General features: G+C 71.2%; 36 protein-coding genes. 14 read left to right on the plus strand and 22 right to left on the minus strand.

Going from position 1 to position 40,392, the window contains the following annotated elements:
- From VIP82_RS18550 to VIP82_RS18565, 4 genes are all read right to left on the minus strand, one after another.
- Window positions 1-280: translation initiation factor IF-2 N-terminal domain-containing protein (locus VIP82_RS18550; protein ID WP_331911323.1), on the minus strand; the 280-nt coding region annotated here is incomplete at its 3' end.
- A 91-nt stretch (window positions 281-371) separates the two neighbouring features.
- Window positions 372-626: a YlxR family protein gene (locus VIP82_RS18555; RefSeq protein ID WP_331911325.1), complete on the minus strand. Its 255-nt coding sequence runs from the start codon at window positions 624-626 to the stop codon at window positions 372-374.
- A 108-nt stretch (window positions 627-734) separates the two neighbouring features.
- Window positions 735-1,724, minus strand: coding sequence for a transcription termination factor NusA (gene nusA, locus VIP82_RS18560; protein ID WP_331911327.1), 990 nt, complete (start codon window positions 1,722-1,724; stop codon window positions 735-737).
- Window positions 1,725-1,883: 159 nt separating this feature from the next.
- On the minus strand, window positions 1,884-3,875 hold the full coding sequence (locus tag VIP82_RS18565; protein ID WP_414684702.1) for a lipase family protein: 1,992 nt from the start codon (window positions 3,873-3,875) through the stop codon (window positions 1,884-1,886).
- Between the two features lie 125 nt (window positions 3,876-4,000).
- Between VIP82_RS18565 and VIP82_RS18570 the strand changes: the two genes are divergently transcribed.
- Complete coding sequence (locus tag VIP82_RS18570; protein ID WP_331911331.1) at window positions 4,001-4,819, plus strand: DUF1206 domain-containing protein; 819 nt, start codon at window positions 4,001-4,003, stop codon at window positions 4,817-4,819.
- Between the two features lie 117 nt (window positions 4,820-4,936).
- Complete coding sequence (locus tag VIP82_RS18575) at window positions 4,937-5,458, plus strand: pyridoxamine 5'-phosphate oxidase family protein (protein WP_331911333.1); 522 nt, start codon at window positions 4,937-4,939, stop codon at window positions 5,456-5,458.
- A gap of 61 nt (window positions 5,459-5,519) precedes the next feature.
- On the opposite strand, the gene VIP82_RS18580 is transcribed toward VIP82_RS18575, so the two are convergent.
- The 6 genes from VIP82_RS18580 to VIP82_RS18605 all read right to left on the minus strand — a co-directional run bounded on the left by VIP82_RS18580 (window position 5,520) and on the right by VIP82_RS18605 (window position 13,975).
- Window positions 5,520-7,583: a PhoX family protein gene (locus VIP82_RS18580; RefSeq protein WP_331911335.1), complete on the minus strand. Its 2,064-nt coding sequence runs from the start codon at window positions 7,581-7,583 to the stop codon at window positions 5,520-5,522.
- 227 nt (window positions 7,584-7,810) lie between these two features.
- Entirely contained in the window at window positions 7,811-8,854 is a 1,044-nt protein-coding gene (locus VIP82_RS18585) for an LOG family protein (RefSeq protein WP_331911337.1), read from the minus strand.
- Window positions 8,855-9,016: 162 nt separating this feature from the next.
- Window positions 9,017-10,285, minus strand: a complete 1,269-nt coding sequence (locus VIP82_RS18590; protein WP_331911339.1) for a glycosyltransferase — start codon at window positions 10,283-10,285, stop codon at window positions 9,017-9,019.
- Window positions 10,286-10,405: 120 nt separating this feature from the next.
- Complete coding sequence (locus VIP82_RS18595) at window positions 10,406-12,202, minus strand: proline--tRNA ligase (protein WP_331911341.1); 1,797 nt, start codon at window positions 12,200-12,202, stop codon at window positions 10,406-10,408.
- A gap of 40 nt (window positions 12,203-12,242) precedes the next feature.
- Complete coding sequence (locus tag VIP82_RS18600; RefSeq protein WP_331911343.1) at window positions 12,243-13,439, minus strand: hypothetical protein; 1,197 nt, start codon at window positions 13,437-13,439, stop codon at window positions 12,243-12,245.
- Window positions 13,436-13,975: an RNA polymerase sigma factor gene (locus VIP82_RS18605; RefSeq protein ID WP_331911345.1), complete on the minus strand. Its 540-nt coding sequence runs from the start codon at window positions 13,973-13,975 to the stop codon at window positions 13,436-13,438. Before VIP82_RS18605 ends, VIP82_RS18600 begins: the two co-directional genes overlap by 4 nt.
- Before the next feature lie 126 nt (window positions 13,976-14,101).
- Between VIP82_RS18605 and VIP82_RS18610 the strand changes: the two genes are divergently transcribed.
- The 3 genes from VIP82_RS18610 to VIP82_RS18620 all read left to right on the plus strand — a co-directional run bounded on the left by VIP82_RS18610 (window position 14,102) and on the right by VIP82_RS18620 (window position 16,603).
- A complete protein-coding gene (locus VIP82_RS18610; protein WP_331911347.1) occupies window positions 14,102-15,544 on the plus strand; it encodes an RNB domain-containing ribonuclease in 1,443 nt (480 codons plus the stop codon).
- A gap of 9 nt (window positions 15,545-15,553) precedes the next feature.
- Window positions 15,554-16,189, plus strand: a complete 636-nt coding sequence (gene pcp, locus VIP82_RS18615) for a pyroglutamyl-peptidase I (protein ID WP_331911349.1) — start codon at window positions 15,554-15,556, stop codon at window positions 16,187-16,189.
- A 108-nt stretch (window positions 16,190-16,297) separates the two neighbouring features.
- Window positions 16,298-16,603: a hypothetical protein gene (locus VIP82_RS18620; RefSeq protein WP_331911351.1), complete on the plus strand. Its 306-nt coding sequence runs from the start codon at window positions 16,298-16,300 to the stop codon at window positions 16,601-16,603.
- A gap of 12 nt (window positions 16,604-16,615) precedes the next feature.
- Here VIP82_RS18620 and VIP82_RS18625 read toward each other — a convergent pair whose 3' ends face one another.
- Genes VIP82_RS18625 through ispG form a run of 4 tightly spaced genes read right to left on the minus strand, consistent with a single transcriptional unit; the run spans window position 16,616 to window position 20,636 of the window.
- Window positions 16,616-17,821 carry a benzoate/H(+) symporter BenE family transporter gene (locus VIP82_RS18625; protein ID WP_331911353.1) on the minus strand — a complete coding sequence of 402 codons (1,206 nt, stop codon included), beginning with the start codon at window positions 17,819-17,821 and terminating at the stop codon, window positions 16,616-16,618.
- A complete protein-coding gene (locus tag VIP82_RS18630) occupies window positions 17,818-18,564 on the minus strand; it encodes a metallophosphoesterase family protein (protein ID WP_331911355.1) in 747 nt (248 codons plus the stop codon). The genes VIP82_RS18625 and VIP82_RS18630 overlap by 4 nt, the downstream gene beginning before the upstream one ends.
- A gap of 39 nt (window positions 18,565-18,603) precedes the next feature.
- Complete coding sequence (locus VIP82_RS18635; RefSeq protein WP_331911357.1) at window positions 18,604-19,485, minus strand: phosphotransferase; 882 nt, start codon at window positions 19,483-19,485, stop codon at window positions 18,604-18,606.
- A complete protein-coding gene (gene ispG / locus VIP82_RS18640; RefSeq protein WP_308870094.1) occupies window positions 19,485-20,636 on the minus strand; it encodes a flavodoxin-dependent (E)-4-hydroxy-3-methylbut-2-enyl-diphosphate synthase in 1,152 nt (383 codons plus the stop codon). The genes VIP82_RS18635 and ispG overlap by 1 nt, the downstream gene beginning before the upstream one ends.
- A gap of 138 nt (window positions 20,637-20,774) precedes the next feature.
- Here ispG and VIP82_RS18645 point away from each other — a divergent pair, with 138 nt between their 5' ends.
- Both VIP82_RS18645 and VIP82_RS18650 read left to right on the plus strand, forming a co-directional pair.
- Window positions 20,775-22,010, plus strand: coding sequence for a low temperature requirement protein A (locus VIP82_RS18645; protein WP_331911359.1), 1,236 nt, complete (start codon window positions 20,775-20,777; stop codon window positions 22,008-22,010).
- Between the two features lie 166 nt (window positions 22,011-22,176).
- Window positions 22,177-24,120, plus strand: coding sequence for an anthranilate synthase family protein (locus VIP82_RS18650; protein ID WP_331911361.1), 1,944 nt, complete (start codon window positions 22,177-22,179; stop codon window positions 24,118-24,120).
- An 18-nt stretch (window positions 24,121-24,138) separates the two neighbouring features.
- Here VIP82_RS18650 and VIP82_RS18655 read toward each other — a convergent pair whose 3' ends face one another.
- The 3 genes from VIP82_RS18655 to VIP82_RS18665 all read right to left on the minus strand — a co-directional run bounded on the left by VIP82_RS18655 (window position 24,139) and on the right by VIP82_RS18665 (window position 27,242).
- Window positions 24,139-25,470 (minus strand): RNA polymerase sigma factor, encoded by a 1,332-nt coding sequence (locus VIP82_RS18655; protein ID WP_331911363.1) that lies wholly within the window; start codon window positions 25,468-25,470, stop codon window positions 24,139-24,141.
- A complete protein-coding gene (locus tag VIP82_RS18660; RefSeq protein ID WP_331911365.1) occupies window positions 25,470-25,835 on the minus strand; it encodes a YciI family protein in 366 nt (121 codons plus the stop codon). The genes VIP82_RS18655 and VIP82_RS18660 overlap by 1 nt, the downstream gene beginning before the upstream one ends.
- A 111-nt stretch (window positions 25,836-25,946) precedes the next feature.
- Window positions 25,947-27,242: a M50 family metallopeptidase gene (locus tag VIP82_RS18665; protein WP_331911367.1), complete on the minus strand. Its 1,296-nt coding sequence runs from the start codon at window positions 27,240-27,242 to the stop codon at window positions 25,947-25,949.
- Window positions 27,243-27,337: 95 nt separating this feature from the next.
- Here VIP82_RS18665 and VIP82_RS18670 point away from each other — a divergent pair, with 95 nt between their 5' ends.
- From VIP82_RS18670 to VIP82_RS18680, 3 genes are all read left to right on the plus strand, one after another.
- Window positions 27,338-27,901: a hypothetical protein gene (locus tag VIP82_RS18670; RefSeq protein ID WP_331911369.1), complete on the plus strand. Its 564-nt coding sequence runs from the start codon at window positions 27,338-27,340 to the stop codon at window positions 27,899-27,901.
- A gap of 138 nt (window positions 27,902-28,039) precedes the next feature.
- A complete protein-coding gene (locus VIP82_RS18675; protein ID WP_331911371.1) occupies window positions 28,040-28,759 on the plus strand; it encodes a YcnI family protein in 720 nt (239 codons plus the stop codon).
- A 160-nt stretch (window positions 28,760-28,919) separates the two neighbouring features.
- Window positions 28,920-30,584 carry a Mur ligase family protein gene (locus tag VIP82_RS18680; protein WP_331911373.1) on the plus strand — a complete coding sequence of 555 codons (1,665 nt, stop codon included), beginning with the start codon at window positions 28,920-28,922 and terminating at the stop codon, window positions 30,582-30,584.
- A gap of 24 nt (window positions 30,585-30,608) precedes the next feature.
- Here VIP82_RS18680 and dxr read toward each other — a convergent pair whose 3' ends face one another.
- Window positions 30,609-31,700 carry a 1-deoxy-D-xylulose-5-phosphate reductoisomerase gene (gene dxr / locus VIP82_RS18685; protein ID WP_331911375.1) on the minus strand — a complete coding sequence of 364 codons (1,092 nt, stop codon included), beginning with the start codon at window positions 31,698-31,700 and terminating at the stop codon, window positions 30,609-30,611.
- A gap of 37 nt (window positions 31,701-31,737) precedes the next feature.
- Window positions 31,738-32,712 carry an FKBP-type peptidyl-prolyl cis-trans isomerase gene (locus VIP82_RS18690; RefSeq protein ID WP_331911377.1) on the minus strand — a complete coding sequence of 325 codons (975 nt, stop codon included), beginning with the start codon at window positions 32,710-32,712 and terminating at the stop codon, window positions 31,738-31,740.
- Between the two features lie 201 nt (window positions 32,713-32,913).
- Here VIP82_RS18690 and VIP82_RS18695 point away from each other — a divergent pair, with 201 nt between their 5' ends.
- Window positions 32,914-33,615, plus strand: coding sequence for a lysophospholipid acyltransferase family protein (locus VIP82_RS18695; protein WP_331911391.1), 702 nt, complete (start codon window positions 32,914-32,916; stop codon window positions 33,613-33,615).
- 59 nt (window positions 33,616-33,674) lie between these two features.
- On the opposite strand, the gene VIP82_RS18700 is transcribed toward VIP82_RS18695, so the two are convergent.
- Window positions 33,675-34,151 (minus strand): OsmC family protein, encoded by a 477-nt coding sequence (locus VIP82_RS18700; RefSeq protein WP_331911379.1) that lies wholly within the window; start codon window positions 34,149-34,151, stop codon window positions 33,675-33,677.
- Window positions 34,152-34,203: 52 nt separating this feature from the next.
- Between VIP82_RS18700 and VIP82_RS18705 the strand changes: the two genes are divergently transcribed.
- The 3 genes from VIP82_RS18705 (at window position 34,204) to VIP82_RS18715 (ending at window position 36,840) form a co-directional block, all read left to right on the plus strand.
- The gene (locus VIP82_RS18705) at window positions 34,204-35,193 is read left to right on the plus strand and encodes an asparaginase (RefSeq protein ID WP_331911381.1); all 990 of its coding nucleotides are present in this window, start codon (window positions 34,204-34,206) and stop codon (window positions 35,191-35,193) included.
- 56 nt (window positions 35,194-35,249) lie between these two features.
- Complete coding sequence (gene ald / locus VIP82_RS18710; RefSeq protein ID WP_331911383.1) at window positions 35,250-36,365, plus strand: alanine dehydrogenase; 1,116 nt, start codon at window positions 35,250-35,252, stop codon at window positions 36,363-36,365.
- Between the two features lie 94 nt (window positions 36,366-36,459).
- Window positions 36,460-36,840, plus strand: a complete 381-nt coding sequence (locus tag VIP82_RS18715; RefSeq protein WP_331911385.1) for a DUF5655 domain-containing protein — start codon at window positions 36,460-36,462, stop codon at window positions 36,838-36,840.
- Between the two features lie 52 nt (window positions 36,841-36,892).
- On the opposite strand, the gene VIP82_RS18720 is transcribed toward VIP82_RS18715, so the two are convergent.
- Window positions 36,893-38,458 (minus strand): APC family permease, encoded by a 1,566-nt coding sequence (locus VIP82_RS18720; protein WP_331911387.1) that lies wholly within the window; start codon window positions 38,456-38,458, stop codon window positions 36,893-36,895.
- A gap of 9 nt (window positions 38,459-38,467) precedes the next feature.
- A partial coding sequence (locus tag VIP82_RS18725; RefSeq protein WP_331911389.1) for an FtsK/SpoIIIE domain-containing protein occupies window positions 38,468-40,392 on the minus strand: 1,925 nt, incomplete at its 5' end.

Genomic DNA, 40,392 nt, shown 5'->3' on the forward strand with positions numbered 1-40,392 from the left:
CGGGCTTGACGGCCGGGCCGGGCTTGACCGCGGACGCACCGGGCTTCGCCGCCGAGGGGGCGGGCGATGCGGCAGCGGGCTTCGCTGCAGGTGCGCCGTCAGTCGACTTGCCGACGCCGTCGGCCTCGAGCGCAGCGCGCAGCTTGCGCGCCACGGGGGGTTCGATGGTGGACGAGGGGCTCTTGACGTATTCGCCGAGCGCCTTCAGCTTCTCGAGCGCGACCTTGCTGTCGACGCCGAGCTCGGAAGCGATCTCGTGCACGCGTGGTTTGGCAGCCACAAATTCTCCTGTCTGGGTCCACCCAGACAGGGCAGACCGTTAATCGCGGACGGGTCTCATTTCGAGCCGTTCACTTTGTTTCCATAGCCGTTCAGCCTTTTGTTCGCTGTAGGTACTGGTCGATGGTCTGCGTGTCAAGCGGGCCTGACACACGCAATGCGCGTACGAAGGCACGGCGCCGCAGGGCGGCATCCATGCACTCCGGTGTCTTGTGCACCCACGCGCCTCGTCCGGGCATCGATGCGCGCTCGTCGAGGACGAGGACGGAATCGATGGAGACCACCCTGAGGAGAGTGGACCGGGGAGCACGCGTGCGGCAACCGACGCACGTTCGTACAGGTTCCATTCTACACCCCGGGGCGATATGCCCCGGACCCCCTTCGTCTACACCCCGGGGCGATATGCCCCGGACCCCTTCCTCGCTCCGCGGAGCGGGCGGAGCCGCGGGAGCGGCTCAGCCCTCCTCGAGAATGCTGTCGGGCTGGATGTCGATCTTGGCGCCGGTGAGCTTGGCGGCCAGGCGGGCGTTCTGCCCCTCCTTGCCGATGGCGAGCGACAGCTGGTAGTCCGGCACGAGGGCTCGCACGGCCTTGTTCGAGGCATCCAGGACGAAGCTCGAGGTCACCTTCGCGGGCGAGAGCGCGTTCGCGACGAACTTCGCCAGCTCGGGGTCGTAGTCGACGATGTCGATCTTCTCGCCGCCGAGCTCCTCCGTCACGGCACGCACACGTCGGCCGAGTTCGCCGATGCAGGCGCCCTTGGCGTTGATGGACGGGTCGTTCGCCTTGACCGCGATCTTGGTGCGGTGACCGGCTTCGCGCGCGAGGGAGACGATCTCGACGAGTCCGGCAGGGATCTCGGGCACCTCGAGCGCGAACAGCTTCCGCACCAGACCGGGATGAGTGCGGGACACCGTGATCTGCGGTCCCTTCGTGCCCTTGGCGACCGACGTCACGTACACGCGCAGGCGAGCGCCGTGCGCGTAGTCCTCGCTGGGCACCTGCTCCTCGGGCGGCAGGATGGCCTCGACCGAGCCGAGATCCACGTGCACCATGCGCGGGTTCGGACCCTGCTGCACGATGCCGGCGACGATGTCGCCCTCCTTGCCGCGGAACTCGCCCAGGACGGCGTCGTCGGCGATGTCGCGCAGACGCTGGCTGATGACCTGCTTCGCGGCGAATGCGGCGATGCGGCCGAAGTCCTCGGGAGTCGACTCCTCCTCGCCGACGACAGCTCCTTCGTCGTCGAGGACGGGGATGAACACGGCCACGTGACCGGTCTTGCGGTCCAGTTCCGAGCGCGCGCCCTCCGGCAGTTCGCCGGTGGGCGACGTGTGCTTGGCGTAGGCGGTCAGGATCGCCTGTTCGATGATGCGAACGAGCTCGTCGAAGGGGATCTCCTTCTCGCGCTCGACAGTCCGCAGCAGTCCGAGATCGATGTCCACAGTGGCCTCCATATTCAGCTCTCACCGGCGCGTCGACGCGCGCCGGAACCCTACAACGTTACCCGATGGCGCGGCGCACGGTTCTGGGAGTCCGATGCACGGCTGAGGGGGCTCGCAGGGGGTCCGGCGAGCAGACCTCGGTGGCGGGGTTCTGGGCGCCTACTCGGTCGGACAGTCGTCGACGTGCGTGGCGGCGTGACGGAACCGCGCGTCGGTCCAGTTGATGAGCACGGGCACGAAATGCGAGCCCGGGAGCAGGGTGCGCAGGTGGTCGTAACCGCGGTATTCGAGGCTGCGGACCTGGTTGCCCTGCGCGCACAGCCGATCGACGAACTCGTGCTGCAGGTGAGGTGGGATGACCTCGTCCTCGTCGCCCCAGGCGATGAGGATCGGCTGCTCCCAGGGGCCGGTGGGCGTGTTGTCCTCGAGGCGACGGCCGAGCGTGCCGGTGGTGAGGTCGCCCACGAACAGCGGGCGGTCCTCGGAGACGCCCAGCGCCGTCGCCACCGACACGATGACGCCGGGCTCGGACGGACACCGCTGCGTCATCTCGCGGACGATAGCCTCCGAGCCCGGGGCGATGTAGTCCGTGAGGTCCACGTCGTCGTAGGTGTCGGCGTACGGCACGAGCACCCAAGAGATGAGGATGGACAGCAGCGCGTTGGCATCGCCGCTGGTCAGCTCCTCGGCCAGCTCGACCGGCTCGGCGGCCGGCGCCAGCAGCGCCGTGCCCCGGATATCGAGGTCGGGTGCGTAGTCGTCGGCGATCTGCGACGTCCACAGCGCCGCGTGGCCGCCCTGCGAGTGTCCCCAGACGACGGTTCGGCTCGACAGTGTGAGATCGTCCAACTCGCCCGCGGCGGCCACCGCGTCGAGTGAGGACCGCGCTTCGCCGCGGCCGATGAGATAGGGAAAGACGCCTGGCGCACCCTGGCCGGAGTAGTCGGACGCCACGACGACCCATCCGCGTGCGAGCGCCTGATCGAGACCCGGTATCGCCCACTTCGTGGCGGAGGCGTCACGCAGGCTGGGCGCGCAGCCGCGGGCGACGCCGGTCGTCCCGTGGTTCCAGACGACGACCGGCCGCGGGCCCGGCGGCGCCTGCTGCGGCACGATCACGAGTGCGCTCGCCACCGCGGGCTGTCCGTTCGCGTCGCGGGTCGTGTAGAGAATTCGGCGGACGTCGGCGCCGGAGGGCTTCTGCCCCGAGAAGTCGTCGGTACGGATCAGACGCCCGTGCTCGTAAGGCACGACGGTCGGCGGGTCGTAGAAGGCGTCCACGACCTGCGCGCCGTCCTCGAACCAGCCGTTCGCCCACCACCCACCGGCGGCGAGCGCCACCAGCAGTGCGGAGAGGGCGTACCGGCCGGCGGCCAGCCAGGCGGCGCGCGCGCGACGCCGCCTCGGCGCAACCGCAGAAGGGGTGGAGGCGGGTCCCGCGGCGGAGGCGGATCCCGCGGCCTGAGGCGCCGCCTCTGCCGAAGCGGGAGCCGCACCCGAGCGGTCGGGGACCTCTCGCGCCGACGTGCCTGTCTTCTCTCGTACCCGTCCAGGCTCACCGGTGGCGGGCACCGAGCGCCTGCCCTCGACGAACGCGCGCACGGCGCGGACGAGCATGGACGCGCCGAAGATCACCGTCCGCACCCCGAAGATCAGCGCGACGACGAGCACCGTCACGTCGGGCCAGGCATACGACAGGATGCCGAACGCGATCTGCGCCCCGCCCCAGACGCCGGCGAGCACGCGCTGGCTGACACTCCCCCGCCGCACCGCGTCGTAGACCGAGGCCAGGCCGCCGAGCACCAGCAGCACCGCGATGATCTCCGGGAGAAGCTCCAGGGTGCGGCCGAGGCCGAGGAGGATCGCAAGTCCCAGCGCGATCCACACGACGCCGAAGCCGACGCGGGACCACAGCGCCGTCTCGGGCGCCGCGATCAGCCGTGCCACGCCGGAGAAGATGGCACTCAATCCCACGTAGACGGTGAGGAGGACCAGCGAGGTGAGAGGCCGGGTCACGATGAGGAGTCCGACCAGCAGCGAGAGCGCGCCCACCACGACGAGCACCGCCGGCGGAGCCCCGCGCACGAGTCGCGGCACGACGCTCCATCCGGACGGGAGCGGTCGACGGTCCTCGCGGATCATCCGCCCCATGATAGGTCCGCTCGCCGATGGACGCCTGAGGCCGCACCGCGGCGGACCCTCGTGGTGGTCCAGGCATCCCGCATGATCCGCGTCAAGCCCCGCGTTCCGCGGAATGCCGGGTCTACCGTGAACACGTGAAAGCGAACGCGAAGCAACTGGCCCGCGAGGCGGAGTCCAGCGCCGTCTTCGAGGCCGTGGCGCGCGCCGGATACGTCGCCAACGGCGTGATCCACCTGCTGATCGGGGTCATCGTCATCGTGCTCGCTGCGGGCGGGCGCGGCGAGGGCGACCAGGCGGGTGCGATGAAGGCGGTGGCGGGCGCCCCGGCCGGCTTCGTCGTCCTCTGGCTCATCGCCGTCGGACTGTGGGCGCTGGGCGTGTGGCACGCGGCCGAAGGGCTCCTCGCGCGTGACCGATCGGGCGACGCGAAGGGCGCCGCGCGCAAGTGGGGCCGACGGCTGGCCGAATGGGGGCAGGCCGCGGTCTTCATCGCACTGGGCATCATCTCGGCGGCGGTGGCGATGGGCGCGCGACCCGACGCCGAGGAGGCCGCCGAGGACGCGAGCCGCGGACTGCTGGAGGTGCCCGGCGGTCCGGTCCTGCTCGGGCTCATCGGTCTCGGCATCGCAATCGGCGGCATCGCCTTCATCGTGATGGGGATCATGCGGAGCTTCCGCACACGCATGCGCATCCCGGACGGCAAGCGCGGACGCACGCTCACGACGCTCGGGATAGTCGGCTTCGTCGCCAAGGGCGTGGCCCTCACGATCGTCGGGGTGCTGCTCGTCATCGCCGCGGTGGCCACGGACGCCGAGACCGCCGGCGGGCTGGACGGCGCGGTCGACGCGCTGCTCGCCCTGCCGTTCGGTCCGGCGCTCGCCTGGACGGTCGGCGTGGGCTTCATCGCCTATGGCATCTTCACCGTCGCCCGCGCCCGCGTCGCTCGGATGTGAGTGCATGCGGAGCCCTCGACCGAGGACGGATGCGGATGCCGCGGCGGGCGTGGAGGGTGCAGCATCCTTGCTGTCAATGCCCTGGAGGAGATCCGCGGCATCGCCGATTCTGAGGGCATGACACACACAGAAGAAGATCTCGTCACCGGCCCGGAGGCGATCGCCCGGGTCAAGGAGCTGGTCGAGGACATCGACTTCACGATGCTCACCACCCGGGATGCCGCGGGCAATCTCGTGAGCCGTCCGATGAGCACGCGGCAGATGGACGACGCGGGCGACATCTGGTTCTTCACCCTCGCGGGAACCGGCAAGGTCGCCGAGGCCCAGGCCGACCCGCAGCACGACGTCGGACTGTCGTACCTCGATCCGAAGGGTCACCGGTACGTCTCGGTCGCGGGGCGCGCCGAAGTCGTGCGCGACGAGGCGAAGATGAAGGAGCTCTACTCCCCCAGCCTCGACATCTGGTTCGAGGACGGACTGGACACCCCCGGCATCGTGCTGCTGCGCGTGACACCCGTGGAGTGCGAGTTCTGGGAGCCGCGTCACGGCAAGCTCGTCACCGCAGCGGGGATGCTCAAGTCGCTGGTGACGAAGGACACGCCCGACGACACCATGTCGCACGGCAAGGTCAGCTGCTGACCGGCGCCGGATGCCGCGCCGCCTGAGATCAGGCGGCGCGGCATCTCTCGTCGGCGGTCGCTCAGGCGCGGTAGACCTGCACCACCGACGGGCGCGGCGCCGTCGGCACGGCGCCCGGCAGGGTCGACCCGTAGTCGGGGAACAGGGAGGTCGGCGACGCGAACGTGCCGCCCTCACCGGGATGCTGCACCGCGACGAAGACGAGGCCTTCCTCGTCGTGGATCACCGGGCCGCAGGTCTCAGCCTCGCGCGGCACGGAGAGGAACTGCTGCACGTGGCCGCGCTCGGCACCCTCGAGCGGCACGAGGAAGAGCCCGTCGTTGTAGCCGATCGTGCTGGGCGCACCGTCGGTGGAGATCCAGAGGTTGCCGGCCGAGTCGAACGCGACGTTGTCGGGGCAGGAGATCGGCGACACGAGCTCCTGGGGGAAGCCGGCGAAGTACGAGTTGGCGAAGGTCGCCGGGTCACCGCAGAGGAGCAGGATGCTCCAGCCGAAGGTGGTTCCCGACTGCCCTGCCGTCTCGGTCAGCTCCACCACGTGCCCGTAGCGGTTGCCGGTGACCGGGTTGGTCTCGTCGATCGTCGCGGCGGAGCGGGCGGAGTTGTTCGTGAGTGCCAGGTACACCTTGCCGGTCTTCGGGCTCGGCTCGACGTCCTCCGGACGGTCCATCTTCGTCGCGCCGACCGCATCCGCCGCGAGGCGCGTGTAGACGAGGACCTGCTCGGTCGTGAAGCCGGGCACGACGCTCTGACCGTTCTGCGTGAGCGGGATCCAGCGGCCCGAGCCGTCGAACAGCCCATCGCTCGGAAGCGCTCCGGTGCCGAGGATCTCGCCGGCCGGCGAGTTGCCCGAGAACTTCGCGACATACAGGTCGCCCTCGCTCAGCAGCTGCAGGTTCTTCCTGCGCGAGCCCGAGATCTTGTTCTTCGAGACGAACTTGTACAGGTAGTCGTTGCGCTCGTCGTCGCCCATGTACGCGACCACGTGGCCGTCCTCGGCCACGATGACGTTCGCACCCTCGTGCTTGAAGCGGCCCATCGCGGTGTGCTTGCGGGGCGTCGAGCTCGGATCCTGCGGGTCGATCTCGACGATGTAGCCGAAACGGTTGGGCTCGTTGACGTAGTCGGCGTTGTGCGCGTCGAAGCGGGGGTCGTACTTCTCCCACCCCGTGGAGGTGGACGTCGACGGCGTGGCCTGGTAGCGCTTCTGGGCCGGAGTGTCGGCCGCCCACGCGAAGTAGCCGTTGAAGTTCTCCTCGCCCGACAGGATGGTGCCCCACGGGGTCGTGCCGCCGGCGCAGTTGCCGAGCGTGCCGTGCACCCAGCGACCCTCGGGATCGGCGGCCGTCTTCACCAGGTCGGTGCCGGCCGCAGGACCGGTCAGCTCGAACACCGTCTCGACCGTGATCCGGCGGTTGCGTGAGCCGTCGACGACGTACGACCACGGCTCACCGGTGCGCTTGCGGCGGATCTCGACCACCGACATGCCCTGCGCCGCCTTGAACACGTCGCCGCGGCGCTGCAGCTCTGCCGGGTCGCTCGACGGCGGGAACATGATCTCGGGATTGACGTACTCGTGGTTGTTCACGAGGACGCCCGTCTTGCCGCTCGGGTCGGCGACGATGTCGAGGTAGTCGCAGTTGTAGCCGAACTGCAGGGCCTGAGCCGCCGGCGACTGGCCGTTGATGTCGAAGGCGGGGGCGTTCGAGAACAAAGGGTCGCCCCACCGGATGATGGGCCGCCAGGTGTAGCCCGAGGGAACCGTGACTTCATCGACGAGCCGGTTCACCGGGGCGATCGGGTCGAACGCCAGGCTGCCACCGACGGGGCGCGCGAACGCCGCACCCGCTCCTCCGACGCCTGCCGAGCCGGGCGCCGACAGCGGCGTCTGCGACCGAAGGCCACCGACGGCGATCGCGAGCGCACCCGCGGCGCCGAGACCGAGGAGCGCACGGCGCGACAGTGCAGCCGAGGCCACCTCCTGGAAGGTCTCGTTGTGCGAGGAGTTGCACTCCGGCCCGAGGCACGCATTCGCGCACTTGTACTGGCACGTCGCCGCGAGGCGCTTGCCGCGCGCATGGTCGGCGAGGGGAAGGGAACGGCGGAATCCTTCGATGATGCTCACGAGGGCCCTCTCTGCAGGCGTGGCGGCGTCGGCCGGGAATGCCGTCAGCCTCGCCCCGTGCGGCGACGCCCACCGGAACCGCAGGTGAACGGCGAACGACGGACGCATGAGAACGGCCTCATCCAATCCACCGGTGCCGCGGCCCTCATCCAGGAGACGGATGCCGCGGCGCGCCCGCCCTGCTCAGCGCGGCCCCTCGCCACCTGGTCGGCCTCAGCGGCGACGGATCAGGCCGCCGGCGCAGAGTCCAGCGCGTTGACCGCCGCGATCAGGCGGTACAGCTCGCCCACGCGGAACTGGTTGAGCCGCAGCACCAGGCGCGGCAGCTCGATGCGGTCGTCGTCCTCACGCTCGATGGTGAGCGGGCCGCGGCGCTCGATGCGGCCGTCGGCGAGCAGGGCGCCGAACTCTGCGTTCAACGCCGAGACCTCGGCATCCGTCGGCTCGCTCTTCAGCCGCAGCACCAGGCGCTTGCCGACCCACCTCAGCGAGTCGTAGTTGCGGTAGAAGCCGGTCAGCGCGGCCACTGCGGACTCGACGGAGTCGGTCACCACGACGCGATCGAAATCGCCCTCGGAGATGACCCCCGACGGAATCAGGTGATCGTCGACGAAGCGTCGGAGTCCCGACCAGAAGGTTCCACCCGGCGCGTCCAGGAGCACGATCGGCATCGGGTCGGCCTTCCCGGTCTGCTGCAGAGTGAGCAGTTCGAACATCTCATCCAGCGTGCCGAACCCGCCGGGCACGCACACGAAGCCCTTCGACTCCTTCACGAGCATGAGCTTGCGCGTGAAGAAGTACTTCATGGTGACGTTCCGCGCGTTCTCGCCGACGATCGCGTTCGGCTTCTCCTCGAAGGGCAGCCGGATCGAGACGCCGAGGGAGTTGTGGGCACCGGCTCCTTCCGCGGCCGCCTGCATGATCCCCGGGCCTGCGCCCGTCACGACCAGCCACCCGCTCTCCGCCAATGCGGCGGCGACCTCCGATGCCTGACGGTAGAGCGCGTCGTCGGGGAGCGTGCGGGCCGAGCCGAAGATCGTCGCCTTCGGCAGGTCCTCGTATGGCGCGAACAAGTGGAACGCGGCGCGCATCTCGGTGAGCGCCGCGCTCGCGATCTTCAGGTCGAGCCGGTCGGCGCGGTCCATGCCCAGCCCGATCCCGGTCGCGACGATGCGGGCGACGAGATCGGCGTTGTCGGTGATCCCCGCATCAGCGAGCATCCCGCGCATGTCCTCGGTCACTTCAGGGGGCACCGCAGCGCTGTGGTTCATGCCTCCACGTTGCCACGTCCCGCGCGTGCGCGGGCCGACGCGAGCGGAGCGCCCGGATCTCCCGTTCCGACCCGAGGGTCGCACGACGTTCGGCGTGCCGTGAGGCGACAGGGACACGTGCGGCGGGTGCCGCGTTCCTCGAGGCGAGGACGACGCCGCCGGTCAGCGCAGGTCTTCGATGAGTTCGGCGGCGTGCATCGCGCCGCCGAGCGCGGCCAGCTCGGCGCTCACCCGAACCGCCGCCTCTCGGAACGACCGTTCGTCACGAATCCGGTCGACGGCAGCGCCGACGGCATCCGCCTTCGGCGTGCCCGTGCGGAGGTTCACGCCCGCCCCGCTCCACGCGACGCGAGCAGCGACCTCGGGCTTGTCGAGGTCGCCACCGGCGAGGACGAGCGGGATCCCGTGACCGAGAGCCGCGATCGTGCCGCCCCAGCCGCCGTTCGTGACGGCGAGATCGACCCGCGGCAGCAGCGCGCCGAACGGGGCGAGGCCGGTCACCCGCGCGTTCCCGGGCACCGGAAAGGGAAAGGCGTCGCGTCCAGCCACGCCCGTTGTCGCCACCACGATCACGTCTCGGCCTTCCAGCGCACTCAGAGCGGGCCGCACGAGGTCCTCGGGGTCGATGTTCTGCGTGCCCTGTGTCACCAGCACGACCCGCCGCCCGTCGAGGTCGCCCCACCACGACGGGAGTTCGGCCGGGCTCGTCGGGATCGCATGCACCGCCAGTTCGCCGACGAAGTGCAGCTGCGGCGGACGATCCGAGCGGCCGTAGTCGAGCGACGGCGAACCGCTTGCGGCGATCAAGGTGGGCGAGAACACCAGCCGGTCCATCGTCCTGCCGCTCGGCCGCAGTCCCACTGCCCGTTCCGCCTCGCCGATCGCCCGCGTGAGCGGCCTCGAGATGACAGGAACCAGGCCGCGCAGGGCGGCGTCACGCGCCTTCGTGACCGGATTGCCCCCCGGGCGGATCCCCATCCCGCTCGGCGGGCCCGCCGGGCCCGGCAGATTCAGCGGCAGCACGGCGACGGTGGCCCACGGCATCCGATTCCGCTCGCTGAACAGCACCGCTCCGACGGAAGTCTCGTCGGCGACGAGCACATCCCACGGCGCGCGCTCCCACTCGGAGGTGAGATCGGCCACCTGTGCGGGCGCCGTGCCGATGAAGCAGTCGACCATGTTGACGAGAAGCTGCTGCACGCCCTTCCTGCCGAGGAGGCGCGGAAACGTGGTGGACAGGTCGTTCTCATCGAAGTCGGGGGCGGCCCGCCACGGCACGAGGCGCGCGCCGGCCGCCTCGACCCGGGAGCGGAACCGCGATCCCGTGGAGAACCGCACATCGTGCCCACGGTCGACGAGCTGCCGTGCGACCGCGGTCATCGGCGCGACGTGACCGGTGAACGGCATCGCGGTCACCAGGATGCGACTCATGTGCGACATCCTGCCGGGTGGCAACTCGCCCACGCCAGTGTGCTCAGCCGGGGCGAACTGCGACGTCTGGCTCCCGTGCGGCCGTGCGAACCGAGGCGCCGCTGACCTCGAGCGCGGCGCTCAGCCGTGCAGCCGCGCGACGGCTTCGCCCACCGGCACGACCTCGCGTTCGCCGGTGCGGCGGTCCCAGAGCTCGACCTGGCCCTCGGCGGCGCCACGGCCGACGATGACGATCTTGGGCACTCCGACGAGCTCGGCGTCGCCGAACTTCACGCCCGGAGACACCTTGGGACGGTCGTCGTAGAGCACGTCGAGGCCGGATGCGTCCAGATCGGCCGACAGCTTCTCGGCCACGTCGAACATGACGGCCTCGCGCCCGGCCGCGACGACGTGGACGTCGAACGGCGCCACCGACGGCGGCCAGATGAGACCTTTGTCGTCGTTGTTGAGCTCGGCGATGATCGCCAGGATGCGGGTGACGCCGATGCCGTACGAGCCCATCGTGACGGTGACGAGCTTGCCGTTCTCGTCGAGGACCTTGAGCCCCAGCGTCTCGGCGAAGAAGCGGCCCAGCTGGAAGACGTGCCCGATCTCCATGCCGCGAGCGAGCTCGACCGGCCCCGAGCCGTCGGGCGCCGGGTCTCCGGCCCGCACGTTCGCGACCTCGACGAAGCCGTCACCGGCGAAGTCCCGGCCGGCGACGAGAGTGTGGACGTGCTTCTGGTCGATGTTCGCGCCGGTGATCCAGGCGGTGCCGTCGGCGACACGAGGATCGAGAAGAAAGCGGATGCCGGTCGCCGACTCCTCGCCGAGGACGGCGCCGGTCTCGGACCACGGACCGATGTAGCCCTTCACGAGCAGCGGGTGCTTCTCGAAGTCCTGCTCTGTGGCGGGCTCGACGGCCGCGGGTGCGAAGGCCACCTCGACGCGCTTGTCATCGATGTCGCGGTCGCCGGGGACGCCCACGACGACGAGCTCGCGGGTGCCGTCGAGATGGGTGAGGGCGAGCACGACGTTCTTGAGCGTGTGCGCCGCCGTCCACTCTGCGGCGCCGTCCGTTGCGGGGCCGGCGATCCCCGACGCGGGAGCGTCGAGATGCGCGTTCGCGTGGTCGACCAGCGTCTGGATCGTCGGGGTGTTCGGAGAGTCGAAGATCACCGGTGCGCCGATGCCGTCGAAGGGGATCGGCGCCGGTGCGGTGGTCGTGTACGCCTCGACGTTCGCGGCGTAGCCGCCCGCGGACCGGACGAAGGTGTCCTCGCCGACGGCCGTGGGGTGCAGGAACTCCTCCGAGCGGGCGCCGCCCATCAGCCCGTTGTCGGCGGCGACGATGACGTACTCGAGTCCGAGGGCCTGGAAGATCCGCTCGTAGGCGTCGCGCTGCGACTGGTACGAGGCATCCTGCCCCTCGTCGGTGTAGTCGAACGAGTACGCGTCCTTCATCGTGAACTCGCGCCCGCGCAGAAGGCCGGCACGCGGACGGGCCTCGTCGCGGTACTTGTCCTGGATCTGATAGATCGTCAGCGGCAGGTCCTTGTACGACGAATACAGGTCCTTCACGAGGAGTGTGAACATCTCCTCGTGCGTCGGCGCGAGCAGATAGTCGGCGCCCTTGCGGTCCTGCAGGCGGAAGATGCCGTCGCCGTACGAGGTCCAACGGCCCGACGCTTCATACGGGTCGCGCGGCAGCAGCGCCGGGAAGTGCACCTCGTACGCGCCCGCGCTCGTCATCTCGTCGCGGATGACCTTCTCGATCTTCGCCTTGACCTTGAGCCCGAGCGGGAGCCAGGTGAACACACCCGGCGCGGCACGCCGGATATAGCCGGCGCGCACGAGCAGCCGGTGGCTCGTCACCTCCGCGTCGGCGGGGTCTTCACGGAGCGTGCGGAGGAAGAAGTGCGACAGACGGGTGACCACGAGGGTCAAGTCTAGGACGCACGGATGCCGCCGCCCGGCGTCACGGGTGCATCATCCCGAAGACCACCGAGGCGAGCGGCGCCGCGTCCGCCGTGTTGCGTGCCCAATCCGGCGTCACCATCAGGATGTTCACGCCGTCCGTCGCGACGATCACCGAGCCGGAGCCTTCGTAGCGGTCGAGACCCGGGACGACCACCGAGGCGTCTGCGCCGTCTACGCTCACGGGCTGCGCGTCCGGCGACTCGAGGGCGGTCTGGACGGCGATCGCACCACCCGGCACCACGTCGATGCGGACCACCTCCCCGCGCGATGTGTCTCCGCTGCCGGCGGTGAAGTGGAGATCGCACCACGTCGTCGCACCGGCGAACAGCGCGATGCCCTCGGGCCGGTCTTGCGAATACCAGGACGTGCTCTGCTCTGCGGCGAGTGCGACCCGCTCGAAGCCATAGAGCGCCGGGTCGATCGACGCGGCGATCTGGGCGCAGTCCGGCAGTTGCCACCAGCCCGCCGCCCGTGTCGCCGGGCTCGGAGCGGGGTGGGCGGCAAGTGCGGAGGAAGCCGTCGCGAAGAGCTGGGACACGCCTGCGGGGGACACGTCGCCGATGGGCCCGGAGGCTCGCACCAGCATCCACGTGCCGTCGACCACTCCCGCGTGCGTGCACTCGATCCGTGCGTCGTCGCCTTCGAACTCCGTGCACCCGGTGACGGCGCCGTCCCGGACACCGTCGCTCACGACGCTCTCGGGGTATGCGTAGAGGTGGACCGTCGCCGCGAGGTACACACCGTCTGAGACCCACACGCAGTCGATTCCCCCGAGCACGTCATTCGCGCCCGTCTTCCACCGGTAGTCCGACACGACCATGTCGATTCCGGTGGCGGTCTCGACCGCCGTCTCATCCAGCGCATTCGCGCAACTTCCCGCGAAAGGGGTGACGCCCTCGGCGGACGCGACCGGAACCGAGGGCGCGGGCGTCCCGGTCGGAGTCGGGTCGGGCACCGGTGACGGAGTCGGGGTGGCCGATTCGGTCACCGTAGGGGCCGGAGCCGGCTTGGCGTCGGACCCCAGCAGTGCCGCGGTGGCCAGGGCACCGCCTGTCACGACGCCGATGAGGACGAGTGCCACCGCACCCGCCACCACCTGCATGCGGCGTCTTCCAGCCGGGCGGATGCGCTGTGCTCCGGCGAGCACGAGGTCCCGCATCTCGGTCTGCTCGTACGGGGTGAGTTCGTCGTTCATGCCCATGCTCCCTCGATGGAGGTCATGTCTTCGCGCAGCTTCGCCTTCGCGCGGGCGAGCCGCGATTTCACGGTGCCGACGGGGATGCCGAGCGTCTCGGCCGCGGCTCGCTCGGGGTATCCCTCGAGCACGGTGAGCACGACCACGCTCTGCTCACGAGCCGGGAGCCGGCGAAGCGCGGCAAGCACGCCGGTCTCGTCTGCAGCGGCGGGCGGCGGATGATGGCCGTCCGCGGGGGTCCGCGCGAGCAGCGCCCGATACCTACGAGCGGACCGCTCGAGATTCCGCGCGGTGTGGGACACCGTGTTGAGGAGCCACGGGAGCGGGGAGCCGTCGACGAGACGAACCGTCTCGCGCTTGCGCCAGAGCTCGAAGAACGCGATGGTGACGGCATCCTTCGCGTCCTCGCGTGAGGAAAGGAGGCGGCGCGCGTGGCGGAACAGTCGTGCCTCGTGGCGGTCGAACAGGGTACCCAACGCCGATTCGTCGCCGTTGCGCACCCGTCCCCACAGGGCCGCGTCTTCGTCCTCGCTCATACCTAGTAGTGTCCGCGATCCCGCGAAAGGTTCCCGCCCGTTCGGAGATTCTCGGAGCATCGGCCGCAGATCGCCCGCCGGCGAGTGTCGGCGCCCCCGCGCCGGCCGTCTGCCTACACTGAGCGGGTGCCCGCCCGTCGCCCCCGAGTGGTCCCCGCGCGGGCCCACGACGACCTGACCGAGTCGCTCGCGCAGCTGCGTACGGAGCTCGACCTTCCGACCGGCTTCCCGGCGGCGGTGGAGGCCGAGGCACAGCAGGCGGCGCGCAGCGTTCCGACCGATCCGGCGACGGCGCAGCTCGACGACCTGCGCGACATCGAGTTCCTCACGATCGATCCTGCGGGCTCCACGGATCTCGATCAGGCGCTGCACCTCGAGCGCACGCCGACGGGGGCGGTGCTCCACTACGCCATCGCCGACCTGCCGGCGTTCGTGACGGCGGGCGGCGTCGTCGACGACGAGGCGCGCCTGCGCGGGCAGACGCTGTATGCGGCCGACGGCCGGATCCCGCTGCATCCGCCGGCCCTCAGCGAGGACGCCGCCTCGCTGCTGCCCGGGCGCGAGCGACGCGCGTTCGTGTGGCGATTCGTGCTCGACGACGGCGCACGGCCGGTCGAGACCACCCTGCTCCGCGCGGTGATCCGCTCGCGCGCCCAATGGACCTACGTGGATGCCCAGGCCGCGATCGACGCGGGCACCGCGCCGGATGCCCTGCAGGCGCTCGCCTGGTTCGGGCCGCTGCGCCGGCAACGCGAGGCGGAGCGCGGCGGCGTGAGCCTGAACGTGCCGGAGACCCGCATCGTCGCCGACGATTCGGGTTACCGCCTCGAACGGGACGCGCCGCTGGCGGTCGAGGACTGGAACGCGCAGGTCTCCCTGCTGACGGGCATGGCGGCGGCCGATCTCATGCTGCGCGGCGGGGTCGGCATCCTCCGCACCATGCCGGCCGCCGACCCCGACGACGTCGCAGCATTCCGTGCGCAGACGGTGGCACTGGGGCTCCCCTGGACCGCAGGCGTCTCGTACGGCGACTATCTGCGCACGCTCGATCGCGATCAGCCGGCCGCGCTGGCGATCCTGGATGCCGCCGCGGGCCTGTTCCGCGGAGCCGGCTACGTCGCCTTCGACGGCGGCGCACCCGCCGATCCGCTGCAGGCTGCGATCGGCGCGCCCTACGCCCACGCCACCGCTCCGCTGCGCCGGCTGGTGGATCGGTGGTCGCTCGTCACGTGTGAAGCGCTGGCGAATCAGCGCGAGGTGCCGGTGTGGGTGCGGGAGAGCCTGCCGACGCTTCCCCAGATCATGGCGCGCAGTGACGGCGTGGCGAACCGGCTGGATGCCGCCACCCTCGACCGGGTCGAGGCGGCACTGCTCTCGCGGCATGAAGGGCAGCTCTTCGAGGCCGTGGTGCTCGGCCGCCGCAACGACGGCGCGCGGGTGCAGCTGACGGATCCACCGGTGACCGCCAAGGTGGCCGGGCTGGACGCCGCCCCGGGATCCACGGTGCGGCTGCGTCTCCGGAGCGCCTCCATCGCGACGGGAACCATCGTGCTGGAGCCCACCGCCTAGCCTGGTGTCGTGACGACCGTGCTGCTGACCGGGTTCGAGCCGTTCGGCGGCGACGCCGCCAACCCCTCCGGCGAGGCCGTCCACCGCGTCGCCGCCCACTGGGACGGGCCCGAGATGCTCATCACGGCCGTGCTGCCGGTCACGTTCACCGGCGCGGCCGGGCGCCTGCGGGAGCTCGTCGCCGTGCACCGGCCGGATGTCGTGATCGCCACCGGGCTGGCAGGCGGACGCGCCGCGATCGGCGTCGAGCGCGTCGCCGTGAACCTGGTGGACGCCCGCATCCCCGACAACGTCGGCGAGCAGCCCGTCGACGTGCCGAGCGTGCCGGGAGCCGCGACGGCGCACTTCGCCACGCTGCCGGTGAAGGAGATCGCACGGCGGATCGCCGGCGCCGGCATCCCTGCGGAGGTGTCGTACTCGGCGGGCACGTTCGTCTGCAACCACGTCTTCTTCACGGCGCTCGAGGCGGCGGCATCCGGAACCCGTGCGGGATTCATCCACGTACCGTGGTCTGCCGAGCACGCGCCCTCCGCCGATTCGGCGATTCTCCCCCTCTCGGACATCGCCCGCGCGCTCGAGATCGCCGTGCGCACCAGCCTCGATGTGACCGCGGACGCGTCCACGCCCGGCGGCACACTCCACTGACGGCCGATCGGTCCCTCTCGCGCCGGTGGAATACTCGGCCGCTCCGAGCGCTTGAACGACTCCACTGCCTATTGCCCGCTGTTGCGGATGCCGCACCCGAGGAGTCCCATGAGCGACACTGCCACCGACATCGCCGCCGCCGCCGAAGGAGACCTCGAGAAGCCTGCCGCACCGGCCGCACCGGTTGCGCCGCCTTCGGTCCACGTGCGCGCGGTCGTGACGTGGCTGGCGATCTTCCCGCTCGTGTCGATCGGCATGCTGCTGCTCGGTCCGGTGTCGGAGTCATGGCACCCGATCCTGCGCGCGCTCGTGCTCACGGCCGTGGTCGTGCCGCTCGCGGTCTACGTCGTCGTGCCGCGCCTCCTCGGCGCCTACGTCGCACTCAGCCGCCGACGGGCCGCCCGGCGCCGCTGAACCCGGTGATCCTCAGCGCGAGCGGCGTCCCGCGTGGAGCACCTCGCGCACCACGAGTCCCGCGACCAGCGCCCAGAATGCCGCGCTGACGCCCGCGATCGCCACACCCGACGCCGCGACCAGGAACGTCACCACAGCCGGCAGCCGCTCCCCCGGGTCATCGATCGCCTGCTGCACGGCGGAGCCGAACGCGCCGAAGAGTGCGATGCCGGCCACCGCCGGGATGACGGCCTCCGGCGACACCACCACCAACGCGACGAGTGCCGCCGACAGACCGCCGAGCACGATGCCGCCGGCCCCGGTCGACACCCCGGCGACCCAGCGCCGCTTCGCATCGGGGTCGGCGTCGGGCCCCGCGGCGAGCGCCGCGCTGATCGCGGCCAGGTTGATCGCATGCCCGCCGGCGGTCGCTCCGAGGGCGGTGCCGACGCCGGTCACGAGCATTGCGGGTCGCCAGGGCACCTCGTAGCCGAAGCTGCGCATGATGGCGACGCCCGGGACGTTCTGCGAGGCCATCGTCACCAGGAAGAGCGGCAGCGCCAGACCGACGATGGCGCCGACCGTGAAGACGGGCGCCGTGAACTCGAGCCGGGGCACCAGCAGGGCGGGGTCTACCGTCTCGCCGGAGACCACGACGTGCACCCCGATGACGACCGATGCCGCGACGAAGGCCAGCGGCACCGCCCAGCGCGGCGCCACGCGCACGAACACCAGCCAGGTGAGCAGCACGGGGACGACGCCCCACGGGTTCGCCACGACTCCGGTGACCGGCGCCAGACACAGCGGCAGCAGCACACCCGCGAGCATCGCCTGGGCGATCGACGGGGGGATCCGGGCGATCAGGCGGCCGAGCTGCGGCCAGAGCGCCGTCAGCAGGATCAGGGCGGCCGTCACCAGGAACGCTCCGACGGCGGCAGGCCAGCCGCCCTCGACGGAGCCCGTGGCGGCGAGGACCGCGGCGCCGGGCGTCGACCACGCCACCGTGATCGGCATCCGGTACCGCCATGCGAGCACGATCGCCGAAGCGCCCATCGTCAGGCACAGCACCAGCAGGCCGCTCGCCGCCTGCGGGCGCGTGGCGCCGACCGCGTCGAGACCGGTGAGCACGACGGCGAAGGAGCTCGTGACCCCGACGAGCGCGGTCACGATCCCGGCGACGATCGGCCGCGACAGCGGCGCGGCGGCCTCCGTCGGCGCCGAGCCGGCGGCGGCGCTCATGCGCCCTGCCGTCCACGGTACACGGCGGTGCGGAGCTCGACCTCCCAGACGTCGCGCTGTGGCATGCCGGCGGCCTGCGCCGCCGCGACCTCGGCGTCGACGTCGTACGGCACCCGCACGAAGCGCACCTCGAACGGCGCGCGCTCGGCGGCGTCGAGCACGCCCTCGAGGATCACGTAGCTCGGCGTCGGCTCGTCGAGCGGGTTGCCGACGCTGCCGGCGTTGAAGAGGGTGCGGCCGTCGCGGGACTCGAGATACGTGTCGTGGATGTCGCCGTAGCCGACGACGGTCGGCTCGGGTCCGTCGCCGGTCATCGCGGTGGCGCGGAACATGCCGTCGAACTCCTCGTCGGTGTGATGGAACCGCACCCGCACGTGCGGGCTCTCGGCCGACGCATGGAACAGCCGGATCCGCCGGCCGCTCATCACGAGGTCGTGGCTGAGCGCGAGGCCCCCGAGCCAGCTGCGCTGCTCCGGCGAGAGCTCGTCCCGCCACCACCGCATCTCCTCCGGCTGGTCGTCGCCGACGGTGCCGATGAAGTCATCCCAGTTGCCTCGGATGTTCACCTCGCACACGTCGCGCACGCGCTCGGTCGCGGCCGCGCCGCGCGGCCCCTTGCCGATGTTGTCGCCCAGGTTGATGATCCGGCCGATGCCACGGGCGGCGATGTCGTCGAGCACCGCTTCGAGAGCGGTCAGATTCCCGTGGACGTCGGAGATGAGGGCGATCCGGTCGAGAGGCATTCTCGGATCATGCCATGCCGCCCGGCGGGACAGCGGTCGTCAGCGCTCGAACTCCGCGAGCACGTCGGCGATCATGCGATGGCCCTGCGCCTCGAACGACTCATCGCCCACCTGGTGCGCCCAGCAGGCGGTGCCGATGGCCTCGCGCAGGCGCAGCAGGAGCCAGTGAGACGGACCGAAGGCTCGGTCGGATGCACCGGAGCCGAGCCGCGGATCATGGCCGTACCCCTCGAAGAACGCGGTCTCGCACGCCGGGTTCTCACGCCACTCCTGCGCTGCGAGCCGCACGAAGTCGGTCGCGGCCGGGCGGAACGCGAACCTGCCGAAGTCGATCACGCGGACCACGCCGGCGTCCACCAGCCAGTTGCGCGGCTGCCAGTCGCCGTGCGTGGGAACGAGGTCCGCGTCGATCGGAGGCAGCGCGGCGAGCGCGTGTCGGAGCCGCGCCTGCAGGTCGGGCGCGATGGCGTCGGACGTGTCGAGCCAGAGCAGGGCGCGACGCGTGGCCGCGGCATCCGCTCCGTCCGACGGACGGGCGGCCTGGTCGTGGAACTGCCGCAGCAGCTCTCCCGCGCGGCGGTGGATCTCGGGGTCCACACCTGTGGGCGTCCGGTACGCGAGCTCACCCGGCAGCCACTCGAGCACCAGCACGCGCGCCGCACGGTCCGAGTGCAGCAGTCGCGCCGCGCGGCCGCCCTGCTGCCACACCGAGACGAAGCCGCCCTCGTGTGCATCGAGCTCGCGACCGAGATGGTGGTCGCCGTCGCCGGACGCCTTGACGATCAGCTCGCGAGCGGCGTGCCGGACCCGGAGCACGACCGTCTCCACCTGGTTCCAGCTGAGGTCGTCGACGACCTCGGCCCCCGGCAGCCACGCGTCGACGCGGGCGCGCTGCAGGGCCGACAGGCGGCCCAGACCCATCAGGACGTGACGACCTGCGCGGTGCCGACGGGAGCGCCCGGGCCCATCTCGTCGGCGATGCGGTTGGCCTCTTCGATGAGCGTGGCGACGATGTCCGCCTCGGGCACGGTCTTGATGACCTGTCCCTTCACGAAGATCTGCCCCTTGCCGTTGCCCGAGGCGACGCCGAGGTCGGCCTCACGGGCCTCACCGGGGCCGTTGACGACGCAGCCCATGACCGCGACGCGCAGCGGCACCGTCATGTCCTTCAGGCCCTCGGTGACGTTGTCGGCGAGCGTGTAGACGTCGACCTGGGCACGGCCGCAGGACGGGCACGACACGATCTCGAGCTTGCGCTCGCGCAGGTTCAGCGACTGCAGGATCTGGTGGCCGACCTTGACCTCTTCGGCGGGCGGCGCCGACAGCGACACGCGGATCGTGTCGCCGATGCCCTCGGCGAGCAGGATGCCGAACGCGGTCGCCGACTTGATCGTGCCCTGGAATGCCGGCCCCGCCTCGGTCACACCGAGGTGGAGCGGCCAGTCGCCGCGCTCGGCGAGCAGACGGTAGGCCTTGACCATCACGATCGGGTCGTTGTGCTTGACCGAGATCTTGAAGTCGTGGAAGTCGTGCTCCTCGAAGAGCGACGCCTCCCACACGGCGCTCTCGACGAGCGCCTCGGGGGTCGCCTTGCCGTACTTCTCGAGCAGGCGCCGGTCGAGAGAGCCGGCGTTGACGCCGATGCGGAGCGAGACGCCGGCCGCCTTCGCGGCGGCGGCGATCGCGCCGACCTGGTCGTCGAATTTGCGGATATTGCCCGGGTTCACGCGCACCGCGCCGCAGCCGGCGTCGATGGCCTGGAACACGTACTTGGGCTGGAAGTGGATGTCGGCGATCACCGGGATCTGGCTCTTCTTCGCGATGATGTGCAGCACGTCGGCGTCGTCCTGCGAGGGCACGGCGACGCGCACGATCTCGCAGCCCGACGCGGTGAGCTCGGCGATCTGCTGCAGCGTGGCGTTGATGTTGGTCGTCGGCGTGGTGGTCATCGACTGCACGCTCACCGGGGCATCGCCACCCACCAGCACCTTGCCCACCTTGATCTGGCGGGTCTTGCGACGGGGGGCGAGCGTTTCGGGGACCTTGGGCATCCCGAGATTGACGGCTGGCACGTCACCAGCCTACGCGGCAGGGCGCCCGGCGGCCTCGGCGTCACCGGGAGACGTCTGCCGAAGTGCTGAGCGGATGCCGGAACCGACGAGCAGCCGCTCGCTTTCAGGTGCGTCGCGCTGACGGTGTATCTTCCCGCCATGAGCCTGAGCCACCATCTCGGACGCATGACCGGCAGGGACCCGAACGAGGCGCACCGGACAGCGACCCCCCTGGAGCTGCTGTTCGACCTGACGTTCGTCGTCGCCTTCAGCCAGATCTCGTCGCAGATGGCCCACTACCTCGAGCTGGGGCACGTCAGCTCGGCCCTGATCGGGTTCGCCTTCTCGACCTTCGCGGTCACCTGGGCATGGATCAACTACAGCTGGCTCGCGTCGGCGTACGACACCGACGACATCTACTTCCGCGTCTCGACGCTGGTCGTGATGGTGGGCGTGCTGATCGTCGCCCTCGGCGTGCCTGACGTGTTCCACTCCATCGACGGCGGCCACTACCTGGACAACACCGTCATGGTCGTCGGATACGTCGTCATGCGCGTCGCCACGATCGCGCTCTGGATACGCGCCGCCGTCCAGGACGAAGCGCGCCGCAAGACGTGCCTCGCCTACATCGTCAACGTCTCGATCGCGCAGCTCGGATGGATCGTGCTGATCTTCCTCAATCTGCCCGTCGGCACGACCCTGGTCTTCACGACGCTGCTGATGCTGTTCGAGCTGGCGGGACCGCTGTTCGCCGAGACGCGATTCGGGCCCACGCCGTGGCACCCCCACCACATCGCCGAGCGCTACGGACTCCTCGTCATCATCACGCTCGGCGAGGTCATCCTCGGCACGATCCTGGCGATATCCGCGGTCATCCAGGACGACGTCTGGTCCTTGGAAGCGGCCCTGATCGCGTTCGGCGGCACCGCTCTGGCGTTCGGCATGTGGTGGAACTACTTCGTCATCCCGTTCGGCGAGGTGCTCGAGCGGCATCGCTGGCGAGGATTCCCGTGGGGCTACCTGCACCTCTTCGTCTTCGGCTCGCTGATCGCCGTCGGCGCGGGACTCCACGTCGCCGCCAACGTCATCTCGCACCACGCACACGTCGACGAGACCTTCGCGGTGCTCAGCATCGCGATTCCGGTGCTCGTCTACGAGACGTTCCTGTTCGGCATCTACGCGCTCACCGTGATGCAGTTCGATCCGTTCCACATCTGGCTCTACCTGGGCTCGGTCGCGGCGCTCGCCGCGAGCGTCATCGCGGTCACGCTCGGCGCGTCGCTCGGGGTGGCGCTGCTGCTCATCGCGTGCGCGCCCGCCGTGGTGGTGGTCGGCTACGAGACCGTGGGCTGGCGTCACGGCGCCGAGATCCTGGAGCGGGCGCGGCAGACGTAACGTCGCCGACGGGGCCCACGAGCGGTGTGGTAGGTTCGGCGCATGTCCGCACGCCTCACCTGGTGGCTCACCGCATAGGCGGTGGGTTTCGCGCGACCCAGACCGCCCTCGGGGCGGTCTTCTTTTTCGTAAGGGATGCCTCCCCCACGACGAAAGAACCACAGCCATGACCGGGCCCGCCCACCCCTCGCTCCGCGAGATCGCCGACCGCGGCATCCCCTTCGCCCTCATCGCCCGCGACGAAGCGACCGTCGAACTGCTCACCGGCGACGTCGTCGACGTCGATCTGCTCGCCGACATCCCGCTGACAGACGCCTCGGGCACACCGCGCGAGGTGCTCGCGCTGGTGCCGTTCCGACAGGTGCGCGAGCGCGGCTTCGAGTGCCACGACGACGGCGCGCCGCTGCGCTGCCTCATCGTCCGCGAGCGGACCGCGCTCCCCCGCGACGAGGCGATGGCGCAGCTGCCGACCGAGCCCGTCGCGCTGGAGGACGCGGGTTTCGACATCGCCGACGAGGAGTACGCCGGCATCGTGCGGCGGGTGATCGCCGACGAGATCGGGCGCGGCGAAGGTGCCAACTTCGTCATCCGCCGCGACTTCACCGCAGGTGTGTCGACGGATGCCGTCACCGCCGCGCTCACGTGGTTCCGGGCACTCCTCGAGCACGAGCGTGGCGCCTACTGGACCTTCGCGGTCGTCACACCGGGCCACGTCGCCGTGGGCGCGAGCCCCGAGGCCCACGTCAGCGCCCGCGACGGCGTCGTGACGATGAACCCGATCTCGGGCACGTTCCGTCACCCCGCCGGCGGCGCGACCGCCGAGACGCTTACCGAGTTCCTCCGCTCGACGAAGGAGACCGAGGAGCTGTTCATGGTCGTCGACGAGGAGCTCAAGATGATGAGCGCCGTCTGCTCCGACGGCGGCCGCATCACCGGTCCGCACCTCAAGGAGATGTCGCGGCTCACGCACACCGAGTATGTGCTGCGGGGACGCAGCCGGCTGGATCCGCGGGACATCCTCCGCGAGACGATGTTCGCGCCGACCGTGACCGGCTCGCCCATGCAGAACGCCTGCACCGTCATCACCCGGCACGAGACCACGCCCCGGGGCTACTACTCGGGCGTGGCCGCTCTGTTCACCCCGCGCCTGACGCTCGCGGCGGGCGAGGCGACCCACGACCTGGACGCGCCCATCCTCATCCGCACCGCGTATCTGCAGGACGGCCGGCTGCGTGTCCCCGTCGGGGCGACGCTCGTGCGCCACTCGGACCCGTACGGCGAGGTCGGCGAGACGCATGGAAAGGCGGCCGGCGTGCTCGGTGCCATCGGCGCCGTGCCCCGTGACGCTGCCGCCGAGGCTGCCGTCGTCGCCGTGCCCGACGCCGACGTCATCGACGAGGACGCTCCCGCTCCCGCGCCCCGACGCCTCGCGGACGATCCGGCGATCGCCGAGTTGCTGACCTCCCGCAACGGACGCCTGGCGGAATTCTGGCTCAACCCGCAGGGCTCGGACGGGCCCGCACCGTTCGCCGGCCGGTCGGCGCTCGTCGTCGACGCCGAGGATCGCTTCACCACGATGCTCGCGCATCAGCTGCGCCATCTCGGGCTCGACGTGCGGATCGCGCCGTGGGACGAGGTGACCGACGCGCAGATCGACGACGCGGAACTCCTGGTGTCCGGACCCGGGCCCGGCGACCCGCGCGATGTGTCGAGTCCCCGCATCCGCCGCATGCGCGAGGTGGTCGCCCGACGACGAGAGACCGGGCGGCCGATCCTCGCCGTGTGCCTCAGCCACCAGATCCTCGCCGACACGTTCGGCATCGACCTCGCGCCGCTGGATGCGCCGCACCAAGGGCTGCAGAAGTCGGTCGACGTGTTCGGCATGCCGGCATCCATCGGCTTCTACAACACCTTCACGGCCCGCGTTCCGGCCGGCACCACGCGGGCCGGCGAGTCGGAGATCGCGGCGGACGCCGCGGGCGATGTCTACGCGCTGCGCGGACCCGGCTTCGCGTCGGTGCAGGGGCACCTGGAGTCGATCCTGTCGCGGGACGGCATGACCACGCTGCAGCGCCTGGTCGAGCAGGCTCTCACGCCGGTCGGCGCCTGACCTCCGGCACAGACTCCTTCAGCGGCCGGCGGACGCGTCCGCGCGGGCGGCGAGAAGGCGTCGCTCTGCCTGATTCGCCGTGAGCTCGAGCGCGCGGAGGTCCGCGGCGAGCGCCTCGTCGTCGCGGCCGAGGTCGCGCAGCAACGACGCCCGGACGGCGTGCCACAGGTGCGAACGTGCCAGCGGATCCGCAAGCCCGTCGACCTCGGCGAGCGCGACCGCAGCGCCCCCCACACGCGCCACTGCGACAGCGCGGTTGAGGCGCACCACCGGCGATCGGTCGTACGCGAGCAGCATGTCGTAGAGCGTCAGCACCTGCAGCCAGTCGGTCGACGCCGCATCCGCGGCATCCGCATGGCACGCCGCGATCGCCGCGTGCAGCTGCCAGCGTCCCGGACGGCGCAGTCGGGCCGCACGCTCCAGGGAGGCCCGGGCCTCGCCGAGTAGCGCCGCATCCCACCGGGACCTGTCCTGGTCGGCGAGTAGCACGAGCTCACCGTCCACCGAGCGCGCGGACTCGCGCGCACGGTGGAACTGCAGGAGAGCGAGGAGTCCCTGCGCCTCCGCGGCACGCGGCAGCGCCTCGGCGACCACCCGGGCGAGCCAGAGCGCGTCGTCGGCGAGGTCGCGGTCGGCCGTCGCATCCGCCCCCGCCACGAAGTGGGCCTCGCTGTACATCACCGAGACGACCGTCAGCACGAGGTCGAGCCGCGCGGCGGCATCCGCCCCTTCGGGAACCCGCAGCGGGATACCGCTCTCGGCGATCTTGCGCTTGGCGCGCGAGATGCGCTGCCCGGCGGTCGGTTCGGCCGAGAACGTGGCGCGGGCGATCTGCGCCGTCGTCAGTCCGCACACCGCGCGGAGGGTCAGCGCGAGCTGCGCGTCGGGCGCGAGCGCCGGGTGGCAGCAGCCGAACAGCAGCGGCAGCCGCTCATCGGCCGGTGCCCCTCCGACGCTGGCCACCGGAGCGAGCAGCGCGACCTTGTCTCGCAGCACGCGTTCCCGGCGCACGCGGTCCAGCGCGTTGTGCCGCGCCGCCTGCATGAGCCAGGCTCCGGGCTTGGGCGGGATCCCCCGGGCCCGCCATTCGCGCAGCGCCTCGACGACCGCCTCCGCGACCGCCTCCTCGGCGACGTCGAAGCTGCCGAACGACACGGTGAGCGCCGCGGTGATGCGTGCGGACTCCTCGCGCACGACCGCCGCGAGGAGGCGATCGGATGCCGCGGCGCGGCCGTACGACGGGCGCGGGGCGTCTGCACCCCGCCCGGCCGCGGCCTGGCCCCCGCGCCCGGATCTTCCGGGCGACGCGCCGGCGGCGCCTGGAGGAGGCGGGGGGACCGGCTCGGGCATCACTCGAACTGGCTGTAGTCGACGACCATCGGCCGGATCTCGACGGCGACTCCGGGGAATTCGAGCGAGGGCCAGGTCTTCACGAGCTCGATCGCCGCGTCGAGGTCGGCGACGTCGATGACGCTGAATCCCCCGACGACCTCCTTCGCCTCCGAGAACGGGCCGTCGGCGACGACGGGCCCGTCGTCGCCCGCCCGCACCGTCGTCGCGGTGCTGACGGGATGCAGCTCCGCCCCCGAGTCGTCGATCTTGTCGGCGTTCGTGCCGAACCACTCGTAGATCCGCCCGTAGACCTCCTGGCGGCGCTCCTCCGGCACCGCAGCGTCGAGCTCAGGTGTCGAGGTGAACATGATCACGTACTTCACGGTCGTCGTCCTTTCGTCAGTGGAACCGTTGCATCCCTACAGCGAACGGACAAGGCCGTTTTCGACACGACCGACGGAGATTCCTGGCGGACTGCGGCGACAGGCGCCGCGTCAGAACAGTGAGACCGGATTGAAGATGTCGGCGAGGATCAGCACAGCGCCCATCGCGATCAGCGCGATCACGACGACGAAGGTGATCGGCACGAGCTTGGTCGCATCCACGGGCTTCGGCGGCGGGCGGCGGAACAGTTTCGCCCACGCGCGCTTGAGACCATCCCACAGGGCGACCGCGACGTGTCCGCCGTCCAGCGGCAGCAGCGGGATGAGGTTGAAGACGAAGAGCGCGATGTTGAGCGACGCGAGCAGCGAGAGGTAGCCGGCGACGCGGTTGAGGACCGGCGAATCCGCGGCGGCGACCTCGCCCGACAGGCGCCCGGCCCCGACGATGCTGAGCGGCCCGTTCGGATCGCGCTCGGCGCCGGTGACGAGGTCCACACCCGTCTGCCACACCTTCGCCGGCAGCTGCCAGATGATGCCTGCGACGGCGCCGACGTTCTGCACGGCCATCTGGGGTCCCGCCCAGATCGGCTGCGTGACGTACTCGACGGACGGGCCGATGCCGACGAAGCCGACCTCCTCGGTCGTCGTCGTGCCGTCGGCGGTGGTCACCTCGTCCTCGATCGTCGCCGGCGTGACCTGGATGCTCTGCTCGGCGCCGTCGCGCTCGACCACGAACGTCAGCTGCTCGCCGGGCGAGGAGCGGATGATGGCGGACGCCTCGTCGAAGTCGCTGACCGGCTGCCCGTCGATCGAGACGATCGTGTCGCCGGGCTGGACGCCCGCCGCTTCTGCGGGGGCTGCGGGCGCGGACGCCGCGCATTCGGTCGAGCTCGTCGTCGGCACGCACTCCGACAGTCGGGCGACGGTGGTCGTCGCGGTCTGCACGCCGATGCCGGTGAGGAGGATCGCGAACAGCACCATCGCGAACAGGAGGTTCATGACCGGGCCGCCCAGCATCACGACGATGCGCTTCCAGACCGGCAGCCGGTAGAAGACGTGCGCATCGTCGTCGCCGTGCAGCGTCTCGTCGTTGGCGTCGCGAGCGTCCTGCACCATCGTGGCGAAGAACCCGCCTGCGGCACGTCCGCCCCGGGTCGCGGCCTGAGGAGACGGCGGATACATGCCGGCCATCGAGATGTAGCCGCCGATCGGGAACGCCTTGACGCCGTACTCGGTCCCGCGCATGCGCCGCGACCAGAGCGTCGGCCCGAATCCGATCATGTACTGGCCGACGCGCACGCCGAACTTCTTCGCCGGCCACAGGTGGCCGAGCTCGTGCAGCGCGATCGAGACGGCGAGGCCCACGACCATGAGCACGACACCGACGACGAACGCGAGGATCTCCACACGCTCACGGTACCCGCGCGATGCTTTGAGTTGGGTGTGACGGTGTGTTCGGGCGACGCCTCACGCCTCCCGTAGGCTCGACCCGAGGAGGAGCCGTGACCCCACGCCACGTGCGCGCGCTGCGCGGCACCACCGCGGCATGGGTCGCGACCGTCGTCGCCGCCACGGCTCACACGCTCGCGGGTGGCGGGGCTCCCTCCCCTGCCCTGGTCGTCGCCGTCGGCATCCTCGCGTCGCCCTTCGCGGTGGGCCTCATCGGGCGCCGCCTGTCCGCGTGGCGGATGGGCGCCACCGTGCTCGCGAGCCAGGCGCTGTTCCACGTGGCGTTCGCTCTGACGGCCGACGCCGACCCCGCGGCGCTGCACGGGCATCACGTGACGCACCTGGGCGGCCATCTCAGCGCCGTCGTACTCCCCGACGCCCCTATGCTCGCCGCCCACGTGCTCGCCGCGTTCGCCACGGTCGTCGCGCTGCACAGCGGAGAGCGGATGCTGCGCGCGCTGGGCCGCGGCATCCGCTCGGTGTTCACGCGCGCCCGCGGCATCGCCCCACGTGCGCCGATGCCGCGGCTCGTCACGCCGCAGACGCGTCCGTTCGGCGGCACGCTGCGCATCGTCCTCTCGGACGCCTCCCGGCGGGGACCTCCCGCCTTCGTCTGAGCGGCGCATCGAGCGCCGCGCCCGTCGCCGGCCGCGCCCGATGCGTGCGCCGGGTCCTCTCGCGTACGCGCATCCACCGCGTACCGCCGGTCGGCCGTTCGCGCCGATCACCCCGACGACAGACGAAAGCACACACCTATGAACGCGTTCACCCACATGTCCCCCACCCGCCGCCTCGTGATCGGCGCCACCGCCGGACTCGCCCTCGCCCTCGCCGCGCCGCTCGCCGCGTCCGCCCACGTGCACGTGACCCCTGAGGCCGCCGCGGCCGGCGGCACCGAGACGCTCACCTTCTCGTTCTCGCACGGCTGCGACGGCTCGCCCACGACCGCGCTCGCCGTCGACATCCCCGAGGGCGTCGGCAACGCGACACCCGTCGTGCAGGGCGGCTGGACCATCACGCGCGACCTCGGCGCCGACGGCGTGCCGACGCGCGTCGTCTACACCCCCGACACCCCCGTCGAGGACGGGCTCAAGGCGACCGTCTCGATGGATGTGCTCTTCACCGAGGCGGCCGCCGGCACCACCCTCGCCTTCCCCGTCACCCAGACCTGCGCCGAGGGCGAGACGGCGTGGACGCAGATCGCCGAGGACGGCGAGGATCCGCACGACCTGGACGCGCCGGCGCCGCTCGTCGAAGTGGGCGCCGTCGCGGACGACCCCGATGCGGGGCATGCGGCCGGGGCCGAAGGTGCGGACCACACCACCCACGAGAGCGCCGACGCCGCCGCCGACACCGAGGAGGCGGCATCCGGCACGTCCGCCGACCCGGTCGCACGCTGGCTCGCCGCGGGCGGACTCGTCGCGGGAATCGCCGCACTCGCGGTCGTGCTCGTGCGCGGGCGCCGCAAGGCCTGAGCCGCTCCGCGTGTCCCGGTCGCCGAGCGTGGACATCCTGCTCGGCGACCGGGGCGCCGGGCGCGTCGGACGACGGTGACGAGCCCGCCGCGGGGACTGCCGGCGCCCGTGTCCTGCGTCGCGGGCGAGGGCACGGGCGCCGTGCGAAGATGGATGCGCCATGCCGACCGACGCGCCTTCGAACCTGCCCCCGGTACTCCGCCCCGACGCGCCGCCGACCCACTCCCTCGCGGACCTCGCGGCGCGCTTCGCCGTCGACGTCCGCGGCGACGTCGCCGGCGCCACCCTCACGGGCGTCACCCTCGCGACCGCCGATCTCCGGCCCGGTGACGTGTTCGTCGCGGTGCAGGGCGTCAACCGCCACGGCGCCGAATTCGCCGCGACGGCGGCCGAGAAAGGCGCCGTCGCCGTGGTGACGGATGCCGCCGGAGCCGACGTCGCCGCCGCGAGCGGGCTGCCCGTCGTGCTGGTCGACAACCCGCGCGCGCTCCTCGGCGAGCTGTCGGCGTGGGTGTACAGCACCGGTCGCGACGACGATCTCCCGACGCTCTTCGGAACCACGGGCACCAACGGCAAGACCAGCGTGTCGCACCTGCTCGAGGGCATCCTCGGCCAGCTCGGTGTGACGACCGGGCTGTCGTCGACCGCCGAACGGCACATCGCCGGACAGGTCGTCGTCTCGCGGCTGACGACGCCCGAGGCCTACGAGATGCACGCGCTCCTCGCCCTGATGCGCGAACGGGGCGTCGAAGCCGTCGCCGTCGAGGTGAGCGCGCAGGCGCTCAGCCGCCGCCGCGTCGACGGCATCGTGTTCGACGTCGCCGGCTTCACCAACCTCACCCACGACCACCTCGACGACTACGCCGACATGCGCGAGTACTTCGAGGCGAAGCTGCCGCTGTTCCGTCCGGACCGCGCGCGCCGCGCCGTCGTCTGCATCGACTCCGATCCCGGCGCCGAGGTCGTCGCGCGCAGCGAGGTGCCCACCGTCACGGTGGGCACGCCCGCGCTCGCCTCGGATCCGGATGCCGCGGCCGCCGCCGACTGGGTCGTCGACATCCTCGACGAGCGCCCGGTCGGCACCGAGTTCCGTCTCACCGCCCGGGACGGGCGCACGCTGACGACACTCGTCCCCGTGATCGGGCGGCACATGGCCGCCAACGCCGGCCTCGCGATCGTCATGATCCTCGAGGGCGGCTACGCGTGGGAGCGTCTGGTCGAGGCGCTCGACGGCGGGCGCATCGACGCCTACCTGCCCGGGCGCACCGAGCTCGTCTCGGGCGAGACGGGGCCGGCCGTCTACGTGGACTTCGGTCACTCCCCCGATGCGTTCGAGAAGACCCTGGCCGCGGTGCGCCGGGTGACACCGGGCAGGGTCGTCATGCTGTTCGGCGCCGACGGCGACCGCGACGCCACCAAGCGGCACGACATGGGGCGCACCGGCGTCGAGGGCAGCGACATCCTCGTCATCACCGACCACCACCCGCGCCACGAGGACCCCGACTCGATCCGGGCCACCCTCGTCGAGGGCGCACGCCGGGCGCAGCCGGATGCCGAGATCCACGAGTTCTCCCCGCCGGAGCGCGCGATCATCGAGGCCGTCGCGCTCGTCGGCGACGGCGACGCGATCCTCTGGGCCGGTCCCGGGCACCAGGACTATCGCGACATCCGCGGTGTCCGCACGCCGTACTCGGCGCGCGAGCTCGCCCGCCGGGCCCTGCGCGAAGCCGGCTGGCCCGTGCCCGAGCCGCACTGGGCGGTGCCGTACCCGGAGGACGAGACTCCGGCATCCGACCCGCTGCGGCCGGTGTATCCCGAGGCCTGAGCACCCGGGGCCCGCGCCCTCCGGTCAGGATGCGGATGCCGCGGCGATCGCCTTGTCGGCCGCGCGGCGCGCCCACTCCTCGGCGTCGGCCAGCGCAGCGCGCGTGAGCGCGTCGGGCGCGTCGTGCGCATCGACCACGCGGGCGATGACGTCGATGATCCCCAGGAAGCTCAGGCGGCCCTCGTGGAAGGCGTCGACGGCCTGCTCGTTCGCGGCGTTGAACACCGCCGGGTATGTCCCGCCCGCGCGGCCGACCTGCTTGGCGAGCCGCACCGCGGGGAAGGCGGCATCGTCGAGCGGCTCGAACGTCCACGACGTCGCGGTCGTCCAGTCCAGGGGACGCCCGACACCGGCGATGCGATTCGGCCAGTCGAGCCCGAGCGAGATCGGCAGGCGCATGTCGGGCGGCGATGCCTGCGCGATCGTCGACCCGTCGACGAACTCGACCATCGAGTGGACGATCGACTGGGGGTGCACGACGACGTCGATCTCGGCGTAGGGCACACCGAAGAGCAGATGCGCCTCGATCACCTCGAGGCCCTTGTTGACGAGCGTCGCCGAGTTCGTGGTGACTACTCGCCCCATGTCCCACGTGGGATGTGCGAGCGCCTCGGCCGGCGTGACACTTTCGAGGGACTCCCGGCTGCGCCCGCGGAACGGGCCGCCGGATGCCGTCAGCACGAGCCGACGCACCTCGTCGCGCTCTCCCGACCGAAGTGCCTGCGCGATCGCCGAATGCTCCGAGTCCACCGGCACGATCTGCCCGGGACGTGCGATCGCGGTGACCAGATCGCCGCCGACGATCAGGGACTCCTTGTTCGCGAGCGCCAGCGTGCGGCCCGTCTCGAGGGCCGCGAGTGTCGGGCCGAGCCCGACGGAGCCGGTGATGCCGTTGAGCACGACGTCGGCCTCGACGTCGCGCACGAGCTGCTCGGCCTCGACGGCGCCGAGCGCCGTGCTCTCGACGCCGAACTCGGCGGCCTGCGCCTCGAGGGCGGCGCGATCGGAGCCCGCTGCGAGCCCCACCACCTCGAACCGCCGCGGGTTGGCCCGCACGACGTCGAGCGCCTGCGTGCCGATGGAGCCGGTCGAGCCGAGGATCAGGACGCGCCGCATCCGGCCAGCCTAGCGGCGGGCCGGATGCGGCCGCGTGCTACTGGGCGGCAGCGGCGCGCTGCACGCCCAGGATGTCGACGACGAAGACGAGCGTCTCGCCCGTGAGGTCCTGGTCGTTGATCTCACCCTCGCCGTACCCGAACGCCGGGGGGATGACCACGAGCATCTGCGAACCCACCGTCTGGCCCTCCAGCGCCTGCTGGAAGCCCGCGACGACGCCGGTCGTCTGGAAGGCGGCGGGCTGGCCGCGGTCCCAGCTGGAGTCGAAGACCGAGCCGTCCGACCACTTCACGCCGGTGTACTGCACGAACACGGTGTCACCCGAGGCGACGACGGGACCGTCGCCCTTCTTCAGCGCGGTGAGCTGCACCTCGGTCGGCGCGTCGGTGTCGGGGATGGTGATCGTCGGGGCGCCGTCGTCATCGAACTCGACGGTCGGCATCCCGTCCACCGGGTCCTGCTCGGTGCCGGTGGCGCTGGTGGGGATCAAGTCGGTGGTCTCCGCGACGACGACGACCGGGGACGCACCCTCGCCGAAGGCAGAGCCCGGGATCGTCATCGCGACCGTCGAACCGAGCGGCAAGCATTCGAGCGTCGCGACGAACAGCGAGTAATTCTGGGGATCCATGAGGATCGGCACCTCGCCGGAATCGTCGGGCGACGTCTCGGACGAGTCCTGCAGCAGTTCGCCGGTGGACCCGTCGTAGACGGTGTAGAAGCCGCTGACGAGATCGCCCGACACGACATCATCGCCGTCGCCTTCCGTCACGACCGTGCGCTGGACGTCTTCGAAGGCGAGCGAGTCGGGAACCGTCGCGGCGAGGTCGGTGCCGCTGCCGGTCACCTGGATGGCGTCGGAGTCGTCGCCGGGCTTGGCGTCGAGAAGGCACTCGGACGCGGCGGACGACGAGGGCGTGGGGCTGGCGTCGGGTTCGGCCGAGCCGGAGCAGCCGGCCAGCAGGAGTACCGACATCGCGGCGACGGACAGGGCGGCGAGCGGGCGAATGCGCACGGAACAACCTCGAGACATGGGAAGGGAAGCCTCCATCTTTTCGCATCTTTGCTCTGTTCGCGCTGAGAAAGGGCTATGCCGATACCGGAATGCAATCGGGAGTACCCTCGACGGGTGACTTCCGACCTCGTGCCCGGCGCCGACCACACCGCCGACGAGACGGTGGAAACGACCGACGCTCCGGCCGCACCGGCTCGTCGCATGGGCTTCACCTACGCCGTCGGACGCCAGATCATCCGGCCCCTCGCGCGCGTGATCTATCGTCCGCGCGTGGAGGGCAAGGCGAACGTCCCGAAGTCCGGACCGGTCATCTTCGCGAGCAACCATCTGTCGTTCATCGACTCGATCGCGATCCCCGTGGCCGCTCCCCGTCCCGTTCACTTCCTGGCGAAGGCGAGCTACTTCGACAGCCCCGCATCCCGCTGGTTCTTCACCGCGATCGGGGCCATCCCGGTCCAGCGCGGCGCCGGACAGGCAGCGCTCGACGCCCTCGATCAGCAGCGCACGCTGCTCGAGGAGGGCAGCGCCGTCGCGCTGTACCCCGAGGGCACCCGCTCGCTCGACGGCCGCCTGTACAAGGGCCGGACGGGCGTCGCGTTCCTCGCGCTGCAGACCGGTGCCCCCGTCGTGCCCGTGGGTCTGATCGGCACCGACGACGTGATGCCCGTCGGCGCCAAGAGGCCCTCGCTCACGCACCGTGTCACCGTCAAGTTCGGCGAGCCCCTTGATCTCGCGCATCACGGCCCGGCGTCATCGGGCAAGGCGCGTCGGCTCGCCACCGACGAGATCATGGCCGCGATCCACGCCCTGTCGGGTCAGGAGCTCGCGAACGCCTACAACGAGGTGCCGGCGCAGAACACGATCGACCGCATCAAGCAGGTCCTCCCCCACGAGCGTCGCTGACGCCGCCAGGCTCCGCGTCCTCCTTCCCCGTCGTCACGAGATGGACGTCAGGGGCGGACTCAGGAAGGAGCGACGATGACCGTCGGCTCGTGGCGCACGGGGAAGTTCACCGAGTTCGCGATGAAGCACCACTCCCGCGCCTGTGCGTGCGCAGCGGCCGCGGCATCCGTCATCGACGGGTCCGCGACGGTCACGCGCGGTCGGAGCACGACCTCGCGGAAGGCACCGCCGCCGCGCCCGTCCTCGACCATGAGTCCGGATGCCTCGTCCTCGTAGCCGACGACCACGACGCCCGCCTGCACGCACGCGTGAAGATACGACAGCAGATGGCACTCGCTGAGGGCTGAGAGCAGCATGTCCTCGGGATTCCACCGTGACGGATCGCCGCGGAACGGCTTGTCGGACGACGCCAGCAGCGCGGGCTTGCCGTCGATCTCGAGCGTCACGGCCCGGTCGTAGTCCCGGTAGCCGGAGGTGCCGGTGCCACGATCACCTGTCCACGTGGTCCGGACGGAGTATCGATGCTCGCCCCACATGAGCACAGTCTGTCATGCGAGGCGACCCGCGCCGCGGCGGTAGGCTGTCGGGGTGCCGCAGACCTTCGCCGCAGCCGACGCCGTCGAACTCGCCGTTGTCGAACGCAGCGGATTCGTCGAGTCGCGGCACGCCGGCATCGCCCTCGTGCTCGCCGCCGACGGCACGATCGCCGAGAAGCTGGGCGATCCGTCGTCGCTGATCCTCCCCCGTTCCAGTCTCAAGCCGCTCCAGGCGCTGGCCTGCCTCTCCGCGGGTGCGCCCCTCGAGGGCGAGCGGCTCGCGCTGGCGACGGCGAGCCATGCCGGCACCGACCGTCACGTCGCCGTCGTCCGCGACATCCTCTCCCTCGCCCAGCTCGGCGAGGAGGACCTCGGGTGTCCGGCCGCCTGGCCGAGTGACACCGCGACCCGCGACGAGATGGTGCGCGAACTCGGCCAGCCCGCGCGCATCCGCATGAACTGCTCGGGCAAGCACGCGACGATGCTCCTCACCAGCGTCGTCAACGGCTGGGACACGGAGGGCTACCTCGCGCCCGAGCATCCGGTGCAGATCCTCATCCGCGAGACGGTCGAGCGGCTGATCGGCGAGAAGACCGCCGCGACCGCCGTCGACGGCTGCGGCGCTCCGGTCTACGCCATGACGCTCTTCGGGCTGGCCCGCGCCATCCATCGCATCGGCAACTCGTCGACCACCTCTCCGTTCGCGTTGCACCGCAGCGCCGGCGCGCTCGTCGGGGCGGTGCGTGCCGACCCGTGGACAATCGACGGTCCCGGCCGGGCCGACACGATCGTCATCGAGCGGCTCGGCGTGTTCGCCAAAGGCGGCGCCGAGGGAGTCATGGTCATGGTCGCCCCCAACGGCACCACGGTGGCGCTCAAGATGCTCGACGGCAGCGGCCGGGCTGCAACCGCCGTGGCACTGCGCCTGCTGGAGCGCCACGGTGCGCTCGCGCCGTCCGATGTCGCAGACACGCTGTCGAAGCTTCCGCTCGCCGTCACCGGCGGCGGGCAGGACGTCGGGGCCATCCGCCCCGCCTTCTAGAGGCGCTCCCACAAGGAGCCCGAGCGCTCCAATGGCGGAGCGGAAAGGATCACACGATGCGGATCAGCGTCCCCACCGAGGTGAAGAACAACGAGTACCGGGTGGCCCTCACTCCTGCGGGAGTGCACGACCTCGTGGCGTCCGGCCATGAGGTCTTCGTTCAGCGCGGCGCGGGCGAGGGTTCGTCGATGCCGGATGCCGAGTACGAGGCCGCCGGGGCGGTGCTGCTCGACGACGCCGCGGAGGTGTGGGCGCGCGCCGAGCTGCTCCTGAAGGTGAAGGAGCCCATCGCGAGCGAGTACGGCTACTTCCGCGACGACCTCGTGCTCTTCACCTACCTGCATCTCGCCGCCGACCGTCCCCTGACCGAGCGCCTGGTGGCGGACGGCGTGACGGCGATCGCCTACGAGACTGTTCAGCTCGCGGGCGGTGGGCTCCCGCTCCTCGCGCCCATGAGCGAGGTCGCCGGGCGGCTCGCGCCGACCGTCGGCGCCGCCACCCTGATGCGGTCCGCGGGCGGACTGGGCCTGCTGATGTCGGGCGTCCCGGGCACGCGACCGGCGACGGTGACCGTGATCGGCGGTGGTGTCGCCGGTGCGAACGCCGCAGTGATCGCGGTCGGCATGGGTGCCGACGTCACCGTCTTCGACACCAACGTGCAGCGGCTCCGATACCTCGACGACCACTTCCAGGGGCGCGTGAAGACGGCGGCCTCCAACCCGCTCGATCTCGACCGCGCGGTCGTCTCGTCGGACCTCGTCATCGGATCCGTGCTGATTCCGGGCGCGAAGGCCCCGAAGCTCGTCACGAACGACATGGTGGCGCGCATGCGTCCGGGCTCGGTGCTCGTCGACATCGCGGTCGACCAGGGCGGCTGCTTCGAAGACACGCACCCGACGACGCACGCCGACCCCACGTTCCCGGTGCACGGGAGCATCTTCTACTGCGTCGCCAACATGCCCGGCGCCGTACCGAACACGTCGACCTCGGCGCTCACGAACGCCACGCTCCCCTACATCCGCCAGATCGTGCGGCACGGATGGCAGCAGGCGCTCCGATCGGATCCCGCCCTCGCTGCGGGCCTCAACACCATGGGCGGGCGCATCGTGAACGCGGGCGTCGCGACCGCGCACGATCTCGAGCTCGCACCGCTGGACGCCGCGCTGGTCTGAGCGAGGTCACCGAAGCCCCGGGTGCCTCGCACCCGGGGCTTCGGGCATGCGCGTGAGGGCTGCGGATGTCGGCCCGGCGCGCGACACTGGTGCCGTGACGGACGAACGCGAATGGACGGTGGCGGACCACCTTCAGGACGCCGATCCCGACGCCGTGCGACTGTGGCATCGCATCGACGAGCTCATCAGGTCATTCGGCCCGGTGACGCACGCGGTGGCGAAGACGACGATCACCTTCCGCGGACCGCGGCGAGGGTTCGCCGGCGCCCGGCCAGTCCGCACAGGCGTGCGCGGGTACTTCGACCTCATGCGCGAACTGCCACCCGACCCGCGGATTCTCGGCGTCTCGCCGTACGGCCGCCGCCTCTTCGTGCACCAGTTCCGCCTCGCCGACGAGAGCGAGTTCGACGAGACCGTCGCGTCGTGGCTGCGGGAGGCGTACGAGGTGGGCTGCGGAGCGCACCTCGGGCGGTGACGACGGCGGGACCGCGTCGGGAGTCAGCGGCGTCGGCGTGCCGCGCCGGAGCTCAGGCGAGGCCGCCGTCGATCGACCGGGAGTAGTCGGCGGGGTCTTCGGGCACGAGCACCTCGGTGTCGCGGTTGAGGCTCTCGCCGCGGAAGAACGCCTTCGAGCGCGGGAACGCGAACCACAGGAACATGAGCAGCACACCGAACGCGAGGGCGCCGATGCCCAGGACGAAGGTGCCGCCGATCCCGAGGAGGACGGTGTAGCCGTAGTCGACGTCGTACATGTCGATCGCCGATTGCACGAACGCGTACGTCAGCATGAGCGCGCCCAGCAGCGGGAACAGGAACCGGTAGAAGAAGTTCCTCGCCGATGTGAACAGCTCGCGGCGGAAGTACCAGACGCAGGCGTAGCCGGTGATCGCGTAGTAGAACGCGATGGCGAGCCCGAGCGAGAGGATCGAGTCCTGCAGGATGTTGTCGCTGATCAGCGTCATCCCGACGTAGTAGACGGACGCGACGATGCCCATGACGAGCGTGGAGAACGATGGCGTCTTGTAGCGCGGGTGCACCGAGGCGAACCGCCGGGGCAGCGCCTTGTACGCCGCCATCGCCAGCGTTCCGCGGGCGGTCGGCAGGATCGTCGTCTGCGTCGACGAGATCGCCGAGATCATGACCGCGACCACCAGCACCCAGCCGAGGGGGCCGAGCAGCCCGTCCTTGATCGCGAGGAAGAAGTCGTCGGCGTTGGCCTCGTTGCCGAGGCCCGTGCCTTCGCTGCCGAGACCGGCGTACATCATCGCCGCGACGGTGACCCCGACGTAGGTGACCAACAGGATGACGGTGGTCAGCAGCGCCGCGCGGCCGGGGATGCGCTTGGGGTCCTTGGTCTCCTCGTTGAGCGCGAGGCACGTGTCCCAGCCCCAGTAGATGAAGAGGGCGAGCAGGATCGACTCGACGAATCCGCCCCATTCGGTGAACGCGAACGGGTTGAACCACGACCAGTCGAACGGGGTCGGGTCGGGGGCGGTGCCCGCGAAGAAGTGCCACAGCGCGGCGACGACGAAGATCGCCAGCGCGAGGTACTGGATGCCGAGCAGGATGTTCTGGATCCGCTCGCCGATCTCGACCCCGCGCCAGCTCACCCAGGTCATCGCCGCGATGAAGACGACGCCGGTCGCCGTGACGAGCGGGACGTTGTCCGAGAGCAGGGCGTCCTCGGGGCTGCGCATGATCCCGTCGATGAGCGCCCAGAAGTAGATGCCGGCGATCTGGGCGAGGTTCGCGAGCACGACCATGCCGGCGACGGCGACGCCCCACCCGCCCATCCAGCCCACCCACGGGCCGAAGGCCTTGGTGCCCCAGGTGAACGTCGTGCCGCAGTCGGGCACGTCATTGTTGAGTTCGCGGTAGGCGAAGGCGATGAACAGCATCGGGATGAAGGCGATGACGAACGCGATGGGCGCCTGCGCCCCCACCGCGAGGACGACGAACCCGAGGGTCGCCACCAGGGAGTAGACCGGCGCGGTGGACGCGAGGCCGATGACGGTGGAGCCCCACAGCCCCAGCGTGCCGGCGGCGAGCCCTTTGCCCTCGGGCCGTTGCAGATCGATCGGGGTTGTAGCCACAGAGCGACGCTATGGCGTGCGGGAAGGGTCGGTCAATACACCGGTCCGACGGTTCGGCCGGACATCTCCGACGGGAAGGACAATGCGGACGGGGTCCGCCCCGCAAGCGATGAGCCACGCACGCCCGGCTCCCGGCTCGCAGTACGGCGGCACCCCGCGGAAGCCGGCCAGCACGCGCAGCTCAGGTGCGCACGACGTGTCGACGACCAGGTCGTGGTCGCCGCGCACGTCCGCCAGCAGACGCCAGTGCCGCTGCCAGTCGTCGGGCTCCCCCACGAGCACGACGCGCCCCTCTGCCGTGGCCGTGGGATCGCCCACGTAGTCGTCGACCTCGCGCACGCGCACACCCTGGTCCTCCCACGCGGCGAGGGCCCGCCGACCGGCCGGCGACCGGCGGGCGACGACACCGGTGAGCCGCGCCGTGGGCATCCACGATGCGTCCGCCGGGTGCGGCGGCGCCGGCGTGGTCGGCGCCAGGGCGACTTGCACCGCGCGCCCGTCGAGACGCCCCCGACCGGGAGGCACCGAGGGGTCGAACGCCGACGGATCGCCGCCGGCCGCCGCGTGGTCGAGGCGAGTGGGATACGGCAGCACGAGTCGCCGTGCGAACAGCTCGGCGACCCTCGACACCGGACCGGTCATGCGATGCGCGCCCGCCACGACGAGGACTCCGGCGCCCGCGGCACGGCGGACGATGCTCTCCACACGCTCGAGGACGGCGTGCGCGTATTCCGGGGGCAGGCGTAGCGTCACCGCGTCCAGGTCGTCGATGAGCACGGCGGCGCCCGCCGGTGGCAGCGCGTCGTGGAGAGCGGCGACGGCATCCCACATGAGCTCTGGGTGCGCCGGCACGCGCACGGTCGACTCGCGCGCCTGCGCCGCGATGACCTCCAGCACGTTGGAGACGCCGCTCCCCAGCCCGCCGAGCACGAGGATCCCCCGATCGGCGGGGCCGATGCTCACCACCGGTTGCCGCTGACGATCCGGCTCGTCGGCCAGTCCGAGGAGCGCGACTCCCGTGGCCGGCGCGCTGTGATCGGCGATCGCACGGGCGGCGAGCTCCTCGATCGACAGCCGAATGGGCAGCTCCGGCAGCCAGGGGCGGCTGGGCGGCCGGTGGCCGGTCCGCAGCGCGGCGGCCGCGACGTCGTCGGCACCGGAGAGTGCGATCCGCACCTGCTGGGGCGCCGTGTCGCCGGCGCGACGGAGGAGCGCGATCCCCCGGCCCGCGCCATCGCCGGGGAGCCGAGCGGCGTCGTCTGTGCCGAGCAGCGTGCGGCTGTCGGCGGGATCGGTCACACGCAGGCTCACCCGCAGCGGGCAGTTCGCGAGCAGGTTGTCGCGGATCACGCCCGCTGCCCGCTGCGTGCCCAGGATGAGGTGGATGCCGAGCGCCCGGCCCCGGGCCGCGATGTCGGCGAAGAGCCCGTGCAGTTCGGGATGATCCGCCAGCAGCGCGGCGAACTCGTCGACGACCACGACGAGACGCGGGAGCCGCACGCGCGGATCCCCGACGTCGCGGGCCCCGGCCGTCGCGATGGCCGCCTCGCGGCGTCGGAGTTCGGCTCGGAGGCTCTCGATGGCGCGCCGTGCACCCGAGCCGTCGAGATCGGTGATCACGCCGGTGACGTGTGGCACGCCCGCGAGGCCGTCGAAGGCGGTGCCGCCCTTGAAGTCCGCGAGCAGGAACGTCACCTCGTCTGTGCTCCGCGTCGCGCACAGCGCGAGGATCCACGTGATGAGCAGCTCGCTCTTGCCCGCCCCTGTCACGCCCGCGACCACGGCGTGGGGTCCGTCGGCCACGAGATCGACGACGGCGGTCTGCCCGCCGGACACGCCGATCGCCGCGGGCAGCCCTCTCGTCGTCGCCGGCACCGCTGCCAGCAGCGGCGCCAGCGCGAGGGGCTCGCCGCCCTCGCGCAGCAGGCCGAGAC

The organism is Microbacterium sp. (assembly GCF_036566905.1).
GTDB lineage: Bacteria > Actinomycetota > Actinomycetes > Actinomycetales > Microbacteriaceae > Microbacterium.

What these genes read in the sequence shown, in the direction of transcription:
- VIP82_RS18555 (WP_331911325.1), bottom strand. Translation starts at nt 626, where the DNA reads ATGGAACCTGTACGAACGTGCGTCGGTTGCCGCACGCGTGCTCCCCGG.
- VIP82_RS18565 (WP_414684702.1), bottom strand. Translation starts at nt 3,875, where the DNA reads ATGGGGCGGATGATCCGCGAGGACCGTCGACCGCTCCCGTCCGGATGG.
- VIP82_RS18575 (WP_331911333.1), top strand. Translation starts at nt 4,937, where the DNA reads ATGACACACACAGAAGAAGATCTCGTCACCGGCCCGGAGGCGATCGCC.
- VIP82_RS18585 (WP_331911337.1), bottom strand. Translation starts at nt 8,854, where the DNA reads ATGAACCACAGCGCTGCGGTGCCCCCTGAAGTGACCGAGGACATGCGC.
- VIP82_RS18590 (WP_331911339.1), bottom strand. Translation starts at nt 10,285, where the DNA reads ATGAGTCGCATCCTGGTGACCGCGATGCCGTTCACCGGTCACGTCGCG.
- VIP82_RS18600 (WP_331911343.1), bottom strand. Translation starts at nt 13,439, where the DNA reads ATGAACGACGAACTCACCCCGTACGAGCAGACCGAGATGCGGGACCTC.
- VIP82_RS18605 (WP_331911345.1), bottom strand. Translation starts at nt 13,975, where the DNA reads ATGAGCGAGGACGAAGACGCGGCCCTGTGGGGACGGGTGCGCAACGGC.
- VIP82_RS18620 (WP_331911351.1), top strand. Translation starts at nt 16,298, where the DNA reads ATGAGCGACACTGCCACCGACATCGCCGCCGCCGCCGAAGGAGACCTC.
- VIP82_RS18625 (WP_331911353.1), bottom strand. Translation starts at nt 17,821, where the DNA reads ATGAGCGCCGCCGCCGGCTCGGCGCCGACGGAGGCCGCCGCGCCGCTG.
- VIP82_RS18630 (WP_331911355.1), bottom strand. Translation starts at nt 18,564, where the DNA reads ATGCCTCTCGACCGGATCGCCCTCATCTCCGACGTCCACGGGAATCTG.
- VIP82_RS18635 (WP_331911357.1), bottom strand. Translation starts at nt 19,485, where the DNA reads ATGGGTCTGGGCCGCCTGTCGGCCCTGCAGCGCGCCCGCGTCGACGCG.
- VIP82_RS18645 (WP_331911359.1), top strand. Translation starts at nt 20,775, where the DNA reads ATGAGCCTGAGCCACCATCTCGGACGCATGACCGGCAGGGACCCGAAC.
- VIP82_RS18650 (WP_331911361.1), top strand. Translation starts at nt 22,177, where the DNA reads ATGACCGGGCCCGCCCACCCCTCGCTCCGCGAGATCGCCGACCGCGGC.
- VIP82_RS18655 (WP_331911363.1), bottom strand. Translation starts at nt 25,470, where the DNA reads ATGCCCGAGCCGGTCCCCCCGCCTCCTCCAGGCGCCGCCGGCGCGTCG.
- VIP82_RS18675 (WP_331911371.1), top strand. Translation starts at nt 28,040, where the DNA reads ATGAACGCGTTCACCCACATGTCCCCCACCCGCCGCCTCGTGATCGGC.
- VIP82_RS18680 (WP_331911373.1), top strand. Translation starts at nt 28,920, where the DNA reads ATGCCGACCGACGCGCCTTCGAACCTGCCCCCGGTACTCCGCCCCGAC.
- dxr (WP_331911375.1), bottom strand. Translation starts at nt 31,700, where the DNA reads ATGCGGCGCGTCCTGATCCTCGGCTCGACCGGCTCCATCGGCACGCAG.
- VIP82_RS18695 (WP_331911391.1), top strand. Translation starts at nt 32,914, where the DNA reads ATGGGCTTCACCTACGCCGTCGGACGCCAGATCATCCGGCCCCTCGCG.
- VIP82_RS18700 (WP_331911379.1), bottom strand. Translation starts at nt 34,151, where the DNA reads ATGTGGGGCGAGCATCGATACTCCGTCCGGACCACGTGGACAGGTGAT.
- ald (WP_331911383.1), top strand. Translation starts at nt 35,250, where the DNA reads ATGCGGATCAGCGTCCCCACCGAGGTGAAGAACAACGAGTACCGGGTG.